Origin of the sequence: Sedimentisphaera salicampi, from assembly GCF_002117005.1 — a bacterium.
Classification (GTDB): Bacteria; Planctomycetota; Phycisphaerae; order Sedimentisphaerales; family Sedimentisphaeraceae; genus Sedimentisphaera; species Sedimentisphaera salicampi.
This window is the reverse complement of the sequence record NZ_CP021023.1, coordinates 1,730,141-1,787,811: the sequence shown is the minus strand read 5'-3', so window position 1 is coordinate 1,787,811 and position 57,671 is coordinate 1,730,141. Positions and strand designations below refer to the sequence as shown.

Sequence of the window (57,671 nt, the reverse complement as noted above, 5' to 3'; positions counted from 1 at the left end):
TGCAGCAGAAGTTTTTGTCGTTGGGGTAATCTCCGTAGTCTCCGCCGTATGCCCAGAAAGGCTCGCCGTCTTCGGTTTCTTTGTACAGCCCCTGGTCAACCCAGTCCCAGATTGACCCGCCCTGAAGCACATCGTAGCTCTCTATTGTATCCCAGTAGTCCTGTAGGTTTCCAACGCTGTTGCCCATGGCATGTGCATATTCGCACATAATTAGAGGGCGGTCGCTGTGGTTTTCTGCGTATTCTTTAAGCTGGTGGATTCTTGCATACATCGGGCAAACGATATCTGTATGCGGCTTTTGATGCGCCTGTTCGTAATGTACCGGCCTTGAATCATCCCTCTGCTTAATCCATGCGCTTGCCTTCTTGAAGTTTACTCCGTCTCCGGCTTCGTTGCCCATAGACCATATAATGACGCTCGGATGGTTCTTAGTGCGCTCTAACATACTCTTAATTCTGTCCATGTGCGCCGGCCCCCAGCTTGGGTCTTTTGCGAGGGAGTCTTTCCCGTAGTGCATACCGTGTGATTCGATATTCGCCTCATCAATCACATACAGTCCGTACTTGTCGCATAGGTCGTACCACTGCGGGCAGTTGGGGTAGTGGCTTGTGCGCACTGTGTTGATATTGTACTGCTTCATGAGCTTTATGTCCTGAATCATAGATTCTTCGCTCACGTAATGGCCTGTATGCGGGTCGTGTTCGTGGCGGTTTACCCCTTTAACGTATATCGGCTGACCGTTCACGCAGAGCTGGCCGCCCTTGATTTCAATCTCGCGGAAGCCCACGTTGCAGCGAACAGCTTGTAATACCTCGCCCTTTTCGTCTTCCAGCTCAATTATCAGATTGTAGAGGTTTGGCGTTTCGGCTGTCCATTTCTTCGGATTTTCCAGCTCGCCTGTGAAATTGAATGATGTGCCGTTTTTGGTAATATCTTCTATTGTCAGGCTTGCAGACCAAACCATCTGCCCCTCTTCATCGAAAAGCATAGGGCTTACTGTGGCTTTTTCGGCCTTTCTGCCCAGCTCATTTGCCACATCAACGTTTACATTAAGCTTTGCGTCTTTGTATTCCTCGCAGAGATCGGGCTTTGCCCAGAAATCGCTGATATGCACCAACGGAAGGGCATAAATCTTTACATCGCGGAAGATTCCGCTCAAACGCCAGAAGTCTTGGTCCTCAATGTATGACCCGTCGCAGTAGCGGTACACCTCAGCGGCGATCACGTTTTCGCCTGCCTCAAGGTGTTTGGTGATGTCGAACTCGGCAGGGGTTCTGCTCCCTTGGCTGTAGCCTATTTTTTCGCCGTTTACCCAGAGGTAGAACGCTGAATCTACGCCGTCGAAGCAGACAATTACTTTTTTGTCCTGCCAGCCCTTGGGTACTGTAAAGGTTCTTCTGTATGAGCCTACGGGGTTTCTGTTTTCGTAATTTGTGTATTTCTTGTCCGGCTCTCCCATCACGTATGGCGGGTTTTTCTTGAAAGGATATGTTACGTTTGAATAGAGGGGCGTTCCGTAGCCCTCAAGCTGCCAGTTTGAAGGCACTTTGATAAAATCCCAGCCGCTTACATCGTAGGCCAGCTTGTAGAAATTTTCAGGACGCTCTGATGGATTGCCCGCCCAGTTGAACCTCCATAGCCCGTTGAGAGATTTGGTGTACATGGCCTTTTCCGGGCTCATATACATCGCCTCATAGCGGTTTTTGAATGGGGTCATTATGGAATGGGGCTTTTCTTTGTTTACCGAGAATACCTTCTGATTCTGCCAGTCTTCAGCGGCAAACCCTGCCATGCAAAAAGAAAGGATAACTGCGGATATGATAAACCGTCTCATTTAACACCTCACGAAAAAAGTAACTTTATACTAATGGATATTAACAATTTTATTCTATTTCCCCTCTTGTAATTGTCAAGAACGGTTCAGTTTAAAAGGGTGAAATAGAATAAAATAGGGGCATTCAGACGAATTTTTCCCCTCGCAGAAGCTTGTAAGCATTACGCTGAGCCCGCTGCTGCTCAGCCGAGCAAAAATATTACCAAATTCCCCCAAAAGAAACCAGTTGTTAATTATTTACACAGTTTAGGAAAGTTTTTGTTGCATCATATAAATTTTGAAAGATTTCTCTCGGGGCACTAAGCCCAAAACTGTCATAGCCTATTTTTTTTTGTTGTTTCTGTCAGGAAAATCTGTTTATGTGATATTATCATAACTGTTCTCAGCTTAAACTTTACTCCAATCTGCTGACATTCGGATGCAGATTACCACAAGAATTGGTGAGTCGCCCGCCACAACAGAGAGAAGTATATAAACAATTCCAAATATCGTTAACTAAACACGATAAAAAAAATTTAAAAATATATTTGACTTGGTAAATTGTGATGTTAGTATTTCCTTATAGTAATAAATGTATTTTGTTATGGTGATAAAATGAAAGTTGGAAAAGCCTGATTATGGATCTGGTTGGCTTAGACAGTTTATTAAAGTTGGACTTCGGAGAAATTGGTCCGGGGGAAGATATTTCCGAGTCGATTGATTATATGAAGCTGGAAAGTCTTTTCGAACGGTCTGAAGAGACAATGTTTGAAGAGTCTGACAAGAGCGAGCCTGACTGGGGCTGGGTAAACTCTCAATGTTACGAGCTTCTTACGAAGTCCCGCAATATTTGGGTTGCTGTTTTCCTTTCTTATTCCTTGGGCAAAACCGATGGAATAGAAGGTTTAACAGCGGGCCTGAAGTATGTTAAAAATTGTCTCAGCGAGCTTTGGCCGGATTTATACCCGAGACTGGACGAAGAAGACAACAACGATCCTTACGAGCGGGTAAATGCGTTGAGTATAATATCCCCTGAGCCTGGCCTTTCCTTTGGAGTGATTGATTTTTCAAAACTTGTTTCGAGCTTTAAGATTTCACAGTCTAAACAGATTGGCTCTTATTCATATCAGGACTATAAGGATTCTATAAATTCATCAAATGACGATGCTGAAGAGTCTGCCGGCGGGCAGAAAACATCTCTGATAGAGGCATCTTTCAAAGACACTTCCGACGAAATCCTTTCTGAAAAGGTTGACCATTTCAGGGAAGTTAAAAACTGCCTTTCAGAAATAGCTCAGATATTTTCTGAGAAAACCTCAGGAGAACATTCAGTTGATTTTTCAAGACTGATTTCTCTGACAGACGAGATTGCATCTTTTACACTTCAGTTTTGCAGCTCTCGGGAGGAGATCGAAGAAAACGTTTCTCAGGATTCGCATGATTTCCCGAACAGTATCAATAATACTGTATCTCCCGGCTTCAGCGGCAAAATCAGCAGTCATAAAGAAGCTTTGGATATGCTAAGGGAAATAAGCAGATATTTCAGGGAGAACGAGCCTTCCAGTCCAGTACCTTTAATACTACAGAGAGCAGAGGAGCTGGTTTCCAAAGATTTTAATGAAATTATGCAAGATATTTGTCCAGATGCGATAAGGCAGATGGATTGGCTTATAAGAGATGGACAGGCGTGAAAATTTTTATGGAGCTGAAAAATGGCAGAAAACAGTCAAAAGTTTATCGCAAGGAACAGGGCACCGAGAGTTCAGATAGAGTACGATCTTGAGCTTTACGGTTCCGAGAAAAAGGTAAATTTGCCTTTTGTGGTTGGGGTAATGGCAGATCTTTCAGGGAAGCCTGAGGACCCTCTACAGCCGCTTTCAGACCGCAGTTTTGTGGAAGTAGATGTGGACAACTTTGACCAGGTGTTGAAGAAGTCTAAGCCCAGAGCTGCATTCTCAGTACCAAATACTGTTACTGAAGAAGGCGGGAATATGAATGTTGAGCTTACTTTTGAGAGCATGGAAGATTTTTCTCCTGCTGCTATTGCTCGAAAAGTTGAGCCGCTTAGAAAACTGCTTGAAGCGCGCACGCAGCTTTCAAATCTGCTCTCATATATGGATGGGAAAGATGATGCCGAGGCAATGATTGCAGATATACTCAAAGATGAAAATATGCTTAAGAGTTTGATGGAATCTAAGAAACCTGCCGAAGGGGCTGAAGAAACTGAACAGGAGGCAGAATAATGGCAGAGCAAGCAGAAAATCAGGAAAAACAGTTGCAGCAGGAAGCTCAGGGCGTTGAGCTTAATGAATTTGAAGCCCTGCTTCAGAAAAACTTCAAACCTAAATCAGATGAGATGAGTTCTGCTGTAAAAAATGCAGTTCAGACTCTCGCTCAGCAGGCTTTAGAAGAAACAAGCCTTATTTCAGATGATGCAATAGACACCATTGAAAAGATAATCGCTGTGATAGATGAGAAAATATCTCATCAGGTAAATCAGATTATGCACCACCCCGACTTTCAGGAACTCGAGAGCACTTGGCGCGGGCTTTCATATCTGGTGAATAATACTGAGACAGATGAAAGCCTTAAGATCAGGGTTCTGAATCTTCCCAAAAACGAAGCGGCCAAACAGGTTAAGAAATACAAGGGTGTAAGCTGGGATCAGAGCCCTCTTTTTAAGAAGATTTATGAAGAGGAATTTGGTTCTCCCGGCGGCGAGCCTTACGGCTGCCTTGTGGCGGATTATATGTTCGACCACACCCCTTCTAATCTTAATCTGCTTCAGGGAATGGCTAAAATCGCAAGTGCTGCCCATGCCCCTATGCTTACTTCGCCCTCGCCTTCGCTGCTAAATATGGACAGTTGGCAGGAGCTCAGTAATCCGCGGGATCTTACTAAGATATTCCAGACAGGGGATTACGCTTCTTGGAGGTCTTTCCGTGATTCTGAAGACTCGAGATATGTATGTATGGCGATGCCGAGATTTTTAAGCCGGCTTCCTTACGGAGCAGACACAAATCCTGTAGAGGAGTTTGCCTTTGAAGAAGATACAGACGGGAAAGACCACTCCAAGTATCTATGGTCTAATGCTGCTTACGCTATGGCAACAAACATAACAAGGGCTTTCAAGAATTACGGCTGGTGCTCAAAGATTCGCGGTGTTGAAAGCGGAGGGATTGTTGAAGAGCTGCCATGCCATACATTCCCCACAGACGACGGCGGGGTTGATATGAAATGCCCTACGGAGATTGCAATAACCGACCGCAGGGAAGCAGAGCTTTCAAAGAATGGTTTTATGTCTCTTTGCCACTGGAAAAATCAGGATTATGCCGCCTTCATTGGCGCGCAGACTCTGCACAAGCCCGCAGAATACGACGACCCAGACGCTACAGCTAATGACAATTTAGCTTCAAGGCTGCCTTATCTTTTTGCTGTATGCAGATTTGCCCATTATCTGAAAACGATAGTGAGGGATAAGATCGGCTCATTTAAGGAAAGAGAAGATATGCAGAACTGGCTTAACGACTGGATAACCAAATATGTCTGTACCGACCCAAACGCTTCTGAGGAGGTTAAGGCTCAGTATCCTTTGGCATCCGCTGAAGTGAAAGTTGAAGATATTGAAGGTAATCCGGGTTATTACAGCGCAAAGTTTTACTTAAGGCCGCATTATCAGCTCGAAGGGTTGTCAACATCTCTCAGGTTGGTTTCAAAGCTGCCTTCAGCTAAGAATTCGTAAGTTAAAGTTAAATATTAAATAATTTTAAAAGGAGTATTTATGGCTTTCGACAGTTTTCTAAAAATTGATGGGATTCCGGGGGAATCTACTGATGACAACCACGCAGATTGGATAGAGCTCAGTGCTTTCGAGCATGAAATAGAGCAGTCCTCTGCAGGTTCAACCAGTACAGGCGGAGCGAGAACCGCCGGCCGCTGCGACCACGGGGATTTTGTTGTTACTAAGAATATAGATAAGGCTACACCTAAGCTTTTTCTAAATTGCTGTAACGGAACTCATATCCCGCAAATCGTTCTCCATCTCTGCAGAGAGACAGGAGCGAAGCAGAAGTATATGGAGTATGTTTTCAAAGATGTGATTATCTCAAAGGTTGAGACAATAAGAAAAAGTGAAGAATCTCTACCCGCTGAGAAGATCAGTTTTAATTATGCAAATATTGAGCTGATCTATACCGAAACAGATCATAACACTGGGAAAGCTAAGGGTGATATCAAGTCTTACTGGGACTTATCCAAGAACGTTGGCGGTTGATAGAATTTCTTTTTGGTAATTTAGTGGTTTTAGTATGGACGCGGAAACACTGCTCAAAAATTGCGAGCCTCAGCTTGCTTTAATCGAAGTTAAAAAAGCTCTGAGAAAAGAACCCTCGGATTTGTCTCTAAGGTTTTTGCTTTTCCAGCTGTTAATGCTTTTAGAGGACTGGGAAAAAGCTGTATCGCAAATGGAGCTGATATCTGAGATTGACTCTTCGAAATCGGCTCTAAACTGGCAGTATTCCGCGTGCATAAATTCGGAGCTGCTTAGAAAAGAGATTTTCGAAGGCAGGAAGAAACCTCTTATTATGGGCGAGCCTTCTGATTGGATAGGTTTGCTGATTGAAGCTGTCAGTGATGAAGGCGAGTCTTTCAAGCTGTTGGCAGACAGCGCTTATTCAAAAGCCCAGCCCGCTTCCGGAACAGTGAACGGGGAAAGCTTTGACTGGATAGCAGACTGCGATTCAAGGCTCGGTCCTGTTTTTGAAATCATTGCTCACGGGAAGTATTATTGGGTTGAATTCGATAAGATTGCCGTGATCAATGTTGAGCAGGTCGCTGAGCTTAAAGATCTCGTTTGGCTGAACGCTAAAATCGAGCTTAAAAACGGCGGCGAGCTCTCTTGTGTTATACCTTCACGTTATCCTCAAACAGTTCAAACGCAGACACCGGAGCTCATTCTTTCCAGAAAAACAGAGTGGAGAGAGATTTTGCAGCCATACTATAAAGGATTAGGGCAGAAGATGTTCTGCACAGACAGCAATGAGTATGCGCTTTTTGATATAGAGGAAATAGTTTTTAATTAGTTTTATGGTTAATCAAAACGAGAAAATCAGCGTGCTTCCCTGTATGTTATGGCGTCTGTGCGCACAGGAAAGAGATCTGACCTTGAGCAGTTACAGAAGGTGTGTAATCAGCGACATACAGGACCTGCTTAATTCTTGCTGCCGCTCCGATGATATGAAGGGCGCGATCAAAAAGTCGGTTCTGAATTATGGAATCGATTCCTGTGTAGGGTTAATCAATTCACGTGAGAGTACCGGTTATGTTCTGGAAAGTGTAAGGCAGGCTTTGATTGATTTTGAGCCCAGATTAGTCCCGGGAAGTGTAGAGGTTAAGCCCGTTAAATTTGATGAGCCGGACAGTCTTAGAGAAGTGCTTCTGGAAATATCAGCAAAGCTCAAAATGCCTGATGGATATGAATTTGTAAATCTGAAGGCCAGAGTGGAGCTTGAGACAGGGAAATATCAGGTGCAGAAAGGTATGTCTTGAATAAAAGTTTCTTAGAAACATACGAAGAAGAACTCAACTATATTCGAAAAGACGGCAGCCGTTTTTCAAAGGAATACCCCTCGTTAGCTCAGAAGCTGGGTACTATAGAAGAAGACGGTTTGTGCAGTGATCCGTTTGTAGAGAGGCTCCTTGAAGGATTTGCCTTTCTTTCTGCGAGAGTTCAGCACAGGATGAATAAAAATTTCGATGTGTTTGCCCAGTCGATCCTGCAAACGGTAAACCCATTTATTATTAAGCCTGTACCTGCATCGACTGTGGCTGAGTTTACCCCTGATTATTCAAGCGATGGTTTGGATGCTGGTTTTAGAATTCCAAAAAATACAAGCCTGCTTACTGATTACACAAAGGCCAGCAGCAACCGCTGCGAATTTAGGACAACAGAAGATACGGTGTTGTGGCCGTTTAATGTTGCAGAAGTTGATTATGTTGTCAGAGAGATTGACAGTTTGAATCTGCCGGATTCTGCAATTAAAAAGAATCTTGGTTCCGCTGCCAAAGTTACATTACAGATGGGTATAGATGTTGGATTTGAAACCCTTCCGCTTGAAAGTCTTAAGTTTTACCTTGGCGGTAACTTAAGCGTTTCAATGAAATTAATGGAAATGTTCCTGACCGACAGTAACGGTGTTGTAGTAAGAAATAAAGGTGAAAAATCCGGCATCTATTTGCCCTGCAAATGTCTGAGACCAAGCGGTTTTGATGATGAAAACAAACTTTTCCCTTATGACAAGAGGGTTTTCAGCGGCTACAGGCTCCTTCAGGAATATTTCACTCTGTTAGAGAAATTTATGTTTATAGAGGTATTCGGCCTCTCCGAAGCTTTCAGCCTCGTTAAGGGCAAAGAGCTTGAAATGGTTTTTCTGTTTGGCAGCAGAAATTATTTGAAAGAAAACTCAGTGAGTTCGAGCAATTTCAAGCTTTACTGCGCCCCTGCGGTAAATCTTTTCCCTAAGAAAGCAGACAGGATTAACGTCGGCTTTAGAAAGCCTTACATTCATATTCTTCCGGAAAGAATGAGGCCTCGAGATTTTGAGATTTATGATTTACTTGAAATAAAAGGCTACAAAAAAGGTTCGTCTGAGCCAATAGAATTCCTGCCTTACAGCTATGGTGCAGCAGAATCAGAGCAAACAGATTTTGTAAGGTATTACAGCAGCCTGAGAAGTAAGGAGAAATTCCCATTAAAACGCAAGGGGGTTACCAAAAACCCGGGTTATAAAGGCAGTGAGGTTTATATTCATCTCGTGGATTCTGCCAATCTGCCGTGGGATGAAGAGATGACCCAGCTTGGCGCAAAGGCATTATGCAGCAACAGAGATTTGCCTTTCTTCCTGAATTCCTCAGGAGCAGGGATAGAATTTTCCACCCTCGAGGTTTGCCCTGCCACTAAAATAAAATGCGCATCAAGAGTTTCCATGCCCTGTGAATTCAATGCTGCCGGAGATGTTTCCTGGTTAGCGGTTAATTTTCTAACAACCAATTATCTCAGTTTTAATGATACTTCAGGAGGAGAGGCCTCAAAGTCGCTCAGAGAGCTTCTGGGGCTTTACAATTCCCTCTGCGGCAAAAAGCTTGATAAGCACGTTGAAGGGCTTGAAGATATTAGAATCAAATCAATTGTAAGACGTTTTATTGTAGAAAACAGACCAGTCTTTCTTAGAGGCATTGAAGTTGAAATAGTCTTTCTGCCGGAGTGTTATAAAGGTTCAGGATTTTTCCTGCTTGGGTTGGTTCTGGCCAATTTTATGGCAAGATACGTTTCGCTGAATTCCTTTATTGAAACCGCTTTAGTTAATAAAAAGAACGATGAGAGAGTGAAATGTGCGGTCGTGAGCGGACAGAGAAAAGTTATATAAGGCCTGAATGGCGTAAGCAGCCATACAATTACGATTTCTGTCAGATTGTTAGAAGTCTTGAGGCCGGCAGCGCATATTCTGTGGGCTCGTCAACCCAGCCGAAAGAAGATGTGTGTCGTTTTGGTCAGAAGATATCTTTAGGCTTTGCTCCTTCTAATTTAGACAGCATAAAACAGGAAAACGGCTTAATACCGGAACTGAGAGTTAATTTTATGGGGCTTTTAGGTCCTAACGGCCCTATGCCTTTTCACATAACTGAGAAGGTTCTCGATTTAAACAGACGGGGCGAGAGGGGATTTGAGGCCTTCCTGAATCTTTTTAACAACAGAATGACAGCCTTGTTTTATCGTGCATGGACATTGCCGTTACCGGCAGTTTCATATGGTTTGAGCGATAGGAGCTTTGATTATTACATTTCTTCGATTGCAGGTTTCGGGGGAAGTTCTTTAAAAAACAGAGACGAAGTTAAAGATAATTTCAAAGGTTATTTCGCTGCCAGTTTTTCTTGCCAAGTAAAGAATTCGGAGGGGCTGAAATCTGCTGTTGAAGAATATTTCAGGTGTCCTGTAAGAGTGGTAGAATTCAAAGGGGACTGGTTTGAGATCAGCGATTCGGAAAAATTCATTATGGGAAGTGGAGCTTCATCGGTTCTTGGGAGCAGTTCAATTGTGGGCAGGCAGGTTTGGAACTGTCAAAATGGTATTGAGATGGCTCTTGGGCCTTTGGGCTTGGATAGCTATGAAAGCTTCCTTCCGGCAGGTCGTTTGCATCAGACGTTATTAGATCTAATCAAAAACTACTGCGGAGACGAATTCCAAATTGATTTACGCCTGATACTGAAAAGAGAAGAAATAGAGCCGCTTCAGATGGGCTGTTTTGGAAGGCTCGGCTATACAAGTTGGCTGCTTTCTCAGGGTGATCTCAGCAATGCTGATAATCAGATTGTTTTAAGAAAGGTGGTTTGAAGTGCCTTTACTAAAAGAAAATAAACATCAGGGAGTTCAGGCCGAATCTGTGTACCGGATAAAATCTATTCTGGCTAATTTCTCAGGTGAGAACACCGAAAGCCTTAAGTATGAAATAAAAGGAGTGATAAAAAGCACGATGCAGAAATTGAATCCTGAGGAAAGAGAAGCTTACTTTGAAGCGCTGAATCAGGAGTTTCCTGTCTTATCGGATTTATCCTATTGTAATCTGAGCACTGGAGACGCGGATTGTTCAGAATCTTCCGGTACTGATAGCTTCTCTGCTGATAATATAGATCAGCTCTACAGCAAACTGTATTCAATTTACATCAATTCTAACGAATCAGAAAAACAGCAAATAATCAGCAGATTTAAAGATTCTGATTTTGGTTCTTTGTTGGCAAACAGCGACAAATCAGAGGAGCCTAAAGAAGCCCTGTCTTCTAAAGATAAAGATGAAAGCCTATTCCCGCTTATGTCAGAATTTATTTTCAGCCTCATCTCTGTGATCGGGAAAATACTGAAGATGTATGACATCAAGGTGTCTTGGAGATTATCCAAGGGTCTTGAAGAAAGGCTCAAAGAATCAGCCGAGCAGGCGGCCGGCTATAAAAATACCAAAGAAGACAAGGAGCTGAAGCGATTTAAGATGCTTGTTTATTCGGTTCTGAGGCTTTCTGATAAAGTTGGCGAGAAGTTTACTGAGAGGATTGTGCCTCGGCTTGCCCCTTACAACATAGAAAAAGATATCCAATTCGAAGGCTCTAACTTTTGGAAGAGTAAAGAGGTAAGGTGCTGGCAGCTTTATAAAGATCGTTACAGAGAGCAGTTTTCCACGGATTATCTGCGTGATGAAATTCGCAGAATACAGGGCGAGGAATTGGAGTCTCTTGTTAATAAATTGGTAGAGAGCAGCTGATGAGTGAACACGGACACATATCTTGGACAGAAGGGCTGTTTATGCAGCCTCATCATATGCAGTATATGCAGCGAAGCATAGATGGAAGATTTCAGACTATCTGCAGCAGCAGCTTCTATCCCAAGGGTGTGATTGAATTTACCTGCTCTGATGACAGGCTGAAAAACTTTATTGTTTGTTTTGATAAACTCAAAGCCGTGATGCCCAGCGGCATATTAGTAGACTATCCTGGGAACGCTGTTCTGCCCTCGCTGAATATTCAGGAAATTTTCGCTCAGTCAACAGAAGCTGTTACCGTAAGCCTTGCCCTGCCTCTAAGGTATTCTGACAGATCAAATGTGGTGCAAGGGGCTGCAGCGAGCGTTAAAAAGCATTTTTGCACTGAATATGAAACCGTTTATGACGAAAGTACCGGAGAAAATCCGCAGGATATAGAGCTGCTCAAACTGAATGCCCGTCTTGTTACTAATTTTGATGATACCGGGGATTTAGAGCTTTTGCCGCTTTTGAAGATTGGAAGGTCAACGGGAGATGATTCGGGGTTGCCTGTAAGGCAGGTGAGATTTGTTCCGCCATGCAGGAGTTTGTCTGGTTCTCCAGCTCTGCTCAAAGAGGTCAGGGATTTGATGAATCAGGTGATTGCGAGCAGAAACGATTTCTGGAATCTTTTCCAGCGTTCTAATCAGCCATTGAATAATCTCAGGGGCAGTCAGTTAGTTGATGTGTTGAAATTGAGAACTTTGAGCAGATATGCAGGAAGATTTGAGTCTTTGCTCCCTGCCCTGCCCAAGATGCACCCTTATGAGGCATTCCTGTCTTTCAAAGAACTGGTTTATGAACTTTCTGTGTTCTTTCTTGAGAGTGATTTGAAAAAACTTCCGGAATACGACCACGAGAATCTGGGCTATGCATTTACCGAGCTTTCAACATATCTTCGTTCATTGATCAAAGGAAGGGTTGAAAGCAATTATAAGAGATTCAAATTTGAAAAGAATACTGCTGAAAATATTTATGCCCTCAGTGTCCCCGAAGAAGTGGTCTCTTCATGCAGTGAGTATTATCTTGCGATAATTTCAAGGAAAAATCACAAAGACGTTTTATCAACAGTGGCCAATCGAGACAGCTTTAAGCTTATGCCGAAAAGCATAGTGCACAGACCAATATACGGAATCCAGCTCGACCCTGAGCCTACTCCGCCGCCCGAACTGCCCACTCCCAGCGGATGCTCTTATTTCAGTTTGAATATCGAAGAGAGCAGAATGGTTTGGAATAAGTTTGTGCAGGATAAGGAGCTTGCTCTGCACTGGCCTGATTTGCCCAACAGCGATTTCGAAATTTTATTATTTGCAATGGAGGTGTAAATGGGATTGATTGAAATAACAGAACCATTTTTGAGCTATATCTGCACCTTGAAAAAACTTTCTAATTCAGGTGATGTGTTAGATGCCTCCAAAATAAGGACTGATCTGAACAATTTGATTTCCCAAATGCAGGAGCAGAGTCAGGAAAGCCAGGCCTTGGAATCTCAGTTTAACAAGGTAAAACTCCCGCTCATATTTTTTGCTGATTATATAGTTTACGAATCTGGCTTTAAGTTGAGCGAGCCATGGAAGCCTATGGCCTCGGAATTTGATGAGTATGCCGGCGAAGAGAAGTTTTTTGTGATTTTAGAAGAGGAGCTAAAAGACAACAGCTCCGAAGCAACTGAAAGACTTTCTGTTTATTATTCCTGCTTGGGATTGGGGATGAAAAATGCCTATCTCGGCAGTGAAGAAGAGCTTTCACAGATAATGAGGCAAATGTTCAAGAGGTTATTTGAAAAATATAAAGTCGATAAAAGCTCAAAGATTACCCCCGAGGCCTATAAGAATGTTGACAAAAGAGACTTTACAGAACAGTTGGCTCCTAAGGCAGGCGGTTTGGGGGTAGTTTTCCTGAGTTTGCTGATAATCTGGTTTGTGAGCTGTCTGTGCCTTTATCACGATGCGTCGAATGATATAGAAGACAGCGCTGAGACTATAAATTCAATAAATTCTGAAGATATTTACAGCTTAGATTAGTTTTAGGTAATTTAATGTTTAAGTTAAGCGATTTTAATACTCTCCCAATGAGCTCGAAAGCACTTTTCCTTATGTGCGGCGGGGGCGTTGTGGGTGGTATTATTTATTACCTCAACAGGTTTGGTAATTTTCTCAAAGGTCCGATGATCTGGGTAATAGCAGGCGGGCTTTTGCTGATTATTATTCTGTTTGTTTTATATAAACTGATCCTCAAGAAAATTCAGAAAAGTAAAGCTGCTCCGATGGAAAAAGGCATTCTTAAGAGCAGCGCACCGAAAAATATAAACGACCCGGATGAAACAGCCAGACTCGAATATCTCCGCAATAAATTCAAGGAGGGGATGGAGACATACAAAGTTGCAGGGAAAAATGTTTATGAGCTGCCATGGTATCTTGTGATTGGTGAGCCCGGTTCAGGTAAGACTGAAGCTATCAGGCATTCTAATATAAACTTCCCGCCCGGACTGCAGGATCTGCTGCAGGGTACAGGAGGGACTGTTAATATGAACTGGTGGTTTTCAGATGATTCTGTTATTCTTGATACCGCCGGGCGAATGGTTTTTGATGATGTAGAAACAGGCGGAACTGAGGAATGGAAGGAATTTCTTCATCTGCTTAGAAAAAATCGCCCTAACTGCCCGATCAACGGGGTACTCCTTGTTATCCCTGCCGACACACTTATTAAAGACAGTCTCGAAGAGGTGGAGCAGAAGGCATCAAAAATAGCAATGCAGTTTGATGTTATACAGAGAACGCTCGATGTGAGATTCCCTGTTTATGTAGTTATCAGTAAATGCGATTTGATACAGGGATTCAGAGATTTCTTCGACGATCTGAATTCTCATACAGAGCAGAATCAGATTTTTGGCTGGTCTAATCCCGAGCCGCTTGATGAGCAGTATAATTCTCAGTCTGTTGATGATTATTTCCAGAGCATCAGAAGCTGGCTTAATCGAAGGAAATTTGCTTTAATAGAAGATGATTTAGCTCAGGACAGTTTTACTGCTTCAAGAAAACCGGAATTCTATTTTTCTTTCCCATCGCATCTAGCTTCCATCAGCGGCAAGCTTAAATCATATTTAGACAAAGTTTTTTCAACCAGCAGAACGTGGTCTTGTAAGCCGCTGTTTTTCCGGGGAATATATTTCACTTCCTCTATGAGAGAGGGTGCTGCCCTTGATACTGAGCTTGCAAATTTCTTGAATGTTGAGCTGGATAAGCTCGAAGAAGACAGGGTTTGGGGCAGAGATAAATCATACTTCCTCAAAGACCTTTTCATCAACAAAATTTTCCCCGAAAAAGGATTGGTTACAAGAGCAACAAATGCAAACAGCGCATACACGAAAAGAAAAGCCTCGCTATTGGGGATTTGCTCTGGTTTGATTGTGCTGCTTATAGTACTCACAGGTTTTTCAGCATATAACTGGAACAAAACGGTGGGAGGTATTAAGGAGTATTTCAGCGCTAAAAGCTGGGACATTGGAAACCTAAAGTCAATTAGTGTTGTGAATGATTCAGGCGATTTTCTCGGCAATAAAAAAATGCTTTTTGATTCTACAGGCAAAGAGCTGCCTCGTAACGAATTTTATTTTGATTTAAGTGAAAAGCTCAAGAATTTCAGGCAGGAAGGTGTTCCTTTGATGTTTAAGCCTGCTCAGCTTTTCTCGCCGGGATTTGTCGACCAAACTGTTCAGGCGTACGGAAGGCTGTATAAAGCCAATGTTCTCTGGCCGATAATCAAAAACGCCCTTGTGGAATTGGAAGAGTTTGAATGGGGAAGTTATGAGGATAAAAACGAGGCTTATATCAATGCTGTTGTTGCATTAAGGCAGTTGATCGCGGCGAGGCTCGGGGTTGACCTTGAAAGCAGCTTAGAACTAAAGAATCAAGCAAAAAGCTATCTGGAATGGCCGGCAGAGATTGTTTTGAATTCAGAATCAGGCTCAAGTAATCAGGCGTTCAAAAATCTTAATAGAGTTTACAAAGATTGGTTTTCAAAAGAAGCTGATGACGCTAAGTTCGATTTGACTGAAATGCTTTCCTCCAAGACAGAGGGCGATAAAAGCGCCGGAAAAAATCAGTTAGCTGCCTTTGATGACAAAATTGAAAAGGTTATCGCCGAATTTGCTGAAAGCTGGGAGAAGCCGAATAAAAATCAAAAGATAAAAAGATTCAGGGTTTTTATCTCTGATTTAAGCTCCTACAAGGATTATTACAATGAGCTGTTTGCAGAATATCCATCAGATGATGTCTTGCCGGAAGAAATAAAAAGCAGTGCTGTTATTGAAGATGCAAAGAAATCCGTTGAGAAACGCATTAAAGAATTAAACAGCTCGTATGAAACGATCCAGGAATCTGAATTCATTGAATCCGAAAGCCTGACTGACCAGTGGGATGATATCTCCGAGGACTATAAGAAGAACGTTTCAGATTTCATAGATTTTATGAAACGGGATCTTCAGAACTATCTCAAGCCAGGTTTGGTTGACAGCCTGAAAGAGAAGGCAGGCTCGGAAAAACAAAATGAGATTTTGAATAATGCGGCTGATTCAGTTTCAGGTTTATCTGAAGGGAGCAGTGAGCATCCATTCAAAAAAGCTTTCGCAAGCTTTGTAAATAAAAAACTTGAGGACGTGAAAAGCAGCGTGAAAAGTTTTACTGGCGGGGATGATTATAAAAAGAAAGTTCAGGATTATCACAGTTTCGTGTTAGGGAAAGGTGAACGAACATTAGAGAGCTGCCGCAATTATGCTTCTGCAATTGAAGGGCTCCTGAATAAGGATTTTGATAAGCTGAGCATCTTTAATTTTAAGGACAACTGGGAAGATCTAGCTGAAACAGTGGAAGATGTTCAGAATAATAGGGCAGCCTTAGCTGATGGTAAAGAGTTCAGCGCGGAGAATTTTGTTTCAAAATTTAAGATGGCAGAATTAATCAGTAAAACCGTGAAGAAACTGCCTGCTGAAGATTCGGGACTGAAGGAGCTGATAAATGAAAATTACAGCACCAACTCAAATCCAGATAATTTCAGCACTCAGTTTGTCTTCGAAAGAGGTTTTTCACCTCCGATTGCCGGGAAGCTCAAATCCGGCTTTGAAGATTTGCAGAAGAGCTTCGAATCAGATTTCTCAGACTCTGAATATATAAAGGATGAAGGGAAATTCACAAATTATGTAAATCAAGAGTATGAAGAATATTTTAAGAATTACCGAGATTACTGGCTTTATGAATATCCTCAAAAATTCTTAGATCAATACGCTGCTTCCTCGAAGAGCTGGGAAGAGAAATATTTAAAGATCAAGAGAGCGAATTATCTCGAAAAAATCGAACTGCTGCTTAACGATGTAGATGATGCTGTGGGCTATTACCCTTATGAATTAACCGGTTCGCGGATTAAAGATTTCCAAGAAGACAAAGACAGGGTTAAGCTTAATTCATTCACTGATGATTTCGATGATGTCTTTGGGTCATGGGAGGCACTGGGAAAAGATGTCTTTGAAGCAAGGAGAGGAATTCTTGAAGGTAATCTGGAAGATTATTTCTATTCTAATTCTAATGAGCATAAACTCCTTTCTTATTGCTGCTATAAACTGACATTAAGCTTCATTCAAACTTTAGCTGATGATTACAAAAGCAAATTCAAAAGCTCTGTTGAAGAGCTTCAGGAATACCTTCACCGTTTTCCGCTTAACTTGAATTCAGATAAAGAGCTTACAGCACAGGGAGCTGCCGGATACAGGGAGAATGTTGCTTCAATTTCGTTCTCAAATTTTGCTGAGTCTCCGGAGTTTGGTGTAGGCGATATTGATAAGGAATTGAAAACACTGTTCAGGCCGGAAAATATTATTAACCCAGAATACATCAAAGAATGTGATGTTTTGTCAAAGATAATTCCAGAGGAAGGAGAAGAGTATTACTATAAACTCGCCATAGAGTCTTTGGAAAAACAGAAAAGCATTTTAAATAAGTTCGGGAGTGTTCAGTTTAACAGTCGCTCATTGAAGACCTTGGATGCTGATTACCTCTTTGATGAGCCTGTTAAATATCCTTCACATAACCCTTCAGTTATTTCTGTTAATGCTTATGAATACAAAACCAAGAGGGGGAAAACAGCAAGCTTTTCGGATGAAACCATGTGGGGAGGCTTGAAGCTGTGGGCAGGTAACAGGTTTGAAGATAATGGGGTGTTCAAGCTTCCGCTGCACTGCCAGGAAGAGCCGCACACAGATTATCATATAATTTTAAGATTGGAGCTTTTCGAAAATAAAGATTGTCGTGAAGAGGACAAGATTGATCTGCCGCATTTGAGCACTTGGCAGAAAGCAGGAAATTTGGGAGTTGATAGGTAAATGTTAAAAGGTTCAAATTTCTTTAAAAGATTTACTAAGAAAGCTGAAAACGATAAGAATGTGCGTGTCGCTCTTTTCGGTAAACACCCAGTGTTTGATGATCATATGGAAATCATCGGGGAGCGAAGCGAACTTGTAACCCGTTTTAGAGATCTTGTGTATTCTGAGGGTATAGGCAAAGTGATTGATAAGGGGCTGTGGAGCGAAATAGATAACGCCAGTTTAATTCCTTTCTCGCATTACTATGTTTGGAAGCTCGGCAGGGATGTTCTTTTCGGAAAGCTCTGGGCATCATCAGACGGAAAAGGAAGACGCGATTACCCGATGTTAATTTGTGTGCAAAGCAGTTATGAGCTTTTCAGCGAAGAGAGCGAGTTTAATATGGATTTATTCGACGAAGTCCAGGATGAAATACAAGCCGCCGGGGCTTTCGCAGAATTAGAAGATATTGTCAAAGCAACTGAAGAAAAATTCTGTTCAATTTTTAATGACATAGAAAAAAGTCCAAAAAACAAGGATGTGAAGTTTGAAGGACTGAAAGATGTTCTCTTTGACGAGGGGGTTGTTTCAGAAAAGCTTAAGAGGGTTTGTTATCAGCTTTTGAAAGACCATGTACATTTGTCTAATTTTCAGAACGAAAAAATTTCAGATAAAGATGTATGGGAGGTAAGGGTGCCGGATAATTTGATGTTTGAAGCGTTTGAAGGCTTTGAAAATTACAGTGTTAAACGCGGCTTGGTGATCTGGCTGAGTTTTATAGAGAAGTTTTTCTCATCGGCTTTGGATAAGTTCATTTTTATGCCTTCTGAGAAAAACTATTTTGATTTGATAGTAGGAAAGCCGGAAGCAAGGAATCTTTATTGCTTAAAGGCTGGGTTAGCCCAAATGCCTTTAACAACAGAGATTCCTTACAAAACGGAAGAATTCGAAAATAATTTTAAAGTTAGATTTGTTTAGGGTTTGCTGTATGAAAGATTTAAAGTTAATGCCAGTGTTGTTTTTTGCACTTTATTGCCTTCTCCCCGCAAATGTCTTTGCGGAGAGTGCAGATCAAAGGTCTGCTGCGGAGATTAAAAGGGAGATGGAGCAATTCAAATCTCAAAAACCTTTCCTTGAGGAAAGGCTTGAGGTGCAGAAGGAAAATGCAAAAGAGCAGTACGAACAAAAGGTGAAGGCTGAAAAAGCTTCTTATAAAAAGAAGATCTTAGCAGTCAAAAAGCGTAAAGAAGAGGCCGGGGTTGCTGGTCTTGGAGGACTCTTTGTCTCAGGCGAGAAGAAGAAAATTAAGCAAAGGCTGGATAATGAGAAAAAAGCCCTTGAGGCCAGGCACAAAAAAAGGCTTAAGGAACTCAAAGACCAGTACAAAAATTCCTTGCAGCAGGTCAAAGCTGTGAAAAAGGAATTAAGCGAAAAAGAGAAAAGACTTGAATCTTCTCTTAGAGCCGCTGAGAAGGCAGAGAAAGCTAAACAATCCGATAAAAGCAAGGCTGCTGTTAAAGACAAGGGCAAGCAGGAAGCTGATAAGAAAGAAAAGCCGGCAGATGAATCTGAAGCCCCCATGCCGGACAGCGATGAGAAGCTCAAAGCTATTGAAAAACAGCTTATCAAAAAACTTGAAGAGCTTTCCATTAAGGAAGAGCAAATCGTAAAAGATTTGAAAGAAGCCTTGCACGATGCCAGAGAGGATTATGAAGCCAAAAAGGAAAGCATCAGAAAGAACTGTTCTGAGCAGATTGCTGTATTGAAAAAGAACCTCAGGAAATCTGAAAAGGCTGAAAGCCCTGCCGAGCAGGAAAAACTCAATACCAGAATAGCAGCATTAAAGATTGACAGAGAACGTCAGATAAAAGGGCTGAGCTCAGAGTATGAGTCCGAACGCGAAGAAATAAGATCTAAGCATGAGGATAGAAATGAGAGCATCAAATCTCAGTATGCTCAGGTGTTGGAAGAATATTCAGATAAGTATGCTGATGCGGGCGGCTCAGAGGAATACATTGAAGAGAAATATTCAGATCAGCCTGTTGATAAACTCAAAGAGGTAATGGCTCGCAGCGAAGAAAAGAAAATTTCCGCACAGAAAAAAAGACTGAATCAGCGTCGCAAGGAAACCAATAGATCTATTAAAAACGCTTATAAGGCAAACCTCGCCGACGAAGAGCGGGCCTATAAAGATTCGCTGAAAAAACTCGAAGGGAATAAAGAGGCTATAAAGAAGCTCAAGGCTGAATACGAGAATAAAAAGAAACAGCTGAAAGAGAAATATTTAGCCGACCTGAAGGCCAGCAACCTGAAATACGATTACCTGATTGCAGAGGCATCGGTTCCTTCTTATCTGGATTATCAGAGCTCTGATCAGAAATTCAAAGTTGAAGACTTTGCTATTTTTGGCAATGAGCATATCCCTGACAGTGAGCTTATAGAAAATATGCCTGTAATATATTCTGAAAAGGGCGAAGAAGAAAAACATTACGACCTTACCGTTTTTCATAAGCTTCTTATGAAGCAGTCTAAATCCGAGCAGGTTTCTAAGGCAGAGATTCAGGGATTGATCAAATATATCCTTGAGCAGTACAACAAACGTTATTCCGGTATATTTGTGTATGTCCCTGCAACAGAAATGAACAGCCAGGGCGGACTGAAGAATAATAAGCTTAATATAAATGTGATTGAGGGCAAAGTAGGCGAATCATCCAGTAAATACTACAACGTGGACTCTGAAACCAAAACCGGTTTGCCTGAAAAGAAAGAAGACGGCCATATTGATGCTGAGATAGTCCAGTCTTGGTCGCCAGCGAAAAAAGGCGAATTGATTAAACATAATGAGCTTAACAGCTTTGTTCAAGTTCTTAATCAGAATCCAGATTTGTATGTCAGTCCTGTGGTAAGCAGAGGTGATGACCCGAATACTATGAATATTGAATATCAATTCTATGAGAGAAGGCCTTGGCATATCCTCGCTCAGATTGATAATTCCGGCTCTGAAGAAAGACAGTGGGACCCTGTTATAGGTCTTACTACTACAAACCTTACAGGAAGAAATGATACGGCCACAATATTCTATCAGGGCGGTCTTTTTGAAGAACCATCACAGGCGTTCAAGGACAATTACTCTGTTTTCGCCTCATATAAGTTCCCGTTCTTCACTCCCTACCTTCAGAATAGAGTTTACTATGGATACAGCCAATTTGATTCCGATTCTCAGGCGATATCAGATTTGCTTTTCCGTGGTGAGGGTGAAATCTACGGAACGGAATTTATCTTAAATCTTTTCAGTGCAGGCGAATGGATGCTTGATGCAAAGGCAGGGGTAAGTTCTGAAAAATCTTATATTAACCGTGTATTCGGTAACAGCAGTATCGGCATTGACACTGATATTGATTTGGAAATGCTCGGCGGCGGGCTCGTCCTTTACAGAGACCAGGGCCTGAATAAAACGCGAGTTGAGGTTGGCGTGGATTATAATTACGACGGGTCTTCTGAAGAGGAATTTGATAAGGCAAGACGCAGAGCAGAGCCCGATTTCAGTATATTATCTGTGAACTTCAATCATGACCAATTCTTTGGGGAAAGTAAAATACATCGCTTGAAAACTGATTTTGAATACATCTATTCCTCAGACAGGCTTGTCTCATCCAAAATGAGCACCTTTGGCGGATTTAATTCTGTAAGGGGCTATGAAGAGGATGAGATAGTTGCAGACGGCGGCTATAATGCTAGTTTGCAGTATGAGTTGGATTTACTTGGTTTTATGAATTACCGGAAAGACTCAGAAGATGAAAAAGTTAAAAGCGATAAATTTTCTAGGATAGCTTTGGCAGGTTTCGCAGATTACGGCAAGCCCGATTTCGTCGATCCCATTGCAGGTGAAGACGATTCTCAGGAGCTTTTCTCAGCAGGCCTTGGTGCTGTTTGGGGATTTGGCGAAAATCTTGAAGGTGAAATTTACTGCGGCTTCCCGTTTGAAGATACAGAAGAAACTGAAAAGGGCGATCAAAGATGGAGTGTTCGCTTCATATATCGTTGGTAATGCATATTGGTGATCTTAAGTTATAAGAGGAATTAAAATGAAATCTTTATTTGCTTTTTCAAAAATTGTAAGAGACGCTTTAATTATACTTGCGTGCTTTTCAATAGCATTCAATCTGCCTGTTTTCAGCTGTTACGCTGAAGATGTGGTAGAGGATATGATTGAGGGCTATAACCCTGTTCAAGGTAATGTAAATTATTCAGTAAATGGGCAAAACGTCAGCTTCACTACTACAGAACTTAAGAATATAGTCAATTATTCTAAGTTCAATGTAGATTCTGCATGGGCAGTAAATTTTAATCAGACTGCAGGCAATGATGCGGCAATCCTAAATCGTATAAATTTTGCTAATCCCTCCCAAATTAACGGCAGCATAACCGGTAACGGGCAGGTGCTGTTTGTTAATCCCGCAGGTATTTATTTTGGAGATGGGGCGAGCATCAATGTAAATCGGTTTCTTGCTTCTGGGCTGAATATCTCTGATACAGATTTTCTCAATGACAATCTTACCTTTGCAGGTGCTACAGGCGATCTGCAGGTGGACGGGACATTGGATATGGCCGGTACAGACAAAGCTGTTCTGCTGGGGAGAAAGTTCATAAACAACGGTACTATTAAAATCCCGGACGGTTCTATAGCCATAGGTGCCGGCAATAAGATAACAATAACTAATTTCAAAGGCGCAGATTTAGAGCTGCCGGATGTTGAAATGGGAACATTATTGAATGATGTTAAAGCCGGTAATGTGGAAGCAGACAACAACGATGCCTTCATAGCAGCTTCAGGCGATATCTATTCAATGGCCATTTCCGGGGCTAATATAAAGCTTAAATCTACCAAAGGAGGTATCAGTGATACCGACAGCGGCAATGATATTCAGGCAGATAATTTTGAAGCTGAGGCTGAAAGTGATATTGGAGGCCCTGATTCTGCCGGCCAGAGCATACAGACAGATGTTTCAGATGCTAAGGCCGTCTCGAATTCAGGTTCTGTTTATGTAAGAGAATATGATGGGCTTGATTCGGCAGAGATAACTGCTTCATCGGATGCAGAGCTTACTGCGGGCGATACGATAGCCCAGTCTCAGGTAACAGCAGGTCAGAATGCCTCTGTTAAGACCACATCTGGTGATATAAATAATTCAGTTGCATCAGCCACCGCCGGCAATGCAGATATCGAAGCTGCTGGAAGCATTAACAGCTCCGATACAACTGCCGGTGAGGATGCCACGCTCACAGCAGGCGATTCTATTGCTGATGCAAAGGTGCAAGCCGGTCAGGACGCTTCTCTCACCGCAGAGAATGACGTTTCTGAGTTTGATGTAACAGCCTCAGGCGAGGCCGCTGTAACAGCGAATGCCGGCAGCATTCAGGATACAGATGGCGATTCGGACGTAACTGCCGCAGATGCCGTACTCACGGCAAATGGCGATATCGGCAGCGATGCCTCCAACATCGGTACTGACGCCGACACTCTCAAAGCGGATTCTGAAAACGGTTCAGTTTATGTTTCAGAGGCAGACGGCCTTGACAGCCTTAATGCAGAAGCGGGCGTGGATGCTGATATAACAGCAGGCGATACGATCGCTCAGGCCGACGTTCAAGCGGGCAGCGATGCTGCTATAGAGACAACAGCGGGCAGCATTGAGAATACAGCTGCTGCAGCAGGCAGCAATGTCTCGCTCACCGCAGCTCAGAGCATTGCAGAGTTTGATGTAACAGCAGGCGATCAAGCGGGCGAGAAAGCCTCGCTTACCGCTCTGGCGGGAGATATAACAGACACCGACGCCGAGATTGATGTAACAGCGAAGAATGCAGAGCTTACTGCTGCTTCTGGTTCAATCGGCACAGATGCAGATAAGGTTCAGACAGATGTAAGCACGCTTAATGCAGATGCAGCGGGCTCAGCATATATCGTTGAGGATGATGGTTTAGCTGATGCCGCAGTTACTGCAGGCGATGCCGGCTATCTTGAGTCCGGCGGAACAATAGACAGCGCAGAAATGACAGCTGGCAGTGCAGAGATCGTAACAACGACCGGAGATATCAGGAATTCAGTTGTTGAATCAACATCCGGAGATACTTCTCTCACGGCAGAGAATAACATTGAAGACTTCGATATAACCTCCAGCCAAGACGCTTCTCTTACTGCTGAGAATGGCGGCGTGATAGATAAGGATACCGATTCGGATGTCTCAGCAGCGGATCTTGCGATTACTGCGGAGAAGGGCATAGGCGGACTTGACAATTATATAAATACGACAGTTGACACCCTGACTGCTGAATCCGCTAACGGTTCAGTTTATGTATCAGAGACTGACAGTCTAAACGGGGCAGTGGTAAATGCCAAAGCGTCCGGTCAGGATGTAATGCTTGATGCAGGCGGAGCAATTGGTCAGCTTGAAGCAGAAGCCGGCAGAGATGCAGGCGTCGAAGCGGACGGAGATATAACTGATTCGCAAGTAACAGCCACGACCGGCAATGCAGATATCGAATCTGCTGGAAGCATTAACAGCTCCGATACAACTGCCGGTGCGGATGCCACGCTCACAGCAGGCGATTCTATTGCTGATGCAAAGGTGCAAGCCGGTCAGGACTCTTCTCTCACGGCAGAGAATGATGTTTCTGAGTTTGATGTAACAGCCTCAGGCGAGGCTGCTGTAACAGCGAATGCCGGCAGCATTCAGGATACAGATGCCGATTCGGATGTAACAGCCGCAGATGCCGTTCTCACGGCAGACGGCGATATCGGCAGCGATGCCTCCAACATCGGTACTGACGCCGATACGCTCACAGCGGATTCTGAAAACGGTTCAGTTTATGTTTCAGAGGCAGACGGCCTTGACAGCCTTAATGCAGAAGCCGGCGTGGATGCTGATATAACAGCAGGCGATACGATTGCTCAGGCCGACGTTCAAGCGGGCAGCGATGCTTCTATAGAGACAACAGCGGGCAGCATTGAGAACGCAGTGGTTGCAGCAGGCGCAAATGCTTACTTAACAGCACTTGATTCAATCAGGAATGCTGAAGTAGATGCAGCGAATAATGCAGAGCTCGCAGCAGGCGGTTCGATTGCCGATACAGTTGTAGATGCAGGACAAGATGCTTCTCTCACAGCAGAGAATAACATCTCAGAGTTTGATATAACAGCAGGCAATAAAGCTGTCCTTACAGCCAACAGCGGCTCAATTACAGATTCAGATGAGTCAGTTGACGTAACAGCCTCTGCTGCTGAGCTTGAAGCTGACGGGTCTGCCGGCGGTCCGGCAGCTGCGATAGGAACTCAGGTCTCTGAGCTTACAGCAGATTCAGCAAACGGCTCAGTGCATATATCCGAAAAGGACGGGCTTGATTCGGCAGAGATAACTGCTTCATCGGATGCAGAGCTTACTGCGGGCGATACGATAGCCCAGTCTCAGTTAACAGCAGGTCAGAATGCCTCTGTTAAGACCACATCTGGTGATATAAATAATTCAGTTGCATCAGCCACCGCCGGCAATGCAGATATCGAAGCTGCTGGAAGCATTAACAGCTCCGATACAACTGCCGGTGCGAATGCCACGCTCACAGCAGGCGATTCTATTGCTGATGCAAAGGTGCAAGCCGGTCAGGACTCTTCTCTCACGGCAGAGAATGATGTTTCTGAGTTTGATGTAACAGCCTCAGGCGAGGCTGCTGTAACAGCGAATGCCGGCAGCATTCAGGATACAGATGCCGATTCGGATGTAACAGCCGCAGATGCCGTTCTCACGGCAAATGGTGATATTGGAAGCGATGCCTCCAACATCGGTACTGACGCCGACACTCTCACAGCGGATTCTGAAAACGGTTCAGTTTATGTCTCAGAGGCAGACGGCCTTGACAGCCTTAATGCAGAGGCCGGCGTGGATGCTGATATAACAGCAGGCGATACGATTGCTCAGGCCGACGTTCAAGCGGGCAGCGATGCTGCTATAGAGACAACAGCGGGCAGCATTGAAAACGCAGCTGCTGCAGCAGGCAGCAATGTCTCGCTCACCGCAGCTCAGAGCATTGCAGAGTTTGATGTAACAGCAGGCGATCAAGCGGGCGAGAAAGCCTCGCTTACCGCTCTGGCGGGAGATATAACAGACACCGACGCCGAGATTGATGTAACAGCGAAGAATGCAGAGCTTACTGCTGCTTCTGGTTCAATCGGCACAGATGCAGATAAGGTTCAGACAGATGTAAGCACGCTTAATGCAGATGCAGCGGGCTCAGCTTATATCGTTGAGGATGATGGTTTAGCTGATGCCGCAGTTACTGCAGGCGATGCCGGCTATCTTGAGTCCGGCGGAACAATAGACAGCGCAGAAATGACAGCTGGCAGTGCAGAGATCGTAACAACGACCGGAGATATCAGGAATTCAGTTGTTGAATCAACATCCGGAGATACTTCTCTCACGGCAGAGAATAACATTGAAGACTTCGATATAACCTCCAGCCAAGACGCTTCTCTTACCGCTGAGAATGGCGGCGTGATAGATAAGGATGCCGATTCGGATGTCTCAGCAGCGGATCTTGCGATTACTGCGGAGAAGGGCATAGGCGGACTTGACAATTATATAAATACGACAGTTGACACCCTGACTGCTGAATCCGCTAACGGTTCAGTTTATGTATCAGAGACTGACAGTCTAAACGGGGCAGTGGTAAATGCCAAAGCGTCCGGTCAGGATGTAATGCTTGATGCAGGCGGAGCAATTGGCCAGCTTGAAGCAGAAGCCGGCAGAGATGCAGGCGTCGAAGCGGACGGAGATATAACTGATTCGCAAGTAACAGCCACGACCGGCAATGCAGATATCGAATCTGCTGGAAGCATTAACAGCTCCGATACAACTGCCGGTGCGGATGCTACGCTCACAGCAGGCGATTCTATTGCTGATGCAAAGGTGCAAGCCGGTCAGGACTCTTCTCTCACGGCAGAGAATGATGTTTCTGAGTTTGATGTAACAGCCTCAGGCGAGGCTGCTGTAACAGCGAATAGCGGCAGCATTCAGGATACAGATGCCGATTCGGATGTAACAGCCGCAGATGCCGTTCTCACGGCAGACGGCGATATCGGCAGCGATGCCTCCAACATCGGTACTGACGCCGACACTCTCACAGCGGATTCTGAAAACGGTTCAGTTTATGTTTCAGAGGCAGACGGCCTTGACAGCCTTAATGCAGAAGCCGGCGTTGATGCTGATATAACAGCAGGCGATACGATTGCTCAGGCCGACGTTCAAGCGGGCAGCGATGCTTCTATAGAGACAACAGCGGGCAGCATTGAGAACGCAGTGGTTGCAGCAGGCGCAAATGCTTACTTAACAGCACTTGATTCAATCAGGAATGCTGAAGTAGATGCAGCGAATAATGCAGAGCTCGCAGCAGGCGGTTCGATTGCCGATACAGTTGTAGATGCAGGACAAGATGCTTCTCTCACAGCAGAGAATAACATCTCAGAGTTTGATATAACAGCAGGCAATAAAGCTGTCCTTACAGCCAACAGCGGCTCAATTACAGATTCAGATGAGTCAGTTGACGTAACAGCCTCTGCTGCTGAGCTTGAAGCTGACGGGTCTGCCGGCGGTCCGGCAGCTGCGATAGGAACTCAGGTCTCTGAGCTTACAGCAGATTCAGCAAACGGCTCAGTGCATATATCCGAAAAGGACGGGCTTGATTCGGCAGAGATAACTGCTTCATCGGATGCAGAGCTTACTGCGGGCGATACGATAGCCCAGTCTCAGTTAACAGCAGGCCAGAATGCCTCTGTTAAGACCACATCTGGTGATATAAATAATTCAGTTGCATCAGCCACCGCCGGCAATGCAGATATCGAAGCTGCTGGAAGCATTAACAGCTCCGATATAACTGCCGGTGCGGATGCCACGCTCACAGCAGGCGATTCTATTGTTGATGCAAAGGTGCAAGCCGGTCAGGACTCTTCTCTCACGGCAAAGAATGATGTTTCTGAGTTTGATGTAACAGCCTCAGGCGATGCTGCTGTAACAGCGAATGCCGGCAGCATTCAGGATACAGATGCCGATTCGGATGTAACTGCCGCAGATGCCGTTCTCACGGCAAATGGCGATATCGGCAGCAATGCCTCCAACATCGGTACTGACGCCGACACTCTCACAGCGGATTCTGAAAACGGTTCAGTTTATGTCTCAGAGGCAGACGGCCTTGACAGCCTTAATGCAGAGGCCGGCGTGGATGCTGATATAACAGCAGGCGATACAATTGCTCAGGCCGACGTTCAAGCGGGCAGCGATGCTGCTATAGAGACAACAGCGGGCAGCATTGAGAATGCAGCTGCTGCAGCAGGCAGCAATGTCTCGCTCACCGCAGCTCAGAGCATTGCAGAGTTTGATGTAACAGCAGGCGATCAAGCGGGCGAGAAAGCCTCGCTTACCGCTCTGGCGGGAGATATAACAGACACCGACGCCGAGATTGATGTAACAGCGAAGAATGCAGAGCTTACTGCTGCTTCTGGTTCAATCGGCACAGATGCAGATAAGGTTCAGACAGATGTAAGCACGCTTAATGCAGATGCAGCGGGCTCAGCATATATCGTTGAGGATGATGGTTTAGCTGATGCCGCAGTTACTGCAGGCGATGCCGGCTATCTTGAGTCCGGCGGAACAATAGACAGCGCAGAAATGACAGCTGGCAGTGCAGAGATCGTAACAACGACCGGAGATATCAGGAATTCAGTTGTTGAATCAACATCCGGAGATACTTCTCTCACGGCAGAGAATAACATTGAAGACTTCGATATAACCTCCAGCCAAGACGCTTCTCTTACCGCTGAGAATGGCGGCGTGATAGATAAGGATACCGATTCGGATGTCTCAGCAGCGGATCTTGCGATTAGTGCGGAGAAGGGCATAGGCGGACTTGACAATTATATAAATACGACAGTTGACACCCTGACTGCTGAATCCGCTAACGGTTCTGTTTATGTATCAGAGACTGACGGTCTAAACGGGGCAGTGGTAAATGCCAAAGCGTCCGGTCAGGACGTAATGCTTGATGCAGGCGGAGCAATTGGCCAGCTTGAAGCAGAAGCCGGCAGAGATGCAGGCGTCGAAGCGGACGGAGATATAACTGATTCGCAAGTAACAGCCACGACCGGCAATGCAGATATCGAATCTGCTGGAAGCATTAACAGCTCCGATACAACTGCCGGTGCGGATGCTACGCTCACAGCAGGCGATTCTATTGCTGATGCAAAGGTGCAAGCCGGTCATGACTCTTCTCTCACGGCAGAGAATGATGTTTCTGAGTTTGATGTAACAGCCTCAGGCGAGGCTGCTGTAACAGCGAATAGCGGCAGCATTCAGGATACAGATGCCGATTCGGATGTAACAGCCGCAGATGCCGTTCTCACGGCAAATGGCGATATTGGAAGCGATGCCTCCAACATCGGTACTGACGCCGACACTCTCACAGCGGATTCTGAAAACGGTTCAGTTTATGTTTCAGAGGCAGACGGCCTTGACAGCCTTAATGCAGAAGCCGGCGTGGATGCTGATATAACAGCAGGCGATACAATTGCTCAGGCCGACGTTCAAGCGGGCAGCGATGCTGCTATAGAGACAACAGCGGGCAGCATTGAGAACGCAGTGGTTGCAGCAGGCGCAAATGCTTACTTAACAGCACTTGATTCAATCAGGAATGCTGAAGTAGATGCAGCGAATAATGCAGAGCTCGCAGCAGGCGGTTCGATTGCCGATACAGTTGTAGATGCAGGGCAGGATGCTTCTCTCACAGCAGAGAATGACATCTCAGAGTTTGATATAACAGCAGGCAATAAAGCTGTCCTTACAGCCAACAGCGGCTCAATTACAGATTCAGATGAGTCAGTTGACGTAACAGCCTCTGCTGCTGAGCTTGAAGCTGACGGGTCTGCCGGCGGTCCGGCAGCTGCGATAGGAACTCAGGTCTCTGAGCTTACAGCAGATTCAGCAAACGGCTCAGTGCATATATCCGAAAAGGATGGGCTTGATTCGGCAGAGATAACTGCTTCATCGGATGCAGAGCTTACTGCGGGCGATACGATAGCCCAGTCTCAGGTAACAGCAGGCCAGAATGCCTCTGTTAAGACCACATCTGGTGATATAAATAATTCAGTTGCATCAGCCACCGCCGGCAATGCAGATATCGAAGCTGCTGGAAGCATTAACAGCTCCGATACAACTGCCGGTGAGGATGCCACGCTCACAGCAGGCGATTCTATTGCTGATGCAAAGGTGCAAGCCGGTCAGGACGCTTCTCTCACCGCAGAGAATGACGTTTCTGAGTTTGATGTAACAGCCTCAGGCGAGGCCGCTGTAACAGCGAATGCCGGCAGCATTCAGGATACAGATGGCGATTCGGACGTAACTGCCGCAGATGCCGTACTCACGGCAAATGGCGATATCGGCAGCGATGCCTCCAACATCGGTACTGACGCCGACACTCTCAAAGCGGATTCTGAAAACGGTTCAGTTTATGTTTCAGAGGCAGACGGCCTTGACAGCCTTAATGCAGAAGCGGGCGTGGATGCTGATATAACAGCAGGCGATACGATCGCTCAGGCCGACGTTCAAGCGGGCAGCGATGCTGCTATAGAGACAACAGCGGGCAGCATTGAGAATACAGCTGCTGCAGCAGGCAGCAATGTCTCGCTCACCGCAGCTCAGAGCATTGCAGAGTTTGATGTAACAGCAGGCGATGAAACCCGTCTTACTGCAAGCAACGGTTCGATCAGCGATACAGATGGTGATGTTGATTTCTATTCCGAAGATCTTTATTTAACATCAAATGACGACTTAAACCTTGATGAGTTTGGCGTTGAAGATAAGGAGAACAGCGAAGCAGATCTCATTTCAACTTCAGGTAAAGTTTCTACTCAATTAGCCGATAAGTGGGAGAAAATAACTGCTGACGGCGAAACAGGTGTAGAGCTGAAGGGTGAAGCCGATATTCGTACAGGTGAGCTTTCAGCCAATACAGGCAATATTCATGTTGAAAGCGAGAAGGGCGGAATATCTCTGGATGGTAATGTTGAGGCAGAAAACAGCGGAGTTAATATTACTGCTGAGAAAGGCCTTGTTCAAACTTCAGGGACGCCAGGAAAGATCAGTGTGGATATCATTGGATACTCCGACCAGAATACAGATCAAAATACAGGTACGGTTTCCGGAAGCGGAGTTGAACTGCCTTCAGGTGAAGGTCTTGCAGCTTTGATAATTCGAAGCGGCGAAGATGTTGTTGTCAGCGGTAAGCTCACTGCAAACGGCAGCTTCGATCCTTCTGTGAATGATGACAGGTCTTCTGTAGATTTCAGGGACAGCGGCGAGTTAGGCGGCGAGCCGTCTGATATAGCTATCTACCTTTCTGCCGGCGAGGAAAATTCCGGCGAAGGCAGCATTACTCTTGAAAATCTCGTGAATTCAGGAAACGGAACGCTTGTAATTGATGCTCAGGATTCAGTAAAATTCAATAAGCAGTTTGAAGACAGTGTCCTGGACGGGACATCACAGCTTGCGAGAATAGAAGCTGTTTCCAGAAAAACAAACACCCTTGATGAAGCCAGCGAGAACCGAAAAAATACACTGCCGTTTGCTGACAGCAAAATTGAAAACGAAGAAACTAAATTCGATGATCATTTAGTGTATGTCTTCAGAGGTAAAACACCGGCAGAGGTTCTTGAGCTTATAGTTTCACCGGATGAAGCTGTATTCAAGCCTTTCAGCTTTGATTACTCAGATCAGGTGGATTCATCTTCTCTGAATGTTAAAGAGCTGCTTAGCTGGCTTCTAAATTTCGTCGGTAACGAAAAGGTTCATTTCACAAAGGCTGAAAGTGATTATTACATTACAGACAGCAAGCCTGTCCGGGCAGCTCAGAGGCTGAGAAGGTACGACTTGATACTTTCTGATACAGACGGCTTTAAGGAATCTTTGAATGCACTCTTTGAAGATTTCAGCAAACAGAGCAGTTTCTCAGTAGAAGAAGGCTTTGGAGAAGACAGGAACCTTTACTCTAAATTCAATCAGTTCCTCAATCTTAGATACAATAAAGGAGATGCCAATGCTGAAACGGTCTTCCAGTGGAATAATGCTTATCAGTCATTTATGAATGAACTGACTGGTAATGAAATCCACTTGGAGCAGGACGACGTCGAAGATCTAATGGCGGCCAAGCGGGTCGAGGTTACTAAGGATAGTAATAAAGCTGTCCGTTCTTACATGGACTTTTTTGAAGAAGATACAGAGGATTAAGCAAGGTAGTTTAAATGGCGGAAATAAGCAGATTATCACTCTTTAAAAAGCTGGGCAGCCTGCCCTATAAGACTATAGAAAGCGCTACTGTTTTCTGTAAATTACGGGGCAACCCATATGTAGAGCTTGTGCATTGGCTGTATCAGATAGGGAATTTGCAGGACTCAGATTTCCACAGGGCGTTAAAATATTTCGATGCAGACCTCTCCAGGGTATCAAGAGATATCCTGGAGGGGATTGATTCGCTTCCTGGAGGCGCTACCTCTGTTTCGGATTTTTCGCCTCATATTGAAGATGCAGTTGAAAAGGGCTGGCTGTACAGCTCTCTAATGTTTGGGAACAATTTGGTCAGGACTGGCCATTTGCTTGTTGGGATTCTCAAAACAAGAGAGCTCAGCCGAATTTTTGTCAATATCTCAAAGGAATTTGAGAAGCTTGATGCAGAGCATTACTGTGAAAATTTTGATAAGATAAACGAAGGTTCGCCTGAGGAAAGCAGCCCGGAAGAAGCAGTTTCTATAAGTGATCGCGAAGATGTTTCGCCAGTTGCTTCTGAAGGTAAGACGCTTTCAAAGTATGCAGTTAATTTAACTGAAAAAGCACGTAATGGTGGTTTAGACCCGGTAGTCGGCAGAGATTCTGAGATCAGGCAGATGGTTAATATCCTCCTGCGGCGCAGGCAAAATAATCCGATTCTCACCGGCGAGGCCGGAGTTGGCAAAACAGCTGTCGTTGAAGGCCTTGCCTTGCGGATAGCGGAAGGCAACGTGCCTGATACAGTAAGCGATATTGACATATGGGGCCTTGATGTCGGACTTTTGCAGGCTGGGGCAAGTGTTAAAGGTGAATTTGAAAAGAGGCTCAGGCAGGTGATTGATGAGGTTCAGGCATCCAGCAAGCCGATAGTTCTGTTCATTGATGAGGCACACACTCTCATAGGTGCAGGCGGAAGCGCAGGTACAGGTGATGCGGCTAATCTGCTCAAGCCTGCTCTTGCCCGAGGTACTCTGAGGACAATTGCAGCCACCACTTGGTCAGAATACAAGAAGTATATCGAAAAAGACCCTGCCCTTACAAGGCGTTTTCAGGTAGTTCAGGTTGATGAGCCGGATGAAGCAAAGGCAGTTAATATGCTCAGGAACGTCGCCTCGTGTATTGAGGCACATCACGGCGTGCATATTCTCGACGAGGCTATCTCTGCCTCAGTTAATCTTTCAAAGAGATATATCCCTTCAAGGCAGCTTCCAGACAAGGCGGTGAGCCTTTTGGATACAGCCTGTTCAAGGGTGGTTATGAGCCAGAATGCCAGCCCTTCACAGATTGAATCCTGCCAGGCGGAACTGAGCTCACTTGAGACTGAAATGAAAATGCTCCAGCAGGAGATTTCAATTGGTCTTCCAAGAGAGGAAAGAAAGCTGGAGGTGGAAGCTGATATTGAACAAACTAAAGAACAGCTTGAGAAGCTACAAAGCGAGTGGGAAAAAGAAAAACAGATTGTTGACAAGATTGTTGATCTCAGGAAGAAGCTCGTAAACTGGGAAGACACTCAGGCAGGCAAGCAGGAACTCTCTGAAACGGGCGATGAACAAAATCCTGAACGTTCTGAGATTTATTCGCAGCTAGTATCAGCTCAAGAGGAGCTTCTGGATTGCCAGTCCGAGAGGCCTCTTGTGATGCCGGCAGTGGATACTAATGCTGTCAGCGATGTAGTTTCAGACTGGACAGGAATCCCTGTTGGCAATATGGTGAAGAATGAAGTCGAATCGATTCTTAATCTTCAGGGCAGGCTTCAGGATAGAGTGTTGGGGCAGGACCACGCCCTTGAAGCTATATCAAGAAGGATGCGTGTAAGCCGGGCACGCGTGGAAAATCCCAACAAGCCGATAGGAGTTATGTTTTTAGTTGGCCCGAGCGGCGTAGGTAAAACTGAGACAGCCCTGGCCCTTGCGGAAACACTCTACGGTGGTGAAGAGAGCCTGATAACCATCAATATGAGCGAGTTTCAGGAAGCTCATACCGTATCCACACTCAAAGGTTCTCCACCCGGATATGTGGGCTACGGCGAAGGCGGCGTGCTTACTGAGGCCGTTCGCAGAAAACCTTACAGCGTTGTTCTGCTTGATGAGGTGGAAAAAGCCCATCGCGACGTGCATGAGATATTCTTTCAGGTGTTTGATAAAGGCTATATGGAAGATGCAGAGGGCAGAAGCATAGATTTTAGAAACACTCTCATTCTGCTAACAAGCAACGTCGGAACAGATTTGGTAATGAATCTCTGCAAAGATCCTGATCTTATGCCGGAGCCGGAGGGGCTTTCAGATTCGTTGAGAAAACCGCTGCTGGAAGTTTTTCCGCCTGCTTTGCTTGGGAGGATGTTTGTAGTCCCATACTACCCAATCTCTGATGAAACATTGAGAAAAATCGTTGAGCTTCAGCTCAGCAGAGTCAAGAATCGCGTTGAGAAAAACCATAAAATCAACTTTGAATATTCCAGCTCTGTTCCTGAGCTTGTGGCGGCAAGGTGCAATGAATGCGACAGCGGGGCAAGGCTGGTAGAATCTATTATTACAGACTCTATCCTGCCTTCTATCAGCGAAGAGATCCTCAAGCGAATGATTAATAGTGAAGAGATTAAGAGCATAAGTGTTGATGCCGATGGAAATGAATTGAGTTATAAGTTTGGTTAGTGATGTCTGATGGCTGAGTTTACACAAAAACACAGAGAAATAGCAATTGGTACGCCTCTTGGAGATGACGTATTTCTTATTCAGAGCCTCAAGGCCTCTGAACGTATAGGCGATATGTTTCTCTTTGAAGCAGATCTTTTGAGCTTGGAAGATGTTGCTGCGGAGGACATTATCGGCAAGAATGTGTCTATAAGGTTCAACTGCGGCGACTCTATGCGGTTTTTCAACGGCTACGTGAAGGAATTTACCTTTGTTTCAAAGGGCAAGGAGTTTTCCGAGTATCGTGCGGCTGTAGTTCCTTGGCTTTGGTTTTTAGACCAGAATCAAGACTGCAGAATTTTCCAGAATCTTGCCATACCGGAAATAATAGAAGAAGTTTTCAAAAGCAGAAACATAAGTGATTATCAGCTTTCGCTCTCGGGAAGCTATGATAAGCTCGAATACTGCGTTCAGTATCGAGAGTCTGATTATAATTTCATAAAGCGGCTCATGGAGTTTGCCGGCATATACTTTTATTTCGAGCACCAGCAAGACAAGCACGTTTTAGTTATTTGCGATTCTTCAAATGCCCACAGCACCTTTGAGGATTATGAGAAGATTAAATTCAAGCTTGAAAGCGATCAGGAATACGAAGAGGTAATAGTAAGCTGGCAGAGGAAGATGTCTGTACTGCCGAATAAAGTGGAAATGAAAGATTATAATTTTCAAAATTCCAAGCAGGATCTTCTATCAAAATCCGACTGCGAAGGCAAAGGTGTTGATGGAAATATGGGGCGGTTCTTTTATCCTGCCGGCTTTGAAGAAATGGCAGCAGGGGATAAAGTTGCCGATATTCGTCTTCAGCAGATACGGGCAGGGGAGGAAGTTTGCATAGGTAAATCCTACAGCAAAGGGCTGCGCCCGGGCTATATTTTCAAGATGGAGGGATGCCCGCAGCAAGGCCAAAACAGGGAATACCTCACCCTTGAAACAAATTACAAGATTGAAGCTGGCGGCTTTGAAACAGGCCTTCGGGCGCACGATATTAGCTATCACTGCAACTTCAAGACTATGCCCACAGAAATCGACTACAGGCTCCCTCCAACAGCAGAGCATCCGAGAATTGAAGGCCCGCAGACCGCCTTTGTTACCGGCCCGAGCGGCGATGAGATATACACAGATAAACACGGCAGAGTTAAGGTTGTGTTCCACTGGGACAGATACGGCAAGCCAGATGAGAACAGCTCGTGCTGGGTTAGGGTGTCTCAGGGCCTCGCGGGGAATAAATGGGGCATGATAGCTCTTCCTCGTGTAGGGCAGGAGGTGATTGTTGAATTTGAAGAGGGCGATCCCGACAGGCCCATAATAACAGGGCGTGTTTACAACGGCCAGAATGCTGCGCCTTACAGCCTCCCGAAAAATAAGACTATTTCTACATCCAAGACAAATTCCAGCAAAGGCGGAGGCGGATTTAATGAAATCAGGTTTGAAGATAAGAAGGGCAGCGAACAGCTGTTTGTGCATGCCGAGAGGGATAAAGATGAGTATGTAGGCAACAACAGCTACACAACAATCGATGATGACAGCCATACAACTGTTGAGGGCAAAAGATTCGAAAGAACCAAAAAGGATTATCACGACAGGAAACACAAAGACTATTTTGAAGAGATAGGCGGGGATAAGAACTTGTCTGTTTCCGGAAATTCCGTTGCAAATGTTTCCAAAAACAGCTCGGTTCAGGTAAGCCAGACTCATCAGCTAAATGCAAAAGAGATAATCCAGGAAACTTCCACAAAGTTCAGCCAGAAATCCAAAGAGCATGTTGTTGAAGCGAATACAAAATATTCCGCAAAGGGAAAGGAAGTTTGTATTGAAGCAGCGAGCAATCTTTGCCTGAAAGCGGGGAGCAGCGTTATAAGCCTTTCCTCAAGCGGCATAAATATCAATGGAAGTATGGTGAAGATTAATTCCGGAGCCTATGCTTCCGCTTCAGGGAAGGCAGCATCATATTCAGCCCCCAAGCTTGCCCACCCTGCTTATGCTGTGGATGCGGATGATGGTTCGCCAGGCGCTCTCGGAAAGCCGAAAGACTTAAGCGGCCTTGAGCCCGATATTGTTCAGCTCTTGGCCCAAAAAGCCCCTGAGTATGTACCTGCTCCTGATATAGCATTGGGCTATATGGAAGGAGTTGAAGCCGCCGCCGGTGCGGGAGCCGGTGCTGGGATTACAAGGCCTGATAAAAAGTTTATTCCAATTCTTAAGTGCAGCCACGGAAGGGTTTCAGGCCCCTCGGGGATATTAGAAGTCGTTGCAACTCGAAATAGAAAGTTCAATCCTTTAACTGTAGGCGGTTCAGAAGAAGAAATCGGCGATGATGAAATGTTGGAAAATGATTATAATACATTTTCTCATAAGCCTAAGAATAGAACAGGTAATGAGGCTAAAAAACTATCAGATACAGCGAATAAGGTCAACAGAAAAACCAACAAAGTGTCAAAGCACACCAAATGGCTCCCGAAACTGGAGTTTACGGTTAGGGATGGTGAAAGCGATGAGATTACGGCCCTGGTAAATAAGGCCAACGGAACAAAGGTAAATGATGCAAAAGCTCAGATTGTTTCAAGAAACGCCTCATTAAAGAAATCAGCGGATAAGAAAGTTCCTGTTCATCGAGCAATTCATACACCTCAAAGCCCTTACGGGACCACTGAGACCATTTTTGATTTCAGTTTGTTCCGATTCCTTACCTGCCTGAGACAATATAGATGGATTACCAGCAACTGCTGCGAGAAATATACAGTAAACTACCTTATGCCGGATAAAAGCATTGATAAGCTTGAGATTCACAGTTATCCGGCGACAAGCGTAAAAATTAAGATTAGCACCGATTTTATTTCAAAATTGGTTAGTTCTGTCTCGGATAAATTCTTTAACCCTTTAGAAAGAGTATTAAGCAAAGGCCCAATATCAGTAGAATTTGATCTTGAAGTGGCAACAGGATTTGTATCTTTTGAATACTACTGGAGGGAGGCAAAGGACTGGAGATGCTGCTTAGTTCGAAAGGCAGAGGCCGGCTTGGACCCTCTTTTGGGTATAGGGTTAGTAGGCAAAGCAAGTTTGTTGGCTATAGCTGGGATGTTTTTCGGAATTCCACCGGCTATTTCGAAATTTCTCGGGAAAGCTTTGGCAGATATTTATCTCTTTTTAGATATTGCGCTTGAGCTTATTTTGAAAGGCTCAGCTGAATATCTTACTTATTATTATCCGAGCAAGAAAGAAGAAATAGAGGGAAAGCTATCTGCTATTGTAGGTGTGCCTCTTGAAATAGGCTTAGAAGCTAAGCTTGGTAACGAATATGTAGCTTATCTTGAATTGAAGGGTAGTTTTGCTACACGCGGTTCAATGGCAGCGCATGTAATAGCTGAAGAGGATTTGATAGGCTTCAGGCCTGAAATTAAAACGGACCCTGTTGTCGGCAAATTGTCATATAAAGCTACTGCACTTTGGATTTTTGATCGTTCAGATTCAATTCAAACCACCATAGTAGAAGAGAAGGTGATATACAGCAGCAGTGAGCTCGTAAAGATATGGCCTGTAGAGGAGAATAATTAAATGAGTGAAAAACAGAAGAGGCCTTATTACGCTTTGGACATCAGGGTAAAGGGAATAGAGTTTGAGCTGAAAATTAACGATGTATCTCTCTTCTCGGACCCTGAAGCAGAGGGATTAAAAGTTCAGTCTCCGGTAAACGACTGGCTTTTTGAGGGGCTGAATATATTTGATTTTATACTTTATGAGCCCAAACCACTTCCGAAGGCAAATGCGCAGCAGGGCGAGGAAAGTCAAGAGCCGGCAAAGCCTGAAATGTTAGTTAAACTGTCTTCAATAGATTTCAGCGGCGAATACCCACAGCCAGATGAGGTTCTAATGGAATGCAGATTTCCTTCAGAAGAGATCCCAAAGCTTTCCGCTATGCACACTAAAGAGGTGAAGTTAGAGGAAGCGCCCGAAAGCACTTTGTGGTCTCAGGCAGAAGATATTACAGGCAGAGAGCTTGAGGCTGAGCAGACGGCAAGAAAGATGATAAAGGAGTTTGCGGGCAGCCTTGAAAGCAGAAATTTTGAGGCTGCATTTGAGATGATGAGATATAAATTCAAGGAGTATGCAAGCGCAAACGGTTTTGAATTTGAAAGGATAAGAGAGGTTGTTCTTGAGCAGTACGCAATGATCGAAGAATTTGATTTCCATTATGAAGATGTTCCCGATTCAGCAACAGCCCATGTTATAGAAGGGGACGGTAGGATATTAAGGGTTTTCCGAAAGGATGACAAGCCGGCAGTGGTGTTTTCGAATCCCGAAGAAGATTCCTGTTTTGGCATACCGATATATATTGCAAGAATCGGCGGAGAATGGAAGTTCGTTAGGTGATTAGCAGGCTGAGAAAGTGAAATTTAGAATGATATATATATTTTTTGCAATTGTTGCGATTATTACTGTTTATTCTTTTATCAAATTTCTCTCAAGCGCAAACTGGGTAAAAACAGAAGGTGTGATTCTCGAATCACGAGTGGACAAATTTCATAACCGCAACATTGAGGATACTTTAAGGTATCAGTTTAAGCCTGTCGTTAGGTACAGCTATACTGTTAACGGAGCAGGGTACACAGGTAATAATATCTTCTCCGGAAGTAAGGATGTGCTGATGCACAGCAGTGCAGATGCTGAACAGATGATTGAGGATTATAAAAAGGATAAGATGGTGAATGTGTATTACAATCCGGAAAAGCCGGAAGAAAGCTGTCTGATAAGTGCTGGCTCGCTGCCTAAATCCTTTATCGCAGTTTTGGGAATTATTTTGCTGGTCATTGGTTCAGTTATTTTTATGGGAATCAAGTTCATCAATAAGGGTTGATTTATGCCGTTAGCAGCAAGAACAGGCGATTATCACAGTTGTCCGCAGGTTATACCGGGCAACCCCCCGATACCTCACGTAGGCGGGCCTCTCACCAGCGGGAGCGACTCGAGCGTTCTAATCGGAGGGATGCCGGCTGGTGTTGTGGGAACTATGGCAACCTGCACAGGCCCCACCGACAGTGTGGCCAATGGCGCTTCAACTGTTCTTATAGGCAATAAACCTGCTGCTTATATGGGTTCGGTAACTGCCCACGGAGGCACAATAACAGCGGGCTGCGGGAGTGTTATCATCGGCGCAGTGCCGGTGCCCCCTCCGCCTCCTCCTGTTCCGCCTGATGTGCCTGATTTGCCCTCAGCGTGGGAGATTGCAGGCGGGGTCATAGGTGCAGGAATTGGCGCTGTAGCCGGCGCTTTGCTTCCGGGTATTGGAATGAAGGAAGCAGCGATAGCAGGGGCGAAAATTGGGGCTGCTGTCGGAGCGGCCGCAGAAGCTGTTTTTGATACCGCAGTTGATACGGTAAACGCAGCAGCGGAGGCCACGATGCAGGCTGCAGAAAAAGCGGCCGGGCTTGCTGTGGAAGGCGCAAAGACAATCGGAAACGCTGTTACCGATGGAGCGAAGAAAGTGGGCAAAGCCGTTTCGGATGGAGCGAAGAAAGCCGCGGGTATGGTTAAAGACGGATTTAATGCTGTAAAGGGATGGTTTAGTTAACCGAAGGATTATCATAAATGGCTGATATAAGACACTACGACTACAAGTTTACAGTACCAGATAACTGGTTCGACGGCTCTACGGTTTCGTGGATCGGGCCTGCAGACGAAGGGTACTGCCCGAATATAACGATAACAAGGAATTTCCTCGAATCCGAGAAAACCTCAGGAGATTATTCTAAGGGGGTTAAAGATGCCTTGTCTTCTCAGTTTGGGGATTCAGGTTATGAGGTGATAAAAGAATACGATCTGACGGTTTCTGAAGAGATAGAAGCCGCAGCAAGGATACATAAATTTTATGTGGAAAAAATTGGATTTAAGGTTTGTCAGCTTCAGGTGTATGCCGTACGAGGGAAAGAAGCCCTAACGCTCACTTGTTCTGATAAGGAAGATACTTTTGAAAGTAACAGGGGCATTTTTGAGAATGCTGTTAATAGTTTTAAGTTTTTAGTGTAACTAAAAGAAAATGAGGTAGGATTATGACTCGAAAATTGATTACAAGTATGCTGGTTCTTTTTGCTCTTGCGTTAAGCAATGTTTGGGCAGCGCCCACTGAACCCCCGACAATTAGCCTCGATAACAATGAAATCGAGGAGAATAATGCTGAAGGGGAGCTGATAGGCAATCTAAGCTATGTGCCCAGCGACCCAAATTCTTCTGTAGCTTATTCGCTGGGAGGCGAAGATGCTGGGAGCTTCTCAGTTTCTGACAGCTCGCTTTATGCCGGCCAAACCAGCTTCGATTATGAAGCAGCTAATGCCTTTCAGATTGAGATAACCGCAACTGAGATTCCGGGGGGGGCTAAGGAAACCAAAAGCTTCACTATAAACATCATCGATGTTAATGAAGCTCCCACCGGTTTGAATTTATCCGGAACGAGTATAACCGAGAACGCATCTTCCGGCACATTACTCGGCTTTATATCAGCGGAAGATCCGGACGGCAAACCAGAGTTTGCTTTTTATCAATTTACGGTAGTGGATTCCTTGTATTTTTATGTTGATCAGGGCAAACTGAAGAATTCGCAGCCCTTGGATTACGAACAGAATAATTTTCATACAATTCAAATTCAGGCCGTGGACACCAATAAGCCTGCCAACACAATAACTGAGACTTTTACCATAACCGTTTCTGATACAAACGATGCTCCAGAAAATCTTACTCTGGACGAATCTGCTGTTGAGGAAAATCTCGATTCCCCAGCAATGGTAGGATCTTTCTCTGTTGAGGATGATGATCCGAATCAAACGCACTCATACAGTTTTGTAAGCGGTTTTGATGAGAGTTCTTTCACAATAGAAGGCACCAGCCTCAAAACGGCCGAATCGTTCAACTATGAGGAAAAATCCAGCTATACTGTTAAGGTCGAATGTACAGACAGCGGCAGCCCGGCAGAAAGCGTTGCTAAAGAATTCGAGATATTAATTGAAGACGTAAATGAAAAGCCGGTAAACCTCGCAATTGATAACTCATCAATCGATGAAAATGAGCCGGCAGGAACTTTGGTTGGGGATTTCACAGTTGATGATGAAGACGCCTCTCAAACGCACTCATACAGCTTTGTAAGCGGTTTTGATGAGAGTTCTTTCACAATAGAAGGCTCCAGCCTTAAAACAGCCGAATCGTTCAACTATGAGGAAAAATCCAGCTATACTGTCAAAGTTGAATGTACAGACAGCGGCAGTCCGGCAAAAAGCGTTACGGAAGAATTCGAGATAACAATTGAAGACGTAAATGACAAGCCGGTAAACCTCGCAATTGATAATTCATCAATCGATGAAAATGAGCCGGCAGGAACTTTGGTTGGGGATTTCACAGTTGATGATGAAGACGCCTCTCAAACGCACTCATACAGCTTTGTAAGCGGTCTTGATGAGAGTTCTTTCACAATAGAAGGCTCCAGCCTTAAAACAGCCGAATCGTTCAACTATGAGGAAAAATCCAGCTATACTGTCAAAGTTGAATGTACAGACAGCGGCAGTCCGGCAAAAAGCGTTACGGAAGAATTCGAGATAACAATTGAAGACGTAAATGACAAGCCGGTAAACCTCGCAATTGATAATTCATCAATCGATGAAAATGAGCCGGCAGGAACTTTGGTTGGCGATTTTACAGTTGATGATGAAGACCCGAATCAAACGCACTCATACAGCTTTGTAAGCGGTCTTGATGAGAGCTCTTTTGCGATAGAAGGCACCAGCCTCAAAACGGCCGAATCGTTCAACTATGAGGAAAAATCCAGCTATACTGTCAAAGTTGAATGTACAGACAGCGGCAGCCCGGCAAAAAGCGTTACGGAAGAATTCGAGATAACAATTCAAGATGTGAATGACAAACCGGTAATAGACCAGGGCGAACAGCTTGCCCATGAATCTTATGATTATGTGGTAAATTATATAAATTTATCGGCTTCGGATGAAGACAATACTACCAATGAGCTTAATTGGGAGATATCTCAAGACCCGAATTCAAATGGGAATGTTTCAGTCAAAGAAGATGACGGCCGGATCACACTGCGTTCTAAAGACGGCTATCAGGGCGATTATTCCTTTACAGTGAAGGTTGAAGACACCGAAGGCGGTGCTGATACGATCACTGTCAACGAAACAGTTTTAGCACCAATTGAAATATCTACTTCTGCTCAGCTTGCTTCTGTGGGTCAGAATGCCCAAATGCCTTTGAACGGCTCTTACACTCTTACTAATGATATGAATTTAGAGTCTCTGGAAGATTTCGAAATTGCTTCAGATCCAAATTCACCCTTCCTCGGTGTTTTCAACGGCAATAGAAAAGCCCTTTTGAACTACAAGCCGCAAGACCCCGCTTCCAGCAGCATATTCGGCGTTATAGGTAAAGATGCTTTAGTGAGAGATCTTAATGTAGAAGATGTTCAGGCCTCTTTCGGCAGTGTTGATTCTGCACCTTTATTTGCAGATACAATTCAAGGTCAGGTAAAACGCTGCGGACTTACCGGCCGGCTTTCTGCTGAGAATGTCTCCGGCGTGTTAGCTCCTTTTGCAGATGTGATAGGCGAGGGATCGGTTCTTGAAGATGTTTATGTTGCAGTTGATATAGAAGCAATGAGCAGCGGAGCAGTTTCAGGATTTGTTCGCAGCTTTGAAGGGGCTCTTACAAGATGCTTCATTTATGGACCTGCCTCTGGCAGCGATATATATGCTTTCAACTCCGAAGGATCCGCAGATTTTACAAACGCCTATTTTAATAATGAATATTTCTCTTGTTCTCAGGCCGTTGGCCTTGGCTCAATTGAATTCCAGGATGAGGCAAACTTCGCTGGATTTGATTTCGAAGGACCGGAAAGTCCTAATGCAATCTGGGCGATCAACCCGGACTACCCCGTCTTTGCATGGAGAAAATATTCCGGCGGCGGAACAGGAAATCCTGAAGATCCTTACCAGATTGTAGATCCGGAAGATGCTGTAGCTTTCTTTGAAGATAAGAACAACACTTCAAGCAGTTATGAACTTAAAGATGATATAGATCTGAGCGGTTTAGACACTGAGCCTATAGGCACTGTATCCGAGCCGTTTACTGGTGTCTTCGATGGCAACGGTTATACACTCGTCAACCCTGAATACACTTCCGATGATGAATTTGCCGGCTTGTTCGGTGTAGTTCAGGGAGGTACAATCAAGGGTGTTACGATAGAGAACCCCTCTAAGCCATCTGAGGCAGATTTTGAAGGCATAAGCTATTATGGCGGCCTTTGCAGCTACCTCTACAGTGGAACGATTAAGGACTGCCATGTTATTATGGATTCCGATAAAACCCTTGAGATTAACATCCCGAACCGTGAGAATCTGATTTGCTATGCAGGTTTGCTGTGCGGCTCAAATTACGGTGGAACGATTGAGCAGTCTTCAGTTTCAGGCAAGCTACTGCTTAACATAGAAGGCCAAGGGTATGAGCCTAAGGTAACAGTTGGCGGTTTTGTAGGTTCCTGCGACTACTCAAGCACCATCACAGATTGTTACGCAAAATCTGCTGTAGAGATATCCGCAGATCCAAACCTTAGTGCTGAAAATGCGGGGCTGTTTGCAGGCGAAAATTACGGAAACGTGAACAACTGCTATTCTGCCGTCTGGCAGGGAGCACAGGTTCCCAATTTGTATGGATTTGCAGAAGTCAATTTCGGTTCTCTGTCCAATGTTTATGCCCCGCCGCAACTCTCAGCATTAGGCTTAGGTAGCTTTGAAGGACTGACATCGCAAGACCTTACAGGCGTATTGCCAAAAACTTGGGATGATGAAGTCTGGATTCTGAATACTGAAGACACGCCTTCGTTAAGAAGCGAGGGATATCCTTGCGACTACAACTTTGATGAGATTGTGAATATCCTGGATTATATAGAATTTGTCAATCTATGGGTAGAAGGTTCTCAGAGGGCAGACCTGAATGAAGATAATACAATAAATTACGAAGACTTGACAGTATTTATGACATATTGGCTTGATTCAAAATGATGACCACAAGCCGTTTGTGATACATCTGAAATGTGCTAAGAAAGAATAATGTTTTTTGAATCGGGCAATTTTAATAAAAAACACTTGCCGGAAAGATATCGATGTGTTTCCATCGATTGTCTTTTCGGCAATGGTGTTGTGAATCCTGCGGTCCTAATAAAAAAGGCGAATGCAGGGGGCTGGAGCTTCGTTCCTGCCCACAGCAGCCATGCCGCGCAGACTTACACAGGATGCCTTTTAGACGGCAAAGGCAATATATTAGACTGGCTTGATATCTGTATTCAGCAGTTTGGATGGACAAATGTGAGCAGGGAGTTTATCGGCAATAATAATATAGATCACAACTGGCAATCTTGGGCCGAAAGTATTTTACAGCAAGACGAAACCTCATTTAGCTCAGGCTTTGAATTCAAGAATCCGTCCCCTCTGTTTATAGATTTGGAAAAACAGGTTTCGATTTTAGCACAAGATTCACAGGGAAATGCGTTATCGCTTTGCAGGGACGATAAGAGCTTAAAGGATAACTCTCAAAACCCATATTGTGAAGGACTTGATAGGTGGCTCATAAAGGGTGATTCTAAAGAGCTTGTATGCGTTGTTGATAATAGAGGCAAGCTTATTGATTACAGGAAAGTCTTAGGAAAGTTAGGCTTTGAAGACAGCAGCAGATATTTACCCTTTAACTTACCGTGCGGACACATCTTAATTAGAAAACGCCTCCCCATTTCATTTGAAGATGCCTTGAGGGTTTTAGATGGATTAGAACCTGAAAACCAGGAATCTAAAAGCTTCTGGAATATGAATCTTTCTCTTTCCGGGGTGAGCTCGTTAGAAAATTCAGAGCTTTATCTTCAGGGCGGAGCTGAATACCAGAAAAGCATTGAGGTGTTGCATTTGAAGCTGCTGTTCATAGGGCAAATGTTTGATTCTCTTCTCGTTTTCTTTGAAAGTGCCAAAAAGCCGCATCTTGGTTTAGATGGTGAAAGCTGGAAGTTTGATATTAATTTCTCCAAAAGTTTCCCAGCTCTTTGGACACTGAGCCCAAAACTTGCCGCTGTTTCGAAATCGATGAGCTCAAAAGAGATTGGCTCGGCTCTGAGGTTTTATGTGCCTTTAGGCACGAAAGATATTTCTTTATATAAACCGGCCCTTATGGATAAGTATGCTTCTGGGAAATTGAAAATAAGGATTTTCGATGTTAAGGAAAAATCAGGCAGATTTCAGGTTAACGGCCTGATAGAAGAAGAAGCAGATTTTGACAGTTTTAATGCAGTTGTTTTGAGGCTTCAGATACCTTTGAATAAGCCTTTAGAATTTTATGCAAAGGTTTTCAAGAGCCGCAAGTACCCGGGCAGATGGGAATTGGTTTCAGAGAGTCTCTCCCTTGATGAGGACACATTGAGCAGTTTGTCAGGATTTAGCGGCATACAGCTTACAGGATGCAGCTATGAAGCCTGGCCTTACACCGGCCTCGCCTGCGATTGCTATTCTATGGCCTTAACAGCAATGAGAATGTTTTATTCTCTTGAGATTGATACCTCCGAAATTCTGGCAAGTTTTCTCTCTCTGTGCAGCAGGCTTGATAATTCCGAAGGCGGGCTCAGAGATAATATCCTTAACGAGCTGAGAAGCAATCCCGGATGGCTGAAAAAACTGCCCGTTAAAGGCCTCGATAAATCATTAGAATGCCCGATTCTTCTGGAGCTCTGGACTGATATCTTTGTGGTTATTGCAAAGCTTTTACCTGAAGCAGTTGAAGAGAGCGTGAAATATTCTGAGGACATCTTAAGCTGGAATCCCGGAAAAATTTTAGAACCTTACGTAAATCAGTTCAAGGCCTTGGCTAAGAAATCAAGGCTTCTTATTGTTGCAAACTGGGAGAGGAATAATTTAGTTAGAGAATCGATTAGACAGCTTGAATTAGATTAAGCTGAAGCTTTTATCATTTTGACCTCGATTCGATGCCTGACCTTGATTTATGTTTATATCTTTTTTAATGATTGAAGCTCCAGCTTTTTTTTTCTTGAATATTGAAGAGTATTATTTTATGCTTTATTCATAAAGAGCTTTCAGTTTTTGGTAAGATCAGCTATTTTTATAAGGATAAGACTATGTTAAAAAGAGTAATATTTTTGTTTACAGTTTCATTTGCGGTTTCCTTGTTTTCAGGGTGTTCTCCTCACTCTTCCAAAATCCACGTAAGAGCGGACAAACAGATTACAGAAGATAATTCTTTCGAAGTGCATGTGTTCGGGGTAAATCCCACGGAAAAGAAGAGAGTTTTGAATATGTCGATGACTGAATACTGGCAGCCGGGAAGTCAGATGATGAGGGCATACGAAAATAGGCGGGTCGTTCTGTATTTCGGCAAGGAAGAACAGAGGTCTTTTGTTATTTCGAAGAATAATTTTGAAAAACAATGGCAAGAATGGCAGAGGATTAATGCGAGCGATATTGTAATTTTGGCGGATATGCCTATCAATCCTGAAAGTCCATTTCAAGATAATTACGGCAGTGAAGATATAAGGCGTCTTTGCGCTCCTTTCAAACCGCAATGCTGGGAGTTTGGGAGGGTTGAAATTGAGATTAGCAGCGGAAGCGGTATAATAGCTACTAATTTTAAGCCTGAAGGAGGAATGTTCTGTGACTGCGAGATTGAATAGGCATTTCTCAGATGAAATATTCTTTAGGGAAAAAAATATATTCATTAGGCATCTTTGAATATTACGAAGCAGTTCTGCCGGCTTCTGGAGTAGAGTGTATAGCTAAAGTGCTGGAAGATGATTTCATCTTTGATGATGAATATGGCTTTTCATATCATAAGAAAATTTTAAAGAAAGAGTATCAAGTCCAGAAAGAGATCCGCTCAAAATCTTGGGCAGATGTCTATGGGTTTGCTGAAGAGCAGAGACGCTGCATACTTTTTCTTGAAAAATTTGACCAGTCACTCAACGAGATAATTGAAAGACATCTTGAACTTGGAGCAAGGGAAGTGGTGTTGATTGTTGACTCCCTTGCCAAGGCCTTGGCTGATCTGAAAGATCATCATTCATGCCCTGCGGGGGATTTGTCTCAGAATAATGTCTTTTTCAACGTAAACAAAAAAGGGTCTATTAAGCGAGTCGCTTTGAGGGAGGTTTCTGTTGAGAACTCTTCCTTTCAGGGCGATCTTGAGTCTTTAGGGCAGCTTCTCTATTTAATGGTTGCAAGGAGAAATCCGCCTGCCAATTTGGCCAGCGCTAAGTCAGAGGAATGGAAAAGGTTTGGCAGAAATTCAGAATTATTTTTCAGTGTATTCAAGAAGTTAAACAGCTCTGGTGCGCCCGGCAGTGATTACAAGCTCGGAGACCTCCTGGGCGATTTGTACGTACTGAGATGCAGTCTTGAAAAAGGCAGGAAAAGATTAAAAAATTGCGCAGGCGCCCTTCTGTTTGCGGCAGCAGTTTTTTTAGCTTCATTTGCGGTAAAAAAGTTCTTACGCAGCTTCAAGGAAAATCAAAGGCAAGGCAAAGTAGATGAGATTGCAGAAATCTCTCTGGAATGCAGCAAATGGTCTGCGGTACTTGAAAATCGAAATTTCGAATTATTAAGAAAAAGTTATTCTGAATACGAGGAATTTGTAGAAGAACTGGAGAAATCAATATCTCCTTTAGTTTTGGCCGAAGAAAAAGATTGCGATGTTTCAGAGCTGGCGGGAACCGATTCCATCCTTGAACATTACGATGCTATAAAACAGTCTCAGGATGCGATGGAAGAATTGAAAGAGCGTTTTGAAGTCAGCGAAGACTCTGTTTTTTTTCTGCTTTGGGATATTGAGGACAAATTTGACTTCAGTTTTGAATTCCAAAAGACCGTCATTTCTCCAGATAATATTAATGAGAGTTTGAAACATTATTTAAATAATTTTTCTGAGCTGGAAAGTATTTTGCGATCAGCAGATATTTTTGGCCAAGCCCCTAATTTTGCAGAAAAATACAAACAGGAAGCTGCGGAGGAGCTTAACAGCGTAATAAGTTTCAGCGGGGGAGTTTTGGAGATTGATGCATTAAATAATGATCAGCAGCCTTGGAATAAAAATATATTAGACAAGCTTGCAGGTAATTCAAAAGAGTATGAAATTGAGCTTTGGGACAAAGAGAATAAATCAGAATCCTTTGAAAAATTCTGCATGTTATTAGAAGATTACAAAAAAATAAGCATATCTGAAATAGTTGATTTGGATCAAGTCGAAGATCTGGGGGAAAAAATTGATGAGAAAAAAAGATTTGCCAAAGAAAATAAAAGTCAGCTTGAAAATCCGGTTACTTACAGAGATAAACTTAGCGATCTTGAAAAGAAATTAACATCGGAAAAACTTAAGAAATATATTGAAGATGAAGGTTACGCACTTATCTCAAAAAACGAATCGATTATCGAAGAAGTGTGTAATAATTGGACAGAAAAAGGGGGCAATAAACTTTCTGAATTAGCAAAAAAGCTTGACAATAAAGTTTCAACTCCCGAAGAATGGCTCAGCAATCAGAGAAATTATGGTGGTTTTGAGGATACGCCTTTCAACCGCTTTTGGAAGCTTTGTTTAAATGATTATTTCCCAGACAATGAAAAACTTTCAAATATTAAAAAAGAGGATTTTGAAAAAAGAAAAGGAGCTGTCGAAGATTATAAATCTGCTCTGAAGTCGGTTTCAGGTGAATGGACTGAAATACAGAGAAAGGTAGAACAATTTGAACTGCCTTCTAATTACTTGTATTTCTGGGAAAATCATCACGAGAGCGAGCTTGAAGAACTAACTGAGAAGGGCAGCAATGATTTTGAGAAATTAATTGATAAGTTAAGTAATATCAATCAAGAACATTTAAGCTCTGCTGAAGATATGCAGAATTTTTATGAAGATATGCAGAATTTTTATAAGGAAGCTAAAAGCCTGCAAGCTGATAATCTTGATTTTTCTGAAGAACCAAAAGATCTGGACGCTGACTTTTCTAAATTTGATCCAAATGGCATAAACAGCGAATTCAAGGAGGAAAATAGCAGTTTCAGTAAGCTGCTTACTTTCTGCAAAAAGTGCGGCGAATTTCTTGATCATTCATCTAAAGATTTTAAGAAAATTTTAAATGGTGGGCTTGAAGCTGAATTTTTCAAGGATTTGGAAGATAGGCATAAGAAATACTTGTACTATCGAGCCTGGGTAAGTATAGGTGAAGGCAATGAAAGCTGGCCGCAAGAAAAAGATGAGAAGAAGATTGAGGATAAAGCTCGTGAGATAATCTATAAGTTCGATATCGATAAAACTATGTACAGCAGCGTTGTGCGGAAAAGGAACCAGATTTACGAAGAATATCAGAATAATTTGGAGCTTCAGAAGATTCGGGAGACTCTTACCGGACAAATTGTTAAGCTGAAAAAAATTTTCAGCGACGTTCAATTTGAAGGCTTCGATAATTTTATCATTGAACTAAAAGATGTATCAGGCAGTTCGAAAGACTCGTCTGAACTAAAGACTCTTAAAAACAGTCTGGAGAAGGTTACCAGCCAGCTAAGTGAAAACAGAGATGATTATCACCTTGAAGCTCTTGCCAAAGATGAGTTTGAAGAAAGTCAGATTGATTTGGAAGGTTACAGAAAACTGCTTGAAGAAGTTGATGTCAGCGATTTTAAGATATTAGAAAAAGACTGGAGAAATTCTGCCCTAAAGGATATCGAGAAGCAGCTTGAAATATGCAAGAATTCTGAAGGAAGTACAGGTTCTTTAGACGAAACAAAAGGCGAATTAAAAGACCTGAAAGAAAAGGTTGAGGGTTCGCTGGAATCTTACCAATCAATCAAGAAGAACAGGAGTAAGATAGAATCCCTTCGTAAATATGAATATGATGATAAAACAATCCCGAAAAGAATAACTGAAATAGCCGAGTACCTGGAGGAGTTTCAATATCTGAAACTGTTGAATTTTGATAACGGTAAAGTCGTCTTCAATCCTGCCCAAACACCTAAAAATATTCGTGAACATTACATTCCAGTTAATAGAGTTGCCAAGCTGGAGTTTGAAGAGCTTGAAGGGGAAGACTGGGAGGAGCTGAAAGATGAAGAAAGCGATCTTGCCCGGGGCTTTTTTGCTGAAATAAATGAAAATGGCAGCTGGCCGGATTACATAAGGTGCAAAAAGGATGATTCCTTGATTTTCAAATATATTGAACTTGATGGCGGCCCTGCCTATGTGTCTATTTCAGAGATTACCAATTCTCAATACGAGAAAATTTCAGGAAAAGAGGATTCTGAAGACAAACCTGAGCTCCCTAAAACTGATGTAAAATTTAATGATGCTCAAGAGTTCTGCAAAAAAATTGAGGCTGATCTTCCCACAGTTGACCAGCATGAAGAGCTGGGCAAACATATTTATAATGAGATAAAGAATCTTGAAGGAGAAGCGGAAAATCCATTTCCGGAAGTCTGCAATTTGATAAATGAGCAGGCGGGAGAAAAGTTCGAAGATGCTTCTGATTTGAAGGAAGATTTATGGAAGGACAAGATTATAGACTCTAATACTTACAATAGTTTCGAAGTAAAAGAGGAATGCTTCACTACAGGCGGTAAAGGCGATAAAAAGCCTTCAAGCTGTGAAGACAGAAAACCAGACAGAAACGGTCTTTATGATGTTGTTGGCAATGCTTGGGAATGGGCAGCAGGACCCAGCGGAGAACCTTATGTCTGCGGTTTTTGCCTTTTAACGCCCCGCAGCGTGATGGAAGAAAAATATAGTTGGAGCCATAAAGATGAAGGCAAAAGAATTGGTTTCAGAGCATTTATCAATATTCCGCAAAATTAATATTCATCCTTAAGCTTTTGGCTGCACAGTTTATTTTGTTTTCCATAAGCGGCGGAAGGTGGGTCTGGGTTTTGCGAGCTGAGTTTTCAGGGATTCTTCGGCCTTGTCTGCCTGCCTGCTATTATCTTGACTGATATGCTTTATTCTTTAACATCTAAATTGTCCCGTTAGAAGTACAAAGCGGGTTCTGTTTATTTGAGGATCGACATATGAGACCAAAACACTATCTTGTTATTTTATCGATGGTAATGCTGCTTTTCGGCTGTTCGGAGCAGGCGAAGGTTAAGAAGCCTGAAGAGCAGAATAAACCTCCTCTCCGGCTCAACAGCACGATAGGAAATCTCTGCAATCTCTACGCTCCGGACGGCATAGCTGTAGAGGGTTTCGGATTAGTGGCAAACCTCAACGGCAACGGTTCGTCTGAGTGCCCAACCCGGGTGAGAGAGTATATGATAAAATACATCCAGCAGATGCTCGGCGATGCAAATCGTCTTGAAGCGATGCGAATGCTTCGTGATGAGGATAATGCGGTTGTCAGGGTTTATGGATACGTGCCGGCAGGAGCGAGGCGGGGGAGAAAATTCGACCTTTTCGTAGAAGCCCTGCCCAGCACTCAAACCACCTCGCTCAAGGGAGGAAGCCTCTACACCTGCAATCTAACCTCCCGCTCTCGGCTCGGCGTAGAAGGTGCGAAGATTCTCGCAAAAGGCAAAGGGCCGGTGTTTATAAACTTTGCAGGCAAAGACAAGCCGAATCTCCGAAAAGGATACGTTATCGGAGGCGGGAAATTTCAGGAAAGCAACAGGCTGTATATTGAGCTCAAGAGGCCGAATTACCGCCTTGCCGCTGTAATCCGAAACAGAATCAATGAGCGGTTTGGTGAGAAAACCGCCAAAGCCCGCAGCTCGCAGATTGTAGATTTAAATCTCCCCAACGGCTATAAACAGAACTACAGCAAATTCGCCAACCTTGTTGAGGCTCTATACCTCTATGAAAACAACAGCTCTTTGCAGTCAAGGATAAAAATCCTTGCCAAAAACCTTACAGAGCCCCGAAATCCGGATATCGAATACGGCCTTGAGGCAATCGGAAAGCCAGCGGTTAAAACGTTAGTGCCTTATCTCAAGCACGAAAAGCCGCTTGTACGTCTTCGTGCTGCCAGATGCCTTGTGAATATGGGGTATGCTGATGCAGGCTCTGTGCTTGTAAAGCTGGCGAAGATGAACCCCTCGCCTTATAAGTATGAGGCGATTGAGGCGATTGGTGAATCAAGTGCCTCGGCAACAGTGAAATCGCTTTTGAGGGAATTCCTTTCAGACGATGATTTTCAGGCGAGGCTGCTTGCATACAAGTATCTCAGCGAGGCATCTGATTTGGCTGTGATGCCAAAGCTCACATCTGCCGGCTTCCGCATAGACACAATGCTCGCCAAAGAAAGCGAGCCGCTTATATATATCAAAAGGAAAGATCAGCCCCGAATAGCACTTTTTGGAATTAACATACCGCTTGGGCAAAACGTATTTCTCTCGCTGGATAAAGGCAATCTCCTGCTGGATAACCCCGCGGGTAAAGATCAGATTATGATGCTTCGCCAGCATCCCGATCAGAAAGGGGTTATAGGGCCGATTTATGCAGATTTTAATGTGGAGAGCCTTATCAGCAGGCTTTGCGATAAAACTGTTAAATCCAGCGGCGTGCGAAGCGGGCTCGGCCTTAATTTCACTGAGGTTGTGCGCGTGCTAAATGAGCTGGATAAAAAGGGAGCGATAAAATCAAAGCTTATGCTCGGGCCTCTGCCGGAGATGCCGGAAAGAGCCAATACAATTGAAAAACTCAATGAATAGCCCCGAAATATATGAGACTGAATAAAATAATACTTCACGGCTTCAAGAGCTTCGCAGACAAAACAGAATTTTCTTTTGAGGACAGCATAACGGGAATTGTAGGCCCGAACGGCTGCGGCAAAAGCAACGTTGTTGATGCGGTAAAATGGGTCTTGGGCGAGCAGAGCAAGAAGAGTCTTCGAAGCTCGCAGATGGCCGATGTAATTTTCAGCGGCAGCAGCAAACGCAAGGCCTCGGGCATGGCGGAAGTTGTAATGATTTTCGGAGATGTTGACGGCGAAGGCAGCGAGCTCCAGATTACCCGCCGACTCTATCGAGACGGAGACAGCGCATACCTTATGAATGGGAAAACCTGCCGGCTCAAGGATATCCGCGAGCAGTTTATGGATACCGGCGTGGGCGTTAGCGCGTACTCGATTATTGAGCAGGGTCAGATTGGCCAGCTCCTTAGCGCATCAAAGAAAGAACGCCGCATGATATTCGAAGAGGCTGCGGGGATAAGCAAGTTTAAGGCGCACAAGAAGGAAGCTCAGAGAAAGCTCGAAAAAACAGAAGAGCGGATGCTCAGAGTGGCTGATATATACAACGAGGTGCAGAAGCAGCTCAGGAGCGTCAAGCTTCAGGCGGGCAAGGCCAGGAATTATGTCGAGTATAAAGAGAGGCTTGATAAGCTTCGCCTCCAGTATTACCTTGCCGAATACAAACGGCTCGAAGACAGAAAGACGCAAACCGAGAAACAGCTTGCCGGCGTGAAGGAAAGCTGTTCGGAGGTGTTCAGGGAGCTCTCGCGGCTGGAGACTCTTCAGGCTGAGCTGCAGAATTCTCTTCGTGAGAAGGAGCATACTATCAGCAGTAAAGACGGCGAGATAATTGCAGTGAAAGGCAGGATTGAACAAACCAGCCAGCGGGCGGATTTCCTGATGAACAGGCTTGATGAACTTTCTAAGCGAAAAACAGATGCCTCAAAGAGAATCTCAGAGCTGGATAACCAAAAGGCAATGCTTGAGGCTGAGGTTTACAGATGCGAGAATGAGCTTTCTGATGTTGAATCACAGGCTCAGAGCAAGCAAGACCAGCTTTCAGAGCTTCAGGAGCTTCTCAACGAGGCCGAGCTTGATGTTTCCAGCATCAATTCACGCATAGAAGACCAGAAGACTCAGGCTCTGGATGCCGTACGCAAGACAACCCAGATCAAAAACGAAATCCAAAACTCTCAGAACAGAGCTGAAAACCTGATGATAGAGAAGGAAAGGCTCTCTAAGAGCGTTGATTCTCAGCAGACTCAGCTCGAATCTTCCCAGCAGGATAAAAAGCAGAAGCAGAAAGAGCTCGAGGATGTTAAATCCCGCATTGAAGAGCTCAGCGGCAAGCTTGAGGCAAATAAGGATATGATCGAAGAGCTTAACGCCGAGATAAGCGAGAAGGTGAATCAGGCCGCCTCGGAGAAGCAGGAGAAGAGCGCATTAGAAAGGGAGTACAGGCTTCTCAACGAGCTGGAAAAATCCAACGAGGGAGTGGGCAAGTCTGTAAGCCGGCTGCTGGATGAGGTGGAGAAATCCCCCGAAAACTACGGATACATCTGCGGACTGGCTTCAAAGATATTCGAATCAGACGTAAAGCATTCGGTGGCCGTGGAGGCGGCTCTGGGTGAAATGGTAAACTGGCTGATTGTGGAAGACTCGAAGAGCTTCGTGAAAGACTGGAAGCCGCTTGCCGATAAGTCCGGCCGGCTCGGAGCAATAGAAAAAGAGCAGCTTCCAGCAAGCCCCTCCGGAAGCAGTGAACACCCGAGGCTTTCGGAATTTGTCCGGTGCAGCGATGAGTTCAGCGGACTCAAAGACAGGCTTTTCTCGAGCTTTATCTTGGCAGAGGATATAGATAAGGCCTTGCAGCTTAGAAACGAGCTCAAAGAAGACGAGCAGGCGGTAACCCTTGCAGGCGAGATTGCAGGGCAGGGAGGAAGCGTTAAATTCGGCAGAGGTTCGGGCAGTCTCGGGATAATATCCAGAAAGAGCCGGATGAACGAGCTGAATAAAAAGATTGAAGAGGTGGAAGGGCGAATCGCCGAAATTGAAGCCGGCATAGATGAGAACAACAGCCGTCATAAGGAGCTCTCGGAAACCGCCTCGCAGATTGGAAGCGAGATAGAGCAGGCAAATTCAGACCGCTACAAGGCGCAGTCAAGCCTGCAGCTGGTTGATCAGGCGATTGAAAATATCCAGCGAGACCTTCCCGAATCCCAAAGAGAGCTGGAGGGCATTGATGAGAAGATTCGCGAGGCCGAAAAGAGCAAAGAGGAAAATGAAGCCCAACTCCAAGAGATAGAGCAGCAAACCAGCTCCAGTGATTCTCTGCTCGAAGATCTCCGCAGCCAGAGCGAAGAAAAACAGCAGTACAAAAACGAGCTCAATTCGCAGGTTACGAACCTCAGGATCAATATCGGTCAGGATACAGTGAAGCGAAACGCCCTCAAGCAGGAGCTAAGCGGGCTCAAGGGCAGGATTGAAAACGTAAAGCTGAACATTAAATCTGCCCGCAGCGACATTGAAGGCGGGGATGAACAGATCGAGAGCACCACTCAGTCTGTACTGAATGCAGAATCCGATCTCAGCGAGCTGTACTCACGAAAGGAGAACCTCGCTGATGAGGCATCTGAGTTGCGGAAAAATGCCTCTGAGCTTTTCGAGAAGCTCTCTGAAACAGAGAAAGACCTGAAAGAGAAGAAAGAGTCTAACGCTGAAGGTGAAAATCGTGTGCACAAGCTCGATCTGGATTTGAACGAAACGAAAATAAAAATCGAAGACCTGATTCAGAAGGCAGCAGACGAGCTCGAGATAGACATAACAACTCAGCAGCAGGATGATGAACAGTTCGATGAGTCTGAGGTAAACTGGGACGAAATCAAGCAAGAAATATCCGATCTGAAGACGAAAATCTTCAGGCTCGGGAATGTAAACGTTGATGCGATAGACCAGCAGGAAGAGCTCGAAAAACGCGAGGCCTTCCTCTCCGAACAGATTGATGATTTAACCGAAAGCAAGAACAAACTTTCGGAGCTGATAAACCGGATCAACGTGGAAAGCAGGGAGAAATTCCAGGATACATTCGAGAAGGTGCGTCAGAACTTCAAGGAGATCTTCCGCAAGCTATTCGGCGGCGGAAAGGCAGATGTCCATCTCGACGATGAGGACGAACCGGATATTCTCGAATGCGGCATTGAAATCATCGCTCAGCCTCCGGGCAAGGGAGCCAAGGCTATCAGCCTTCTCAGCGGCGGCGAGAAGACAATGACCGCAATCGCGCTTCTTTTCGCCATATTCAAAACAAAGCCCTCGCCATTCTGCTTTCTCGATGAGGTGGATGCGGCGCTGGATGAAGCGAACAACGAGCGTTTCAATATGATCGTGCAGGAGTTTCAGAAGGATTCGCAGTTTATTATTGTTACCCACGCAAAACGCACAATGAGCATTGTGGATAAGCTCTTTGGCGTTACAATGCAGCAGCAGGGCGTTAGCAAACGTATTACTGTTAAATTCGACAGTGAAGATACCGACGCAGCTTAATTTGAAAGCGATATATGAAAAGAGAAACAGACAAACACATTTTGAAAAACGGAATGACCGTTCTGGGCGAACCTATGGAAGAGGTTGGCTCGGCGGCATTTAATTTCCTCCTGCCCTGCGGAACATCCCGCATCGGCAAAGACCTTCAGGGGGCGGGTAAGATAATCAAAAACTGGGTAATGCGCGGGGCAGGCGGCCTTAGCGGCAGGGAGCTTACAGACCGGCTCGACGGCCTCGGCCTCCACAGAAGCAATGCAGTGGGCAGCTACCGGATGGGCTTTTCAGCGGCGATGGAGGCGGGCAGCCTTCTTGAAGCGATTGAGCTGTATTCATCTATCCTCCAGAGCCCGGAGCTGGGCAGCGACCAGTTTGAGCTCTGCCGGCAGCTTGCTTTGAGCGAGTTTATGGGTCTCGATGACAACCCGCGGCAGAAGGTGATGATAAGCCTCCGCGAAAAATTTTACCCAGAACCGCTCGGTCTGAACGCGTTCGGCACGATGGATACCCTGCATTCGCTCACAAGCGATGAAACAGCAGGGCTGATCGATAAATACTTCAGTATGCCCGATACGATTTTCTCAGTAGCGGGCAGTTATGATTTTGATAAAGTTTGCAGCAGGCTAGAAGAACTTTTCGGCGGTGCGGAAGATAAAAACATCCCGCACTTCAAAGCAGAGAAACCCCGCAGAGGATACTGGCACGAGCCCCACGAGGGCTCGCAGGTGCACATCGGGATAATGACCGAAACCGTTCCAATACGCAGCGATAAATATTTCGATGCGCAGGTGGCGGTCTCTGTGCTCTCGGGCGGAATGAGCTCACGGCTCTTCACCGAG

At 44.5% G+C, this 57,671-nt stretch carries 29 protein-coding genes (2 of these 29 running past the window's edge); 28 read left to right on the top strand and 1 reads right to left on the bottom strand.

All coding sequences use genetic code 11. The features are described 5' to 3' along the window. Positions 1 to 1,834, bottom strand: partial view of a beta-galactosidase, LacZ type gene (gene lacZ / locus STSP1_RS06690; protein WP_085755611.1) — the 5' portion only. The gene continues 1,382 nt to the left of window position 1, outside the view; only the first 1,834 of its 3,216 coding nucleotides appear in the window; it begins with the start codon at positions 1,832 to 1,834; its stop codon lies off the left edge, out of view. Between the two features lie 617 nt (positions 1,835 to 2,451). On the opposite strand from lacZ, the gene tssA reads away from it, so the two are divergent. The 28 genes from tssA to STSP1_RS06550 form a co-directional block, all read left to right on the top strand. Further along, positions 2,452 to 3,504: a type VI secretion system protein TssA gene (gene tssA / locus STSP1_RS06685; RefSeq protein WP_085755610.1), complete on the top strand. Its 1,053-nt coding sequence runs from the start codon at positions 2,452 to 2,454 to the stop codon at positions 3,502 to 3,504. A gap of 21 nt (positions 3,505 to 3,525) precedes the next feature. After that, positions 3,526 to 4,056 carry a type VI secretion system contractile sheath small subunit gene (gene tssB / locus STSP1_RS06680; RefSeq protein WP_085755609.1) on the top strand — a complete coding sequence of 177 codons (531 nt, stop codon included), beginning with the start codon at positions 3,526 to 3,528 and terminating at the stop codon, positions 4,054 to 4,056. Continuing rightward, positions 4,056 to 5,555 carry a type VI secretion system contractile sheath large subunit gene (gene tssC / locus STSP1_RS06675; protein WP_085755608.1) on the top strand — a complete coding sequence of 500 codons (1,500 nt, stop codon included), beginning with the start codon at positions 4,056 to 4,058 and terminating at the stop codon, positions 5,553 to 5,555. Before tssB ends, tssC begins: the two co-directional genes overlap by 1 nt. Positions 5,556 to 5,594: 39 nt before the next feature. Continuing rightward, a complete protein-coding gene (locus tag STSP1_RS06670) occupies positions 5,595 to 6,086 on the top strand; it encodes an Hcp family type VI secretion system effector (protein ID WP_085755607.1) in 492 nt (163 codons plus the stop codon). A gap of 34 nt (positions 6,087 to 6,120) precedes the next feature. Beyond that, on the top strand, positions 6,121 to 6,894 hold the full coding sequence (locus tag STSP1_RS06665; protein ID WP_085755606.1) for a type VI secretion system accessory protein TagJ: 774 nt from the start codon (positions 6,121 to 6,123) through the stop codon (positions 6,892 to 6,894). 82 nt (positions 6,895 to 6,976) lie between these two features. Next, positions 6,977 to 7,360 (top strand): type VI secretion system baseplate subunit TssE, encoded by a 384-nt coding sequence (locus STSP1_RS06660; protein WP_161491648.1) that lies wholly within the window; start codon positions 6,977 to 6,979, stop codon positions 7,358 to 7,360. Continuing rightward, positions 7,357 to 9,237 (top strand): type VI secretion system baseplate subunit TssF, encoded by a 1,881-nt coding sequence (gene tssF, locus STSP1_RS06655; protein ID WP_161491647.1) that lies wholly within the window; start codon positions 7,357 to 7,359, stop codon positions 9,235 to 9,237. Before STSP1_RS06660 ends, tssF begins: the two co-directional genes overlap by 4 nt. Next, complete coding sequence (gene tssG / locus STSP1_RS06650; protein WP_085755603.1) at positions 9,201 to 10,202, top strand: type VI secretion system baseplate subunit TssG; 1,002 nt, start codon at positions 9,201 to 9,203, stop codon at positions 10,200 to 10,202. The genes tssF and tssG overlap by 37 nt, the downstream gene beginning before the upstream one ends. Before the next feature lies 1 nt (position 10,203). After that, complete coding sequence (locus STSP1_RS06645; RefSeq protein WP_085755602.1) at positions 10,204 to 11,121, top strand: hypothetical protein; 918 nt, start codon at positions 10,204 to 10,206, stop codon at positions 11,119 to 11,121. Next, positions 11,121 to 12,482, top strand: a complete 1,362-nt coding sequence (gene tssK, locus STSP1_RS06640) for a type VI secretion system baseplate subunit TssK (RefSeq protein WP_085755601.1) — start codon at positions 11,121 to 11,123, stop codon at positions 12,480 to 12,482. Before STSP1_RS06645 ends, tssK begins: the two co-directional genes overlap by 1 nt. Further along, positions 12,483 to 13,181, top strand: a complete 699-nt coding sequence (locus STSP1_RS06635; protein ID WP_085755600.1) for a DotU family type IV/VI secretion system protein — start codon at positions 12,483 to 12,485, stop codon at positions 13,179 to 13,181. A gap of 14 nt (positions 13,182 to 13,195) precedes the next feature. Then, entirely contained in the window at positions 13,196 to 17,530 is a 4,335-nt protein-coding gene (locus STSP1_RS06630) for a type VI secretion protein IcmF/TssM N-terminal domain-containing protein (RefSeq protein WP_085755599.1), read from the top strand. Continuing rightward, positions 17,531 to 18,487: a hypothetical protein gene (locus tag STSP1_RS06625; protein WP_085755598.1), complete on the top strand. Its 957-nt coding sequence runs from the start codon at positions 17,531 to 17,533 to the stop codon at positions 18,485 to 18,487. A 124-nt stretch (positions 18,488 to 18,611) separates the two neighbouring features. Continuing rightward, positions 18,612 to 21,557 (top strand): ShlB/FhaC/HecB family hemolysin secretion/activation protein, encoded by a 2,946-nt coding sequence (locus tag STSP1_RS06620; protein ID WP_123807006.1) that lies wholly within the window; start codon positions 18,612 to 18,614, stop codon positions 21,555 to 21,557. Positions 21,558 to 21,594: 37 nt separating this feature from the next. Further along, positions 21,595 to 31,830 (top strand): filamentous hemagglutinin N-terminal domain-containing protein, encoded by a 10,236-nt coding sequence (locus tag STSP1_RS06615; RefSeq protein ID WP_085755596.1) that lies wholly within the window; start codon positions 21,595 to 21,597, stop codon positions 31,828 to 31,830. A gap of 14 nt (positions 31,831 to 31,844) precedes the next feature. Next, positions 31,845 to 34,517, top strand: a complete 2,673-nt coding sequence (tssH, locus tag STSP1_RS06610; protein ID WP_085755595.1) for a type VI secretion system ATPase TssH — start codon at positions 31,845 to 31,847, stop codon at positions 34,515 to 34,517. Between the two features lie 9 nt (positions 34,518 to 34,526). Further along, positions 34,527 to 38,108, top strand: a complete 3,582-nt coding sequence (locus STSP1_RS06605; RefSeq protein ID WP_085755594.1) for a type VI secretion system Vgr family protein — start codon at positions 34,527 to 34,529, stop codon at positions 38,106 to 38,108. Beyond that, positions 38,109 to 38,924, top strand: coding sequence for a hypothetical protein (locus tag STSP1_RS06600; RefSeq protein WP_085755593.1), 816 nt, complete (start codon positions 38,109 to 38,111; stop codon positions 38,922 to 38,924). It abuts the gene before it with no gap. A gap of 28 nt (positions 38,925 to 38,952) precedes the next feature. Then, on the top strand, positions 38,953 to 39,408 hold the full coding sequence (locus tag STSP1_RS06595) for a DUF3592 domain-containing protein (protein ID WP_085755592.1): 456 nt from the start codon (positions 38,953 to 38,955) through the stop codon (positions 39,406 to 39,408). Positions 39,409 to 39,411: 3 nt separating this feature from the next. Further along, on the top strand, positions 39,412 to 40,122 hold the full coding sequence (locus STSP1_RS12615) for a PAAR domain-containing protein (protein ID WP_085755591.1): 711 nt from the start codon (positions 39,412 to 39,414) through the stop codon (positions 40,120 to 40,122). A gap of 17 nt (positions 40,123 to 40,139) precedes the next feature. Beyond that, positions 40,140 to 40,577: a DcrB-related protein gene (locus STSP1_RS06585; protein WP_085755590.1), complete on the top strand. Its 438-nt coding sequence runs from the start codon at positions 40,140 to 40,142 to the stop codon at positions 40,575 to 40,577. A 23-nt stretch (positions 40,578 to 40,600) separates the two neighbouring features. Then, positions 40,601 to 44,605 carry a cadherin domain-containing protein gene (locus STSP1_RS06580; RefSeq protein WP_085755589.1) on the top strand — a complete coding sequence of 1,335 codons (4,005 nt, stop codon included), beginning with the start codon at positions 40,601 to 40,603 and terminating at the stop codon, positions 44,603 to 44,605. Between the two features lie 48 nt (positions 44,606 to 44,653). Next, positions 44,654 to 46,534, top strand: coding sequence for a hypothetical protein (locus STSP1_RS06575; protein WP_085755588.1), 1,881 nt, complete (start codon positions 44,654 to 44,656; stop codon positions 46,532 to 46,534). A gap of 182 nt (positions 46,535 to 46,716) precedes the next feature. Further along, on the top strand, positions 46,717 to 47,268 hold the full coding sequence (locus STSP1_RS06570) for a hypothetical protein (RefSeq protein WP_085755587.1): 552 nt from the start codon (positions 46,717 to 46,719) through the stop codon (positions 47,266 to 47,268). A 1,085-nt stretch (positions 47,269 to 48,353) separates the two neighbouring features. Beyond that, positions 48,354 to 51,428 carry an SUMF1/EgtB/PvdO family nonheme iron enzyme gene (locus STSP1_RS06565; RefSeq protein WP_161491646.1) on the top strand — a complete coding sequence of 1,025 codons (3,075 nt, stop codon included), beginning with the start codon at positions 48,354 to 48,356 and terminating at the stop codon, positions 51,426 to 51,428. Between the two features lie 209 nt (positions 51,429 to 51,637). Then, positions 51,638 to 53,272, top strand: a complete 1,635-nt coding sequence (locus tag STSP1_RS06560; RefSeq protein WP_085755585.1) for a flagellar basal body P-ring protein FlgI — start codon at positions 51,638 to 51,640, stop codon at positions 53,270 to 53,272. An 11-nt stretch (positions 53,273 to 53,283) separates the two neighbouring features. Beyond that, a complete protein-coding gene (smc, locus tag STSP1_RS06555; RefSeq protein ID WP_085755584.1) occupies positions 53,284 to 56,835 on the top strand; it encodes a chromosome segregation protein SMC in 3,552 nt (1,183 codons plus the stop codon). Between the two features lie 14 nt (positions 56,836 to 56,849). Continuing rightward, on the top strand, positions 56,850 to 57,671 hold the 5' portion of the coding sequence (locus tag STSP1_RS06550) for a M16 family metallopeptidase (RefSeq protein ID WP_085755583.1). Its footprint extends 420 nt past the window's final position; only the first 822 of its 1,242 coding nucleotides appear in the window; its start codon is at positions 56,850 to 56,852; its stop codon lies off the right edge, out of view.

Excerpts from the sequence above, each read along its gene's own strand:
- tssA (WP_085755610.1), top strand. The coding sequence starts at position 2,452 with ATGGATCTGGTTGGCTTAGACAGTTTATTAAAGTTGGACTTCGGAGAA.
- tssB (WP_085755609.1), top strand. The coding sequence starts at position 3,526 with ATGGCAGAAAACAGTCAAAAGTTTATCGCAAGGAACAGGGCACCGAGA.
- tssC (WP_085755608.1), top strand. The coding sequence starts at position 4,056 with ATGGCAGAGCAAGCAGAAAATCAGGAAAAACAGTTGCAGCAGGAAGCT.
- STSP1_RS06670 (WP_085755607.1), top strand. The coding sequence starts at position 5,595 with ATGGCTTTCGACAGTTTTCTAAAAATTGATGGGATTCCGGGGGAATCT.
- STSP1_RS06665 (WP_085755606.1), top strand. The coding sequence starts at position 6,121 with ATGGACGCGGAAACACTGCTCAAAAATTGCGAGCCTCAGCTTGCTTTA.
- tssG (WP_085755603.1), top strand. The coding sequence starts at position 9,201 with ATGTGCGGTCGTGAGCGGACAGAGAAAAGTTATATAAGGCCTGAATGG.
- tssK (WP_085755601.1), top strand. The coding sequence starts at position 11,121 with ATGAGTGAACACGGACACATATCTTGGACAGAAGGGCTGTTTATGCAG.
- STSP1_RS06635 (WP_085755600.1), top strand. The coding sequence starts at position 12,483 with ATGGGATTGATTGAAATAACAGAACCATTTTTGAGCTATATCTGCACC.
- STSP1_RS06630 (WP_085755599.1), top strand. The coding sequence starts at position 13,196 with ATGTTTAAGTTAAGCGATTTTAATACTCTCCCAATGAGCTCGAAAGCA.
- STSP1_RS06625 (WP_085755598.1), top strand. The coding sequence starts at position 17,531 with ATGTTAAAAGGTTCAAATTTCTTTAAAAGATTTACTAAGAAAGCTGAA.
- STSP1_RS06620 (WP_123807006.1), top strand. The coding sequence starts at position 18,612 with ATGGAGCAATTCAAATCTCAAAAACCTTTCCTTGAGGAAAGGCTTGAG.
- STSP1_RS06615 (WP_085755596.1), top strand. The coding sequence starts at position 21,595 with ATGAAATCTTTATTTGCTTTTTCAAAAATTGTAAGAGACGCTTTAATT.
- tssH (WP_085755595.1), top strand. The coding sequence starts at position 31,845 with ATGGCGGAAATAAGCAGATTATCACTCTTTAAAAAGCTGGGCAGCCTG.
- STSP1_RS06605 (WP_085755594.1), top strand. The coding sequence starts at position 34,527 with ATGGCTGAGTTTACACAAAAACACAGAGAAATAGCAATTGGTACGCCT.
- STSP1_RS06600 (WP_085755593.1), top strand. The coding sequence starts at position 38,109 with ATGAGTGAAAAACAGAAGAGGCCTTATTACGCTTTGGACATCAGGGTA.
- STSP1_RS06595 (WP_085755592.1), top strand. The coding sequence starts at position 38,953 with ATGATATATATATTTTTTGCAATTGTTGCGATTATTACTGTTTATTCT.
- STSP1_RS12615 (WP_085755591.1), top strand. The coding sequence starts at position 39,412 with ATGCCGTTAGCAGCAAGAACAGGCGATTATCACAGTTGTCCGCAGGTT.
- STSP1_RS06585 (WP_085755590.1), top strand. The coding sequence starts at position 40,140 with ATGGCTGATATAAGACACTACGACTACAAGTTTACAGTACCAGATAAC.
- STSP1_RS06580 (WP_085755589.1), top strand. The coding sequence starts at position 40,601 with ATGACTCGAAAATTGATTACAAGTATGCTGGTTCTTTTTGCTCTTGCG.
- STSP1_RS06575 (WP_085755588.1), top strand. The coding sequence starts at position 44,654 with ATGTTTTTTGAATCGGGCAATTTTAATAAAAAACACTTGCCGGAAAGA.
- STSP1_RS06570 (WP_085755587.1), top strand. The coding sequence starts at position 46,717 with ATGTTAAAAAGAGTAATATTTTTGTTTACAGTTTCATTTGCGGTTTCC.
- STSP1_RS06565 (WP_161491646.1), top strand. The coding sequence starts at position 48,354 with ATGGAAGAATTGAAAGAGCGTTTTGAAGTCAGCGAAGACTCTGTTTTT.
- STSP1_RS06560 (WP_085755585.1), top strand. The coding sequence starts at position 51,638 with ATGAGACCAAAACACTATCTTGTTATTTTATCGATGGTAATGCTGCTT.
- smc (WP_085755584.1), top strand. The coding sequence starts at position 53,284 with ATGAGACTGAATAAAATAATACTTCACGGCTTCAAGAGCTTCGCAGAC.